Source organism: Streptantibioticus parmotrematis (genome assembly GCF_019890615.1).
Taxonomy (GTDB): Bacteria; Actinomycetota; Actinomycetes; order Streptomycetales; family Streptomycetaceae; genus Streptantibioticus_D; species Streptantibioticus_D parmotrematis.
This window is the reverse complement of the sequence record NZ_JAINVZ010000011.1, coordinates 113,279-169,643: the sequence shown is the minus strand read 5'-3', so window position 1 is coordinate 169,643 and position 56,365 is coordinate 113,279. Positions and strand designations below refer to the sequence as shown.

Below are 56,365 nucleotides of genomic sequence, written 5' to 3'. Positions count from 1 at the left end.
GACGGATCTGGTCACCGTACGGCTGTGCCACTACCGCGAGCTGAAGGGTGATCCGGGCGGTTACGACGCCGTGTGCGCCGTCGAGATGGGCGAGCACGTGGGCGACGCGCACTACGGCGAATTCGCCTCCCTGCTGCACGCGATGCTGCGACCGCACGGCAGGCTGCTCGTGCAGCAGATGTCGCGCGGCGCGAACGCACCCGGTGGCGGACCGTTCATCGAGCAGTACATCGCGCCGGACATGCACATGAGGCCGCTCGGCGACACCGTCAACCTGCTGGAGGGAGCGGGACTCGAGGTGTGCGCGGTCGAGTCGTTGCGCGAGGACTACGCGCGCACGATCGCCGCATGGCACCGCACGCTCGAGGATCGATGGGAGGCGTTCACCGCGATGGTGGGCGACGCGACCGCGCGCGTGTGGCGGTTGTACCTGGTCGGCGGCGGACTGGCCTTCGCCGAACGCAGGATGGGTGTCGACCAGATCCTGGCGGTGCGCCCGTCACCGGACGGCACCGCCGCGCTGCCGGCGAGTCCGGCGGGCTGGTACGACCTGGGGGCGCGCCGGTGAACGGCTTCCCCTGGGGCGCGTTCGGCGTCAACCTCGCGGTGGCGGCGGGTGTCGCGCTCGCCGTCATGCTGATCACCTTCGTCGTCGCACTGGTCAAGGGCATGCACCGGGTGGTGGACGTCGCCTGGGGCGCAGGTTTCGCGGCGGTGGCCGTGGCCACGTACGGCGTCTCGGCGGGCCACGGCGACGAAGTCCGACGCCTGCTGATCGCGGCGCTGACCGTGGTGTGGGGAGTGCGGCTGGCCGTGCACATCGCGTGGCGCGGACGCGGCCACGGCGAGGATCCGCGGTACGAACGGCTGCTCGGCAAGGCGCCGGGCAGCCGTTCCGCGTACGCGTTCCGTGTCGTCTACCTGGCGCAGGGTGCGCTCGTCTGGCTGGTGTCGCTGCCGGTCCAGGCCGCCGCGTACGTGCGGGGACCGGTGGGCGCGGGGGCGTACGCCGGGTGCGCGCTGTGGGCGGTGGGATTGTTCTTCGAGGCGGTCGGCGACTTCCAGCTCGCCCGCTTCAAGGCCGATCCGGCGCACCGCGGCCAGGTGATGGACCGCGGCCTGTGGGGCTGGACCCGGCATCCCAACTACTTCGGCGACTTCCTGGTCTGGTGGGGGCTGTACGTCGTCGCCGCGTGCGACGCGTGGCAGGCGGCGGCGGTCGGCGCGCTCTCCCCGTTGGTGATGACGTTCCTGCTGACGCGCGGCAGCGGCCAGCGCCTGCTGGAGGCACATATGGCGGACCGGCCGGGCTACGCCGAGTACGTTGCCCGTACGAGCGGATTCGTGCCGCTGCCCAGGAGGAGGGACGCCGGTCGTGAGCGTGGGTGAACGGGACGCCGCGTTGGACGCCGAGACGCCCGGCGCGCTCGGCGGCCGCCCGCCGGGGCCGCACGCCCGCGCGGTCGTCCTGCTGCTGCACGGCGGCCGTTCCGAGGACGCGACGCCGCCGACGCGCTGGAACCTGCCGGGCCTGCGGATGATCCCGTTCGGCCGCGCTGTCGCACGTGCCACGGCGGGCCACGGCGTCGCGATCGCGACCGCGCGCTACCGCTTCCGCGGGTGGAACGGCGAACGGGCCGACGCCGCCGTGGACGCCCTGCGCGCACTCGACGAACTGCGGCGGCTGTCCGGAGGGCGGCCGGTGGTGCTCGTCGGGCACTCCATGGGCGGGCGGGCCGCGTTGCGCGCCGCCGGGCATCCGACCGTGCGGGGCGTCGTCGCGCTGGCCCCCTGGTGCCCGCTGGACGAACCGGTGACACAACTGCGCGGTACGCGCACCGTGTTGCTGCACTGCCCTGTCGACCGCGTCACGGACGCCCGCGGGTCGTGGGAGCTGGTGCGGCGCGCCCGGGCGGAGGGCGCGGAGGCCTGCGGGATCGCCATGCCGTACGGCGGGCACACGATGCTGCGGCGCGCGGGTGACTGGCACCGGCTGACCGCCGCGACCGTCGCGGGGCTGCTGGACGTGGCGCCGTTGCCGACGGCCGTGGAGACGCGGTGGACGACCGGGGGCGAGGACGGTTCCGGCGGGCGGCTGAGGTACGAGGAGCTGGCGCTCGGCGGGTAGGGGCGGGCGGGCTTGCGGCGTCGTGGTTCTGCGCGGAGGCCTGCCGGGTCGCGGCTCTGTGCCGGGGCCTGCCGTGTCGCGGGCCTGTGCGGGGGCCGGCTGCGGCGCGGGCCTGTGCCGAGGCCTGCCAGGTCGCGAGCCTGCGTCGAGGCCCGTCGCGTACGTGGTCGCGCCGCCTGCGGGATCGTCAGCCGCCCCCTCCGCAGGTCCCGCAGAGCGTCCCGGAGGGCGTCCGTATCAGCCCAGTTGGGCCGGGGCCTCGGTGGCGATGCGTTCGAAGACCGCGCGGTCGGCCGCGAAGACCGAGTCCGGGATGGGGGCGTGGACGGCGATCTCGGTGATGCCGAGTTCGGCGTGCCGGCCCGCGAAGTCGACGAACGCGTCGACGGAACGCATCGGCGCGTCCCCGTCCGGCGTGAACCCGGCCAGCATGATCTTGTCCATCTCCGCGACGTCCCTGCCGACCGCGGCGCACGCCTCCCCGAGGCGGTCGATCTGCCCGCGGATCGCCTTCAGGGACTCCTCCGGCGTGCCGGTGGACGCGATCTTCGGGTCGCCCGTGGTCACCCAGGCCTGCCCGTGCCGAGCGGCGATCGCGAGCCCGCGCGGACCCGTGGCGGCCACGGCGAACGGCAGCCGCGGGCGCTGGACGCACCCGGGAACGTCGCGGGCCTCGTCGGCGGAGTAGTACGTGCCGTGGTGGGTCACCGCGTCCTCGGTCAGCAGCCGGTCGAGCAGCGGCACGAACTCACCGAAGCGGTCGGCCCGTTCACGCGGCGACCAGGGGTCCTGACCGAGCGCGGTGGCGTCGAAACCGGTGCCGCCCGCGCCGATCCCCAGCGTCACCCGGCCGCCCGAGACGTCATCCAGCGAGATCAGTTCCTTGGCCAGGGTGACCGGGTGGCGGAAGTTGGGCGAGGTGACGAGGGTGCCCAGGCGCACGCGCTCGGTGGCAGCGGCGGCGGCGGTGAGCGTCGGGATCGCCCCGAACCATGCCTTGTCGCGGAAGCTGCGCCAGGACAGGTGGTCGTAGGTGTACGCGGCGTGGAACCCCAGGTCCTCGGCCGCCGTCCACTCGTCACGACCGCCCTCGTGCCAGCGGCGGACGGGAAGGATCACGGTGCTCAGGCGCATGGGGCGACTCTACTGGGGTCCGCGCGAGGGGCGGCGCCGGGCGCGGGGGCGGAGCTGGGCGCGGGGGCCGAGCTGGGCGCCGGGGCGGCGCCGATCGGATTCCGGCGGCGGGTCGGGTTCCGGCGGGGGTCGGAGCTGGGCTTGGTCCGGAGCCCGGAGTCCGGGGCCTGGGCTCGGGTCCTGGACGCGGCCCGGGGGTCGGCTGGAGTCGGGCGCGGTACGAGGGCGGGCCGGGGCTGGGCGCGGTCCGAGGGCAGGCCGGGGTTGGGCACCGTCTCGGGGTGGGCCGGGGCCGGCAAGGTCCCCGGGTGGGCCGGGGCGGGGCCCGGGACCGGGCTCGACCCCTCCTCAAAGGCGCCCCGCGGGCCGACCGCCACCCTCTCCACCCGGCGAGTAACACCCCTCACCGCGATCTCCACCCGAGGCTCCACCCGTGGGTGGAGGTGCCGGGCAGGGGACCGTTCCTACCATCGCGGTATGAATCAGGTAACGGGGATCGACGTGAGGACGGCCGGGCGCTCCGACGTGCGGGAGACCGCGGCGGTGCTGGCCCGCGCCTTCGACGACGACCCGGTGATGGCGTGGATGTTCCCCGACACCGAGGAACGCCCGCGCAGGCTGCCGGGTCTCTTCTCAGTGCTGCTGCGCCACCAGCACCTGCGCCACGGCGCCGTGCGGCTGGGCGTGGACGCCGGGCCCGCGGAGGACTCCTCGGCGGACCGTAGGAGAAAGAGGGACGAGCCGATACAAGGTGCCGCCCTGTGGGACCCGCCCGGGCAGTGGAGGAATCCGGCCTGGCGTGAGCTGCTCGCCCTGCCCGGGTACGCGAGGCTCTTCGGGCGGAGGCTGGCCGTGGCGGGCGAGACGGTGGCCACGCTGGCCGCCGCCCACCCCGAGGAGCCGCACTGGTACCTGGCGGTGCTGGGCACCGAGCCGACCGCGCAGGGCCGGGGCGTCGGCGCGGCCCTGCTGCGCTCCCGGCTGGACGTCTGCGACCGCGAGGGGACGCCCGCCTACCTGGAGTCCAGCAAGGACCGCAACGTCCCGTACTACGAGCGCTTCGGATTCCGCGTCACCGGTGAGATCACCATCCCGCACGGTGGTCCCACGACCTGGGCGATGTGGCGAATACCCCAGGGCTGACCGCGCCGCCCCCTACGGGCTGTCAGACCTGAGGAGTACGCACGGTGTCGACCACGGACTGACGACGGGTGCCGGTGAGGGCGCCTACCGTCGAAGCGTGACTGTGATCGTGACCGAGGGCCTGACCAAGCGGTATCCACGGGTTACCGCCCTGGACCGGCTGACCATGCGCATCGAGCCGGGCGTGACGGGGCTGGTGGGTGCCAACGGGGCCGGCAAGTCGACGCTGATCAAGATCCTGCTGGGGCTCGCACCCGCGACCGAGGGCGCGGCGGCGGTGCTCGGCCTGGACGTGGCCACCGAGGGCCCGCGCATCCGGGCCGACGTCGGCTACATGCCGGAGCACGACTGCCTGCCGCCCGACGTCTCGGCCACCGAGTTCGTCGTGCACATGGCCCGCATGTCGGGGCTGGCGCCGACCGCCGCCCGGGAGCGGACCGCCGACACGCTGCGCCACGTCGGGCTGTACGAGGAGCGGTACCGCGCGATCGGCGGCTACTCGACCGGCATGAAGCAGCGGGTCAAGCTCGCCCAGGCGCTGGTCCACGACCCGCGGCTGGTGCTGCTGGACGAGCCGACCAACGGCCTCGACCCGGTGGGGCGCGACGAGATGCTGGGCCTGATCCGGCGCGTCCACGCCGACTTCGGGATCTCGGTCCTGGTCACTTCGCACCTGCTGGGCGAGCTGGAGCGCACGAGCGACCACATCGTGGTCATCGACGGCGGAAGCCTGCTGCGTTCCTCCTCGACCCGGGACTTCACGCAGGCCACCGCCTCGCTCGCGGTGGAGGTCACCGACACCGACCGCCACCCGGACGGCACCCGTGCCGCGTTGACCGCGTTCGCCGAGGCAGGGCTGACCACGCGGGCGGACGGCCGGCTGCTCCTGGTGGACATCCGTGACGAGGACACCTACGACACGGTGCGGGACGCGGTGGCGGAGTTGGGTGTCGGCCTGGTGCGCATGGAGCAGCGCCGCCACCGCATAGCCGAGGTCTTCGACAACCGGCCGACCGGCCACGACGAGAAGTGAGAAAGGAGGCACACCGCATGTCCAGCGAACCCGCGCTGCGGGACGGTTCCCGCGACGACTCGCGCATCCACGACATCGGATACCGGCACTACGACGGCGAGCGCCTCGGCCGTGCCTCCATCCGCCGGGCCCTGTTCTCGCAGAGCCTGCGCGGCGCGTACGGCCTGGGACGGTCGGGGCGGTCCAAGGTGCTGCCGATGATCCTGTTCGCGGTGATGTGCCTGCCCGCGGCGATCATCGACGCGGTCACGGTGTACGTGCACCTGACCAAGTTGCCGGTGGAGTACACCCGTTACGCCATCTACCTCCAGGCCGTCATCGGCCTGTACCTGGCCGCGCAGGCCCCGCAGTCCGTCTCGCGCGACCTGCGTTTCAAGACCGTCCCGCTCTACTTCTCCCGGCCGATGGAACGTGTCGACTACGTCCTGGCGAAGTTCGGGGCGATGGCTGCCGCGCTGTTCGTCCTGACGGCCACGCCGCTCGTGGTGCTCTACGTGGGAGCGCTGCTGGCGAAGCTGTCGTTCGGCACGCAGACCGCGGGGTTCGGCAAGGGGCTGCTGGCGGCGGCGCTGCTGTCGCTGGTGCTGGCCGGTATAGGCCTGGTGCTGGCGGCGGCCACCCCGCGCCGCGGGTTCGGTGTCGCGGCGGTGATCGCGGTGCTGACCATCTCGTACGCGGCGGTCTCCAGCGTCGAGGCGATCGCCTACAGCAGGGGCAACACCGGGGCCATCGGGTGGCTCGGGCTCTTCTCGCCGATCACGCTGATCGACGGGGTGCAGAGCTGGTGGCTCGGTGCGCACTCGGCGGCCGTCGGAGGTTACGGACCGCCCGGTGTCGTCGCGGGCATCGTGTACCTGCTCGTCGCGCTCGGCCTGATCGGCGGCTCGTTCGCCCTGCTGATGCGCCGCTACCGGAAGGTGGGACTGGGATGACCACGCTCTCCATCGACGGCGTCTCGCGCTGGTTCGGCAACGTGGTGGCGGTCAACGACGTCACGATGACGATCGGGCCCGGTGTGACCGGCCTGCTCGGGCCCAACGGCGCGGGCAAGTCGACGCTAATCAACATGATGGCCGGGTTCCTCGCGCCCTCGACCGGCTCGGTGACCCTCGACGGCGCGGTGGTCTGGCGTAACGAGGAGGCCTACCGGCAGCTGGGGATCGTGCCGGAGCGGGAGGCGATGTACGACTTCCTCACGGGGGAGGAGTTCGTGCGGGCCAACGCCGAGTTGCACGGGCTGCCCGATCCGGTCGCGGCGACGCGGCGGGCGCTGGCCACGGTCGAGATGGAGCACGCCGCCGGGCGGCGCGTCGAGACCTACAGCAAGGGCATGCGGCAGCGGGTGAAGATGGCGTCGGCGCTGGTGCACGACCCGTCGGTGCTGCTGCTGGACGAGCCGTTCAACGGCATGGACCCCAGGCAGCGGCTCCAGTTGATGGAGTTGCTGCGGCGGATGGGCGCCGAGGGGCGCACGGTGCTGTTCTCCTCGCACATCCTGGAGGAAGTCGAGCAACTCGCCCGCCACATCGAGGTGATGGTGGCCGGGCGGCACGCGGCGTCGGGCGACTTCCGGAGGATCCGGCGGCTGATGACCGACCGGCCGCACCGCTACGTGGTGCGTTCCAGCGACGACCGGGTCCTGGCCGCGGCGCTGATAGCCGACGACTCGACCAGTGGCCTCGAACTGGACGTCAAGGACGGGGTGTTGCGGGTCGAGGCAGTCGACTTCGCACGGTTCACCGAACTGCTGCCCCGTGTCGCGCGGGAGCGCGGTGTGCGGCTCTACGAGGTCACGCCCTCCGACGAGTCGCTGGAAAGCGTCTTCTCCTATCTCGTAGCGGCCTGAAGGGAGCCCGTACATGTACAACGCGACGGTCGCCCGGCTCACTTACCGGGCGCTGCTGGGCAGGAAGCGGGCAGCGCTGTTGTTCGCGCTGCCGTTGCTGCTGCTGGTCATCTCGGTGGCGGTGCGGTTGCTGGCCGGGGCCGACGACGGCACGACCGGGGACCTCCTGGGCGGGTTCGCGCTGGCCACGATGGTGCCGTTGATCGGCGTCATCGCGGGGACCGGCGCGATAGCCCCGGAGATCGACGACGGCTCGATCGTCTACCTGCTGTCCAAGCCGGTGCGCAGGTCGGTGGTGATCCTCACCAAGTTGCTGGTGGCGATGGGGGTGTCGGTCTTCTTCTCGGCGATACCGACGTTCTTCGCCGGGCTGATACTCGACGGCAACAGCAGGCACCTCGCGGTCGCCTACGGGGTGGCCGCGGCGGTGGCCTCCCTCGCCTACAGCGCGATCTTCCTGCTGCTGGGGGTCGTCACCCGGCACGCGGTGGTCGCAGGGCTGGTGTACGCGCTGGTGTGGGAGTCGCTGATCGGCAGCCTCGTTCCCGGGGCCAGGACGCTCAGCGTCCAGCAGTGGGCGCTCGCGTCGGCGTCGCACATCGCGGACGGCGGCGCGATCAGCGCGCAGGTCGGCCTGCCGGTGGCGATCGTGCTGCTGGTCGTCGTGACGCTCGGAGCGACGTGGGGTGCGGCCGGCAAGCTGCGCAGGCTGACTCTCGCCGGGGAGGAGTGACCGACGGGTGAGCGTGGGCGCGGGGCGTGCGCACCCACGCCCACCTGCCCGTACCCCTCGGTGCGTCAGATCGTGCGGGTGCGGGCCGCCGCCCAGCCGACCGCGAGGGCGGCGGCGCAGACGCAGAGCATGGTCAGGATCGGGGCGGTCCAGCTGCCCGTCGACTGGTAGAGGGCGCCCGCCGCGAACGGGCCGACAGCGGCGAGCAGGTAGCCGACGGTCTGGGCCATGCCCGACAGCCTGGCCGCGATGTGCGCGTCGCCGGAGCGCAGCACGATCAGGGTGAGCGCGAGACCGATGCCGCCGCCCTGGCCCACGCCGAGGATCGCCGCCCACAGCCACGCGCCGGAGGCGGGGTCGACGAGCAGGCCCGCGTAGCCGATCGCGACCATGACGCTGACCAGGACGACCAGCGGGCGCTGTCCGCGCATCCGACCGGCCAGCAGCGGCACGACGAACGCGCCGACGACCTGGACGAGGTTGTTGAACGCGAAGACCACGCCGGCGGTCGAGCGGCTCATGCCGTGGTCGGTGAGCATCGTCGGCATCCACGCGATCAGCACGTACGTCCACAACGACTGCAGGCCCATGAACAGGGTGACCTGCCAGGCGAGTCCGCTGCGCCACACGCTGCGGGCGGACGACGGGACGGGCGCGGCCGCCTCGCGGCCGGTGCGGCCGCGGGCGATCAGCACCTGCGGCAGCCATGCCACCGCCGCCACCGCGGCCAGCAGCGACCACGCCGCCAGCGACCCCTGCCAGCTGCCGCCCAGCGCCTTCTCCAGCGGCACCGACGCCGCCGCGGCCACCGTCGCCCCCGCGATCATCGCGCCGGTGTAGACCGACGTCATCGCCGCCGCGCGGTCCGGGAAGTCCCGCTTGATCAGGCCCGGCATCAGCACGTTGAGCAGGGCTATCGCGGTGCCGACCAGCAGGCTTCCGCCGTACAGCGCGCCGACCGAGGGCAGCACGCGCACCAGGATGCCGACGCCCAGCAGCAACAGCGCGCAGAACAGCACCAGTTCGGCCCCGAAGCGGCGGGCGAGGCCCGGCGCGATCGCGGCGCCGAGGCCGAGGAAGAGCACGGGGACGGAGGTGACCAGGCTGCTCGCGGTCGAGGACAGCCCGAAGTGCGTGCTGACCTCGCTGACCAGGGGGGACATGCTGGCGAGTGCGGCGCGCATGTTGACCGAGGCCAGGACGACGCCGACCAGCAGCACGACGGGGTGCGCGAGCAGGGCCCGGCGGGCGGCGGTTCCGGCGCGGGTGGGCAGGCCGTCCTCGGCGTCGACGAGGACGCGGGGGTCGGTGGCGCGGTCGGACGGGGCGTGGTCGGGCAGCGGGCGGGACAAGCGGTGCGCCTTTCTTCGTGAGCCGGGGGTTCGGGGCCCGGGGTTCGGAGCCAAAGGTCGGGCCGGGGGAGGGTTACTGCTGCGGGAGTTGGGCCTCGACCGCGCGTAGTGGGGTCATCAGCAGCTCCCGGGCGGCCGTCTCCGCCGCCTGGGGGTCGCCGGACTCGATGGCGTCGACGACCGCGGTGTGCGCGGCGAGACCGATGGGCGGCATGCCCAGCCGGCCGAGGGAGGAGTGCAGGGCCTCGCGCACCGAGGAGCTGAAGTAGCCGTAGACCTCGGTCAGCGCGCCGTTGTGGGCGGCGGCCACGACCCGGGTGTGGAAGTCGATGTCGTCCTCCGCCTGCGCCGTGCGCGCCGCGTCCTCCCGCGGGGCCTCGCCGTGGGAGCGCAACGCGTCGAGGGCGGCCCGCAGCGCGCGCAGGTCCTCCGGGGTGCGGCGGGCGGCGGCGAGCCGGGCCGCCTCGGTCTCCAGCGCGATCCGCAGTTCCAGGACGTCGCGCACCCCGGCCTGCTTCATGCCGCGCAGGACGGCGGACGGGTCGGCGGTGGACCGTACGAAGGTGCCCTGGCCCTGGCGCGACTCCAGCAGTCCGGCGTGCACCAGGACCCGGACCGCCTCGCGGACGGTGTTGCGGCCGACGCCCAGCTGCTCGGCGAGGACGTGTTCGGTCGGGATGCGGTCGCCGACCTTCCAGGCGCGTTCGGTGAGCTGGGCGCGCAGGGCGTCGACCACGGTGTCGACGAGGCTGCGCCGGTCGGCCGCCCGCAGTGCGGTCATCTGATGGACGCCCTTTCGTCGGTCCGAGCGGCGGCGCGGAGGCGCGTGCGCCGCTCTGGATCAGCGGATTGCCCGGTCATCCTACAACTTTCGTGCAGGTTACAACAAAACCGCCGCCCGCCCCCGACCGCGCCCGCCCCCGACCGCGCCCGCCCGCGACCGCGCCCGCCCGCGACCGCGCCCGCCCGCGACCGCGCCCGCCCGGCGACTGCGCCCGCCCCCGTCCTACCCCCGGCCGCCCAGTCGTCGGGCCACCGTCACCAGGTCCGCCGCCGGGCCGATGAGGCGGCGGCCCGTGGGCCAGATGGCGCGGAGGCTGCGGCGCAGTTCCAGGCCCTCCACCTCGACCGCGCGCAGCCTGCCGTCGGCGATGTCGCCGCGTACCGCCAGGTCGCTGAGGACCGCGGGGCCGGTGCCCGCGATGACGGCGCCCCGGACGGCGGCTGTCGAGCCCAGCTCCAGCAGCGGTCGTACGAGGTCGAGTCCGGCCAGGCCGAGCGCCCGGTCGAGCGTCTGGCGGGTGCCGGAACCGCGTTCGCGCAGGACCAGCGGGGTGCGGGACAGTTCCTCGGCGGTGACCGGGCGCCGCCGCCGGGCCCAGGGATGGTCCGGCGCCACCACCGTCACCAGCCGGTCGGTCGCCACCTGGCGGGCGGACATCCCCTTCGGCACCTGCGGCGACTCGATGAACCCGATATCCGCCGACGAGGAGTCGACGAGCCCGCAGACGTGCTCGCTGTTGGTCACCTGGAGGCCCACGTACAGCTCGGGCTGCTGCCTGCGCAGTTCGGTGATCCAGTCGGGGATCAGGTACTCCGCCACCGTCAGGCTGGCCGCGACCCGCAGCTCCGCGTCGCGTTCGGTGCGCAGCGCCTCGGCGCCGGTGAGCAGGCCGTCGAGGTCCTCCAGCACGCGGTGCGCCCAGCCCGCGACGACCTGGCCGGAGGAGGTCAGGCGGGAGCCGCGCCGGGAGCGGTCGACCAGCACCAGGCCGAGGCCGCGTTCCAGGGTGGAGAGCCTGCGGCTGGCGGACGGCTGCGAGATGCCGAGCCGCGCGGCGGCCCGGCCGAGGCTGCCGAGGTCGGCGACGAGGACGAGCAGCCGCAGGGACTCCAGGTCCGGGGTGCGCGGCGGAACGCGGACGTCGGAGCGCGGCGTGGGGCCGGTGGGCGGAAGGCTGGTCACAGCCTCAGCGTATGACCGGGTCATAGCGTTCCGCTATGAGCTGCTGCGCGATCGGGGGCTACAGCGGGCCGGCCGCGCCGGTCAGAGTTGAAGCATGAACGACGATAGTGGCTGTACGGCCCACAAGGCCCCGGCGGAGCGCTCACCCGCGCACCCCGCGCACCCCGCGCCCACGGCACCCACCGCACCCACGGCACCCACGGTCCTCCCCCGCGACCCGGCGGCGGACCGTGCTCAGGCGGACCCCGCCCCGACGCGCCGGAACGGCGACCGCACCCCGATGCGCCCGAACGACAACCCCACCCCGACGCCCCCGAACCCCGCCTGCACCCCGCGTCCGGCCCCCCTCGCCCTCCTCGCCGGCCTCGCGCTCGCCCTCGGCATCGCGGTCGTGGCGAGCGTGCTGGGCGGGCTGGTGCCCGTGGTCGGCGGGCCGGTGACCGGGATCGTGCTGGGCGTGCTGATCGCGCTCGCCGTCCGGCCCGGGGCACGGCTGCGGCCGGGCATCCGGTTCGCGAGCCGTGGCGTGCTCCAACTGGCCGTCGTCGTCCTGGGCACGCAGCTGTCGCTGGGCCAGGTGCTGCGGGTCGGCGTGGGATCGCTGCCCGTCATGGTGGTCACCCTGGGGGTCTGCCTGGCCGCCGCGTACTGGCTCGGCCGGCGGCTGGGCATCGTGCGCGACCTGCGCACCCTGATCGGCGTCGGCACGGGCATCTGCGGCGCCTCCGCGATCGCCGCCGTCACCCCGGTCATCGGCGCCGCCGAGGCCGAGGTCGCCTACGCGGTCTCCACGATCTTCGTCTTCAACATCGCCGCCGTCCTGACCTTCCCCGCGCTCGGCCATCTGCTCGGGCTGAGCCAGCACGCCTTCGGGCTCTTCGCCGGGACCGCGGTCAACGACATGTCCTCCGTGGTCGCCGCGGCGGGCACGTACGGCTCGGCCGCCGCCAACCACGCGGTCGTCGTGAAGCTCACCCGTACGCTGCTGATCATCCCGGTCTGCCTCGGCCTCGCCGCCCTGACCCGCCGCCGCGCCGCCACCCCGGACGGACAGGCCACCCCGGACGGACAGGCCGCCGCGCTGACCCCCGAACGCGTGCGGGTCGGGCGGCTCGTGCCGTGGTTCCTCGTCGGATTCATCGTGCTGGCCGCCGCCAACACCGTCGGGCTCGTCCCGGCCGCCGCGCACCACCCGCTCAGCACCGCGTCCGTCTTCCTCATCACCGTCGCGCTGTCCGCGATCGGGCTCTCCACCGACCTGGCCGGGCTGCGCCGCACCGGACCCGCGCCGCTGCTGCTGGGCGGCAGCCTGTGGGTGGTGGTCTCGGCGACCAGCCTCGGCATGCAGTTCCTCACCGGAAGCGGCTGACGGCGGGGGCGGGGGCCGCGTACCGGTGGATAATGGCGTGCCCACCGTGAAGCACGCGGGAAAGGCCACCGGTTGACGTCCCCCGACCGTACGCGCGACCGCCTGGCCCGTGCGCGTGGCCGCACGCGCGACCGGCTGACCCGCGTGCTCGACCGCCCGCGCCGAGTGGTCGCCGACTGGGTCGTGCGCTCGCCCGGCACGCACGTGTGGCTGCTGGTGCTGGCCGTCACCAGCGGGGTGATCGCGGTCGTCTCGCCGGGGGTGCGCGCGTTCCTGCTGCACCACAACAGCACCAACCTCGTGCAGTTGCGGGAGCATCCGCTGCGCGTGCTGGTGGTCAGCGCGCTGTGGATCGAGACGCCGTCCGGCTTCCTGGTCTACTTCGTCTTCTTCGAACTCGTCCACGCCACCGCGGAACGATGGCTCGGCACCTGGCGCTGGCTGACCGTGGTGGCCGTGGCGCACGTGGGGGCGACGCTGGTCAGCCAGCAGGCGGTGCGGCTCGGCATCCGGTACGAGCGGCTGCCCCGGTCGATGGCGCACACCGTGGACATCGGGGTGAGCTACGGGCTCGCCGGGGTGGCCGGTGTGCTGACGTACCTGGTGCCGAGGCCGTGGCGCTGGGGGTACGCGGCCGGGGTGCTCGCGTTCTTCGGCTGGTCGGTGGTGACCGGCCGCACCTTCACCGACCTCGGCCACTTCACCGCGCTGCTGCTGGGGTTCGCCTGCTACGCGCTCACCCCGGCCGCCGGGCGCGGGCGCGGCGGGCGGCGGCCTCCGTCGGGGCGGACCGGCCGGGCGCTGGTCACGCCGGACGGTAGCGGCTCAGCCGGAACGATGCCGTGACCCGTACCGGCTCCTCGGGCAGTGCGCCCGCGCGGCGTTCGGCGTGGTGGGCGGACGGTCCCATGCCGACGGCGTCGGCGGCCTCGGCCGGGGTGAGCGTCATCGGGTACTCCAGCGGCACCCGTTCGGCCTGCCGGAAGTGGCCGGACAGCGCGCGGTCGAGCCGTTCGTCCTTGTCGGCGTCGACGTCCAGCATCCCGGCGCGCAGTTCGGCGAGGTGGTCGGGGCCCGGGGTGACGACGAGCAGCGTGCCGCCAGGGCGCAGGACGCGGTGGAACTCGGCGGCGTTGCGCGGCGCGAAGACGTTGAGCACGAGGTCCACCGCGCCGGTGCGCACCGGCAGCGGGCGCCACACGTCCCACACCGCGGCCCGTGCCCTGGGGTGCGCGCGGGCGGCCCTGCGCAGGGCGAACTTCGAGACGTCGAGACCGAGTCCGGTCGCGTCGGGCAGCGCGTCCAGGACCGCGGCCAGGTAGTGGCCGGTGCCGGTGCCCGCGTCCAGGACGGTGCCGGGGGCGTCCTGGGCGGCGGCGCGGGCGACGGCTTCGGCCAGCGGCGCGTAGTGGCCCGCGGTGAGGAACGCGGAGCGGGCGGCGACCATCTCGGGGGTGTCCGCGGTCCCGGAACGGGCGTTGCCGGTGAGCAGGTTGACGTAGCCCTGGCGGGCGAGGTCGAAGGAGTGGCCGGCCGGGCAGCCGAGCCCGCCGGTCCGCCGCGCGAGGCCGTCCCCGCACACGGGGCAGACCAGCAGGCCGAAGGCGTCGGGCACGTCGGGGGACATGGTCCGCCAGCGTACCGGCGACGTGCGCGCCCCCAGCACGTGGCAGTGCGTGCGCAGGCGGTCAGGCGCGCGCGAACGCGGTCAGGTGCGCGGCGGGCGTGGGCGCAGGCTTGTGAACCGGCCCCTGCCGTGCGTCTGGAGCAGCCCGGCGTACAGGTCGTCGTCGAGTTCCTGGTAGTCCTCGATGGGGTCGCCCGCGTGGATGAGGTCGGTGGCGCACCCCTCGCACCACACGAGGTCCGTCTCCAGGTCGCGGACGACGGCGGGGTGCAGTGAGCAGAACGAGCAGGTGCGCCGGTGACGACCCCGGCGAGGAGACGCGGGCATGGTGCCTTCCATCCTTCCCGGTGCCGCCCCCGGCAGGGGAGCGTCGTGCCTGGCGTCACCGGATCGACCGACCTGCCGAAGTCCCCTTCGTCAAGCTTGACTTGACGAACAGCATGTCACCGGCAACGGCGTGACAAACGTTTCCCGGAGGACGGCCCCGGGCGCCGAACGGCTCGACGCGGGTCCCGACGCCCGAAAGGCCCGACGCCGCCCCAGGAACTCCGGGGCGGCGCCGGGCCGTTGAGGGAGGGGAGGAGCCGAAACTCAGCTGGACTCCACCGTCTCCGCGACCGGCTCGGCGAACTGCGCCGCGTACAGCCTCGCGTACGCGCCGTCCGCCGCCAGCAGTTCGTCGTGGGTGCCCTTCTCGACGATGCTGCCGGACTCCATCACCAGGATCACGTCCGCGTCGCGGATCGTGGACAGGCGGTGCGCGATGACGAAGCTGGTCCGGCCGGAGCGCAGTTGGGCCATCGCCTGCTGGATGAGCACCTCGGTACGGGTGTCCACCGAGCTGGTCGCCTCGTCCAGCACCAGGATCGCGGGCTCGGCGAGGAATGCGCGGGCGATGGTGATGAGCTGCTTCTCACCGGTGCTGACGTTGCCGCCCTCGTCGTCGATCACCGTGTCGTAGCCGTCCGGCAGGGTGCGCACGAAGCGGTCGACGTGGGTGGCCTTCGCCGCCTCGACGATCTTCTCCTGCGTCGCGCCCTCGCTCCCGTACGCGATGTTGTCCGCGATGGTGCCGCCGAACAGCCAGGTGTCCTGGAGGACCATGCCGATGTTGCCGCGCAGTTCCTCCCGCGACATCGCGGCGATGTCCACGCCGTCCAGGGTGATCCGGCCGCCGGTCACCTCGTAGAACCGCATGAGCAGGTTGACCAGGGTGGTCTTGCCCGCGCCGGTCGGGCCGACGATGGCGACCGTCTGGCCCGGGCGCACCGACAGCGACAGGTCCTCGATGAGCGGCTTGTCGGGGGAGTAGGAGAACGACACGTCCTGGAACTCGACCTTGCCGGTCACCTTCTCCGGGCGGGCCGGGCTCGCCGGGTCCGCCTCCTGCTCGGGCGCGTCGAGGAGTTCGAAGACCCGCTCGGCCGAGGCGACACCGGACTGGATCAGGTTCGCCATGCTCGCCACCTGGGTGAGCGGCTGGCTGAACTGCCGCGAGTACTGCACGAACGCCTGCACGTCGCCGATGGACAGCGCGCCCGACGCCACCCGCAGGCCGCCGATGACGGCGACCAGCACGTAGTTGAGGTTGCCGACGAACATCATCGCGGGCTGCATGGTGCCGGAGATGAACTGCGCCTTGAAACCGGCCTCGTAGAGCTTGTCGTTGTGCTCGCGGAAGGTCTCGGCGGACTCCTTCTGGCGGCCGAAGACCTTCACCAGGGAGTGGCCGGTGTACATCTCCTCGATGTGCGCGTTGAGCTTGCCGGTCGAGGCCCACTGCGCGATGAACTGCGGCTGCGCCCGCTTGCCGACGCGCTGGGCGACCAGGACGGTCAGCGGCACGGTCAGCAGCGCGACCAGGGCCAGCAGCCAGGAGATCCAGAACATCATGACCAGCACGCCGACGATGGTCAGCAGCGACTGGGTAATCTGGCTGAGGGTCTGCTGGAGGGTCTGGGCGACGTTGTCGATGTCGTTGGTCGCGCGGGAGAGCACCTCGCCGCGCGGCTGGCCGTCGAAGTAGCTCAGCGGCAGCCGCCCGAGCTTCGCCTCGACCTGCTCGCGCATCCGGAAGACGGCCGCCTGCACGACCCGGGTGGCGATGCGGGCCTGCACGAAGCCGCATATCGCGGCGCCGACGTAGATCAGCAGCACCCACAGCAGGACGATGCCGACCGCGTTGAAGTCGATGCCGTGGCCGGGCCGCACGCCGTGCATCGACGCGACGATGTCGGCCACCTTGCCCTGGCCGTGCGCGCGCATCCCGGCGACCGCCTGGGACTGGCTGACGCCGTGCGGCAGTTGGCGGCCGATGACGCCGGCGAAGATCAGGTCGGTGGCGTGGCCGAGGATCTTGGGGCCGATGACGCTGAGCGCGACGCTGCCGACCGCCATGGCGACGGCCACGATGATGATGGTCCGCTCGGGCTTGAGCATGGCCAGCAGCCTGCGGCCCGAGCCCTTGAAGTCCATCGACCGTTCGGTGGGCTGGCCGCCCATGAACCGCGCGGGGCCGGCCGCGGGGGCGGGGCCCCTCCTCGGGGCGGGGGTGGTCACGCTGCCTCCTGCTCGGTGAGCTGGGAGAGCACGATCTCCCGGTACGTCTCGTTGTCCGCCATCAGTTCGTGGTGGGTGCCGATGCCGACGACCCGGCCCTCGTCCAGGACGACGATGCGGTCCGCTTCGCGGATGGTGCTGACCCGCTGGGCGACGATGACCACCGTGGCGTCCCGGGTCTCGCGGGCGAGCGCGGCACGCAGCCGGGCGTCGGTCGCGTAGTCCAGGGCCGAGAAGGAGTCGTCGAACAGGTAGATCTCCGGGCGCCGCACGAGCGCCCGGGCGATGGCCAGGCGCTGGCGCTGACCGCCGGAGACGTTGCCGCCGCCCTGCGCGATCGGGGATTCCAGGCCCTCGGGCATCCGCTCGACGAAGTCCTTGGCCTGCGCGATCTCCAGCGCGTGCCACAGCTCCTCGTCGGTCGCGTCGGGCCTGCCGTAGCGCAGGTTGGACGCCACGGTGCCGCTGAACAGGTACGGCTTCTGCGGAACGAGGCCGATCAGCTCGGCCAGCGTCTCCGCGGTCAGGTCGCGCACGTCGGCGCCGTCCACCAGGACCGCGCCGTCGGTGGCGTCGAACAGCCGCGGCACCAGGCCGATCAGGGTCGACTTGCCGCTGCCGGTGGAGCCGATGACGGCGGTCGTCTCGCCGGGGTGGGCGGTCAAGGAGATGTCCCGCAGCACGGGGGCCTCGGCACCTGGGTAGCGGAACTCCACGCCGCGCAGCTCCAGCTCACCGTGGCGGCTGAGCGAGGTGACCGGGGCGATCGGCGGCACGACGCTGCTGTCGGTGCCCAGCACCTCCTGGATCCGCTCGGCGCAGACCTCGGCGCGCGGGATCATCATGAACATGAACGTCGCCATCATGACGCTCATGAGGATCTGCATCAGGTAGCTGAGGAACGCGGTCAGCGCGCCGACCTGCATCCCGCCGGAGTCGATGCGGTGCCCGCCGAACCACAGCACGGCGACGCTGGAGACGTTCACGACCAGCATGACGATCGGGAACATCATCGACATCAGGCGGCCGGAGCGCACCGCGACGTCCATCAGGTCGGTGTTGGCGGCGCCGAAGCGCTGCCGTTCGTGGGTGTCGCGGACGAAGGCGCGGATGACCCGGATACCGGTGATCTGCTCGCGCAGGATGCGGTTCACGTTGTCGATGCGCGCCTGCATGCTGCGGAACAGCGGGCGCATCCGGCGGACGATCAGCGAGACCACGATGCCCAGCACGGGCACGATGATCAGCAGCAGGGAGGAGAGCGGCACGTCCTGGTTGAGCGCCATCACGATGCCGCCGACGCACATGATCGGCGCCGACACCATCAGGGTGAACGTCATCAGGGTCAGCATCTGGACCTGCTGGACGTCGTTGGTGGTCCGGGTGATCAGCGACGGGGCGCCGAACCGGCCGACCTCACGGGCCGAGAAGGACTGCACGCGGTCGAAGACCGCCGCCCGCACGTCCCGGCCGAGCGCCATCGAGGTGCGCGCGCCGAAGTACACCGCGCCGATGGCGCAGACGATCTGGACGAGGGTGACCGCGAGCATGAGGCCACCGGTGCCCACGATGTAACCGGTGTCCCCCTTCACGACCCCCTTGTCGATGATGTTGGCGTTGAGCGTGGGCAGATAGAGCGTCGCCAGCGTGGAGACCAGCTGGAGAAGCACGATGAGCGCTATGGATGTGGTGTAGGGCCTGAGATACGCCCGCAAAAGTCGGACCAGCACACCGCGCAGAGTACGTCAGCCGATGCTGCACGGCGCTCGCATTTCGCTTGAGCGGTGCCCGGCCCGAACGGCGGCACCCCGCGAGCCGCCCGTTCCCGGGCCCGCCCCCTCCTCCGCGCTCCGGCCGACTTTCCTGGATACTGCTGGGGAGCCCGCGGGATACGTACCAATAGGCAGGAGGCGCCGCAATGCTGCGCAACGGTCTCGAACCCTGGCATCTGATCATCGTCCTCGTCGTGGTGTTCCTGCTGTTCGGAGCCAAGCGCATGCCGGACACGGCACGGGCGCTCGGCAAGTCGCTGCGCATCCTCAAGAGCGAGACCAGGGCGCTCAAGGAGGACTTCAAGGAAGGCGCCTCGGGTGCCGACGAGGCGGCCCCGGCGGACACGCAGGCCCCGGCGCAGCGCACCATCAAGTCCGCCCCCGGCGACACGGCCAGCGCCCGGCAGGTCCCGGTCAACGGCCCGGACATGACCAAGCACTGACCAGGCACTGAACCGGGCATCGAGCCGGTCACCGACCAGGCGCTGAGCCCGGCAGTGACCGGCGCCCCGCCGGGCCACGCCGCCCGGCACCGGCGGCTCGTCGTGCGCTCCGGCGCGGCGCGACCCGGTGCCGGGCGGTTCCGTGCCGCACCATGGGACGACCGACCGCGCGGCGGCACCGCGCCGCGCGCGGGCGACCGTACGCACCACTTTCGAGACACCAGCTAGGAGACGCGCGGCCATGCGCCTCGGCTTCGTATCGCGGGCGGGCGGCAGGCCGGCCGGTCCGCTGCTCGCCGCCCTGTTCGGACTGTCCGCCCTGCTGCTCGCCCTCGGCGGGGCGTTCGCCCCGGCGGCGCGGGCCGCCTCCGGGATCGACGCGGTCGCCGACGCGCTGAAGAAGAACCCGGTCTACGTCGACCCGGCGATGAACGGGCAGGTCTCGCCGTCCGACGCGACCGCGCTCGCCGACAAGATCCGCTCCGACAACAAGCCGGTCTTCGTCGCCGTCCTGCCCGCGACCACCGCGTACCCCAAGCAGTACCTGCTCCAGGACCTGCGGGCCAAGGTCGGCATCACCGGCGTCTACGCGGTGCGGCTGGGGAACGGGTTCAACGCGGGCGCGGATCCGCAGGTCATGTCGCACACCGCGGTGCGCAACCTGGTCGGCGAGGTCCAGCGCTCCTACGCGGGCGACGCGAGCAAGCAGCTCGACCAGTTCGTCGACCAGGCCGACGCGCAGGCCCACGGCCACGCCCCCTCCTCGTGGGGCAGCCAGGGCGGCAGTGGCGCGGGCGTGGCGGGCGCCGTCGCGGTGGGCGCGCTGGTGGTCGTGGCCGGTGGCGGCGGCTCCCTGGTCTACCGCCGCAGCCGCAGGCGCCGGGCCGAACGCGACCGCGAGCAGCTCGACCAGCTGCGCCGGGTGGTCGACGAGGACATCACCGCGTTCGGCGAGGAACTGGACCGGCTCGACTTCAGCCCGAGTGACCCGCACGCCGACGACGCGATGCGCGAGGACTACACCCACGCGCTGGACGCGTACGACCGGGCGAAGACGCTGATGGAAGCGGCGCGGCGGCCGGACGACGTGCGGCCGGTCACCGAGGCGCTCCAGGACGGCCGGTTCGCGCTGGCGACGCTGGCCGCGCGCCGGGCGGGCGAGCCGCTGCCGGAGCGCAGGGTGCCGTGCTTCTTCGACCCGCGGCACGGGCCCTCGGTGGCCGACGTCGACTGGGCGCCGCCCGCCGGAGTGCACCGCACGGTGCCGGCCTGCGCGGCGGACGCGGCGCGGCTGGCGGACGGCCGTGAGCCGATGAGCCGCACGGTCGAGACCGCGCACGGCCCGCAGCCGTACTGGGACGCGGGATCGGCGTACGCGCCGTGGGCGGGCGGCTACTTCGGCGGCGGGATGCTGCCGGGCCTGCTGGCGGGCACGCTGCTGGGCAGCGCGTTCGGCGGCCCGGGGTACGGCTACGAGGGTTACGACGCGGGGTACGACGCCGGTTACGACGCGGGCCTGGGGAACGGCGGCGGGGGCGACGACGGCTCGCAGGGCGGCGACTACTCGGGCTCGAACTTCGACGCCACCGACTTCGGAGGGGACTTCGGGGGCGGGGGCTTCGGCGGCGGGGACGACTCGGGCGACGACGGCGGGGGCTTCGGCGGCGGCGACTGGTGAGGGCGGTCGGCGTCCCGGGCCGGGGCGGTCGGCGCTGGAGCCCTGGGAGCCGGGGCGGTCAGCGCTGGAACGCCAGCACCGTGTCCACCGTGTCGGCGTCGTCCGCCCGCTTGTCCTCGCGGTAGCGCACGACCCGGGCGAACCGCAGCGTCACCCCGGCCGGGTAGCGGGTCGAGCGTTGCAGGCCGTCGAAGGCGATCTCGACGACGAGTTCGGGCCTGACCCGCACCACGAGCCCGTCGTCGTGGATGGCGAGGCGCAGCAGTTCCGCCGTCTGCCACTCCAGCATGGCGTCGGTCAGGCCCTTGAACGTCTTGCCGAGCATCGCGAACGTCCCGTCCGGCCGCCGCGCCCCCAGGTGCAGGTTGGACAGCTTGCCGGTGCGCCGTCCGTGGCCCCACTCGGCGGCCATCACCACCAGGTCGAGGGTGTGCACCGGCTTCACCTTCAGCCAGGACGCCCCGCGCCGCCCGGCGACGTACGGCGCGTCGAGTCCCTTGGCCATCACGCCCTCGTGGCCGCGCTCCAGCACGTCGGCGGCGAACTCGCGGGCCCGCTCGCGCAGTCCGGGGTCGGCCGGGTCCTCGACGGTGACCCGGCGCACCCGGCGCGGTTCGGGCGTGATCGCGGCCAGCCGGGCGTTGCGTTCCCCCGTGGGCAGTTGGAGCAGGTCGTCGCCGTCGACCGCGAGCAGGTCGAAGAAGACCGGCGAGACGGGCAGCCGTGCCTGGCGTTCGTCGACCTCCAGGCGGGAGCCGACGCGCGAGGAGGTCTCCTGGAAGGGGCGCGGGCGGCCGTGGTCGTCCAGGGTGATGACCTCGCCGTCCAGGATCGCCCGGCCGACGTCCAACTCGCGTGCCGCGTCGACCACTTCGGGCAGGCGGTCGGTGATGTCCTCCAGGGTGCGGGTGAAGACCCGTACCGCGTCGCCGTCGCGGTGCACCTGGACGCGGATGCCGTCGAGCTTCTCCTCCAGGGCGCACGGGCCGAGGCGGTCGATCGCGTCGTCCACGTCCCGGGCGCTCTGCGCCAGCATCGGCAGCACCGGGCGGCCGACCTGGAGCCGGAAGTCCTCCAGCGCCTCGGTGCCGCGCGCCAGCAGGGCCTGGGCGACCGCGCCCAGCGAACCGCCCAGCATGACCGCCCTGCGCACGTCGTCGGGCGCGGCGCCGACCGCGGCGGCCAGGCCCTCCACCGCGAGGGCGTCCAGCGCGCCCTGGCGCAGTTCCCCGGCGATCAGGGCGCGCAGGAAGCGTTGCTCCTCCTCGGTCGCCGCGCGCATCAACTCGCCCAGTTGGCGCCTGCGTTCACCCTGCGCCCCGGCCCCGGAGACGGAGGCGAGGCGGTCGAGCGCCTCGTGCGTCCGCAGCACCGTCAGCGTCGGCGACCCGGCCGGCGGATGGGGTTCGCTCAGCGTGCTCCAGCCGACGCCGATGCGGCGCTGCGGGAGGCGTCCGGCGAGGTAGGTGATGACCACCGGTGCCTCGCTGGGCCCGGCGGAACCGAAGAGCCGGGCGAGGGCGGCCGTCTTGGCGGTGCGGGCCCGGGTGGCCGCCACCTCGCGGGACACCCGGGCTACGTCGGCCAGCAGCATGGCCTCATCGTCGCGGCTGCGGGTGGTACGTGCACAGGGCCCACAGCACGAAGACGTCGATCGCGAGGACGATCAGCGACCAGAAGGGGTAGTACGGCAGGAACATGAAGTTCGCGAGCAGGCTGACCGCGACGATGAGGATGCCCACCGCGCGGGCCCACGCCTGTCCGGCGATCACCCCGAAGCCGACGATCAGCACGAGCGCGCTGACGATGATGTGCACCCAGCCCCACGAGTAGAGGCTGAACCTGAAGGCGTAGTTCGGGGTGGACACGTAGACGTGCTGTTTGGCGACGGCGACGACGCCCTCGAAGATGCCGAGGATGCCGTTGGCCACCATCATCACGCCCGCGAAGAGCACGAGTCCGGCGGCCGCGCCCCCGCCGGACGAGCCGCGTGCGGTGGGTGGGGGCGGGGCGTGCGAGGTGGCTCCCGTTGTCTGCGCCATGGTGCCTCCCGGTGTCACGTGGTGCGCGCCGGTCACGTGGTGTGCCGTGCTGTGCGCATGAATCAGGCAAATGGCACATTTCACGTTAACAACGGACGCGATCACCCGCACGGCGGAGCGGGGACGGCCCCACGCGAGGCGGCGGGCGGGAGCCGTACGCGCAAGGGCGCCCGCAGCCCGCAGGTGGAAGGCGGGCCGGGTCCGTGCCCCCGCCCGCCTTCCTCGCGGCTACGTCATGCCGCCCGCCGGAGTCCCGTCAGCGGGCGCCCGGGGTACGGCGACGGCGACCGACGATGACCGCGCCCGCGCCCAGGAGCAGCAGCACCGCGCCGCCGCCCGCGAAGGCCGCGGTCTGGGTGCCGTTGCCGCCGGTCTCGGCGAGGCCGCCGCCGGTCGGCGTGGTCGAGCTGGGCGGCACCGAGGGGGTCCCGCTGGGCGCCGCGGTGGCAGTCGCCGGAGCGGAGGCGGAGGCCGAGGCGGACGGCGCGGAGCTCGGCGACCCGGCGCCGGAGGACGGACTCCCGGAAGCCACCGGGGTCGGCGTCCCGGATCCCCCGGGCGCCGGAGCCGTGGAACCGCCGGGCGACGACGGCGACGGGCTCGCCGAGGAGCACGGCGCCGCTCCGTTCCACGCCGTGATCAGATCGGTCGGCGTCGCCGAATCCGGGTAGTGCGGCAGCGGGTTGGCCACGCCGTCGTACTTGTCGCCGTTGCCGTACAGGTCGATCTGGCCGAAGCAGGACGGCAGGTGCGCGCTGACGTCCAGCGTGGCCTGGAGGTGGCCGTGCTTGAGGACGGTGGTGTCCCAGCCGAGGAAGCCCTGTTCGCCGGAGGACTGCCAGGTCGGGCCCTGCGCGCTGTACGACGCGAGCGAGACCGGGTACTGGCAGCCCTGCGCGACGTCGTGGGTGAGCCTGACCTCGATCGTGCCGGGCGCCGAGCCGTTGATGCGGCCCAAGGTCGTCCAACTGGAGCCGCCGTCCAGCGAGTAGGCGACGCCGACCTGGCCGCACTGCCCGTGGCCGGGGTGGTGGCGTTCCGCGGCCTGCGCGGAAGTGACCCCCGCGACCGATACCGCCGCCGCCATCGCGCCGACGCCGAGGGCGCCGACGATTCGTGAGCCGATGGTCCGTTGCACTGGTGCTCCCTGCTGAACGTGCCGGGCCGGCGGACGGGCGGGGACAGGGATGACGGGGTGCGTGGGCCACCTGTCAGGTGGGGCTGCCAGGGCACAGCTCGAACTCCGCCGCCTGCGAAGGGGGCCTCGTCGCCGAAGTCTGATGTCGCGGCCGGAGGTGGCCGGGCCGCGAGTATGCCGCGCCCGCTTCCGCGCTGTACAGGGGCGTGGTCAGCCGGTTGGCGTCAATCGGGTTGCTATGGGCGGTTGGTGACGCCGTATTCACAGCGAACCTTATGCATCCGTGATGTGAAAACGGCTCTGACCTGTGCGTTCGCTGTCAGTGGGCGGGAGGTGCGGTGGCTCGGGGCGGCGCCGTGCGGCGGCCGGGTTGCTCCGTCCGGGTGCTGTTCATCGGAAGATCCGCGAATCGCATGCTCAGATCCCACGTTCTTCGGGATGCGTCCACATCATGAGGAAGGTATGTAAAGCGGCTCTGCTGTACACAGACCGCCTATATCGCCTTGTTGCCCCTGTCACCCCTGTCGCCCCCGTCGTCATCTGATCGCCCGCACCGACCGAAAGCGAGGAGCCGTGGCCACCACCCGCGTCACGACCTTCTGGACCGCCTGCCTGACCGCCTTCCTCACCGTCTTCGCCCGCCTGCTGACCGCCCTCGGCGTCAAGCGCGAGAGCGGCGCCGGCACCCTCCCGGCCGTCGTCATCCCCGCCCAGCAGACCGCCGCCCGTCGGCGTACCGTCGCCGTCCCGGCGTTGTGCGTGCCGCCGCTGGAGATGGTGAGGGGGCCGCGCAAGCCGGGCTCGCTGCCGCCCACCATCAAGCAGCGCATCCACGCGGAGGCGCACGGCTCCTCCCCCGCGGTACGGCGTCTGGCCGCCGTCGAGGACCCGATGGCGATGCCGATCACGCTCCCGGCGCAGCGCGAGGCGACCGCGGCGGTGGAACACGCATCGGGAACGGGATCGCGAGCGCAGTCCTCCCCGGACCTGCCGCCCGCCGCGTCCGTGCCGTCGCCGCTCGAACCGCTCGGGGCACTCAGTCGCTGAGTCGCCTGAGTCGCTTGAGCCGCTGACGGTGGGCGTGCCCCGGCCGTCGCCTCAGGCCACCGGACGCTCCTGCATCAGCAGTTCCGTGCCGTCGATCTCGATGACGCAGGTCGGCGTGGCGAACCCCATGCGCGACTCTCTGACGCGCACGTGGAACGGATGAGTGGGTTCGTCGGGCAGGACCCCGGTCAGCCGGTAGGTCCCGGAGCCGTGCAACCGCTGCCGGGAGACTTCCTTGCCGTCGATCAGCAGCTCCAGCTCATGCGGCGCCGCCGAGCGCAGGTTGACGGTGATCGAGTGGCTGGCGTGGTCCATGTGGAAATGACGAGAACGACCCATGGCGCACCTCCGCGCTGACCCCCTCGCCCCACCAGCATAGGCTTCCCCGCCCGACCCGGAACCGTTCGTTCCGGCGGGCGCAGTCGTGCGTGCGGGCGCGGTTGCGCGTGCGGGCGGTCGTGCGTGCGCGCGGTCACCGGTGCGGGCGGGCGTGACATTTGTCCTGCGGGAGTGGTGACAGGCGGCTCTGCCGTGGGGACCCGCGCGGGCGGCAGGATGAGTGGTGTCATCAGGGCGGTGACACGAGCGGGGCCCGAGGGGGACGAGATGAACGGGATCATGACGCGGGGATCGCAGGAGCGGACGCAGGCTGTCGGTGGGGACGTGGCGGGCGGGACGAAGGGCGTGGACCTGTCGAAGGTCAAGCCGCTGCCGATCTGGTTCTTCGGGTTCGAGGGCGTCATCGGTGCCGCGTACGACCTGATGCACGTGTGGAAGGGCGCCTGGGTGGTGCTGGCCGCGCTGGCCGCCGTGAACGTCGTGGTGGGCCTGACCGTGATGGGCAAGCGGCGCAAGCTGGTCCGCGCGATGCTGAAGAACTCCCGTACCCGGATGATCGCCGTCGGGCTGATCGCCGCGCGCCTCGGCGCCCACCTGCTGCTGGGCGCGGCCGGGACGCAGGTGACGTCGGCGGCCGGGCACCTGGTCTTCGCCGTCGCGATGGCGGGCGCCACGGTGACGCTGCTGTGGGTGGACCAGCGGATCACCTTCCGCGCGCTCGGCCTGGGGACGCCGAAGCTGGTGTGAGGCCGTAGCCGGTGTGAGGACGTATGACACACGAGGGCCGTCCCGTCGGGGCGGCCCTCACGCGTCGGCGCTGGTTTGGCCGGTGGCGCGGGTGGGCGAGAACCAAGAACATGGCTGACGCGACACGCGCCGGGGGACCGGCGGACGACAGCGGCACCGCGCCCCGGCGGCCGGACGGCGACGAGGGTCTGGAACGCGCCGCGCTCGGCCCGTTGAACGTGCTGGCCATCGCCGTCGCCGCGATCTCGCCGACCACCTCCGTCTTCCTCGTCTACGGCTCGGGCCTGGGCACCGCCGGCACCGGTGTGGTGTGGGCGTTCGTGATCGGCGCGGTCATCGCGCTGTGCATGGCGCTGTGTTACGCGGAGGCCGGCGGGCGCTTCCCGTCGGCCGGGGGCTGCTACGCGATCGTGCGCGGTGCGCTCGGACCGGTGGCCGGTGGCGTCACGGCGGTGCTCTTCCTGCTGCTGGGACTCGTCTCGACCGCCTCGATCCTGGTCGCCTCGGCCACCTATCTGTCCTCGCTGGTGCCCGGCGGGCTGCCGACGGGGTGGGTGGCGCTGGGGATGATGGCGCTGGTGACCGCGCTGTCCATCGGCCGTGTGTCCCCGGCGAGTTGGGTGGCCGCCGTGATGCTGGCGCTCGAACTCGCCGTCATCCTGGTCTTCACCGGCTTCGCCTTCGCGCACGCCGCGCCGGGCGCGCACCCGTTCGGGCAGCCGAGGGCGGCGCGGGAGGCGGGCGCGCTGCCGCACGCGGTCGGCCTCGGCGCGCTGCTGACCGCCGTCGTCCCCGCGCTCTTCGCCTTCAACGGGTACGACTGGCCGCTGTACTTCGTGGAGGAGTCGAGGGGATCGCGCCGGGCGGGTCCGCGGGCCGTCGTGGTGGCCGCCGTCGTCGCCGTGGTCGTCGAACTGCTCGCCGTCGTCGCGGCCACCTCGGCCGTCGGGGACCTGGGCCGCACCGCCTCCGACGCCTCGCCGCTGTCGCTCGTCGCGCGGCAGGTGATGGGCGCGGACGGCGCGAAGGCGCTGATCGCGGGGGTCGTGGTGGCGATGTTCGACACCGGTCTGGCGGCCAACCTCGGCTACGCGCGCGTCTGTTACGCGACCGCGCGGGACGGGATGCTGCCCGGGCCGCTGAACGGGTTCTTCGGGCGGACGTCGGCGCGCTCACGGGTGCCGGTGCGGGCGTTCGCGTTCCTCTTCCTGGGCAACGGCCTGCTGTGCGTGTGCAGTTCGCTGAACGATCTGGTCACCTTCACCGGGGTCATGATCGTCGTGGTGTACCTGCTGGTGGCGGTCTCCGCGCTGGTCGGCCGGGTGCGCGGGCGGGGGCTGCGCGGGGTCTTCCGCATGCCGTGGTGGCCGCTGCCGCCGCTGGTGGCCGTGGTCGGGGTGGCGCTGGCGCTGTCCCGGCAGGACGGCCGCGACCTCGCGGTGGCGCTGGGCGTCGCCGCCCTCGCCCTGGCCGCCTACGCGGTGGCGGCGGCCCGGGGACGCCTGCCGGGGCGGCCCGCGCCGGAGCCCGCGCCGAGGCCCGGGCCGGAGGCCGCGCCGGAGCCCGCTCCGGGAGGCGGTGACGTCTGACCGGCGGCCCTCCGTGCCGGTGACATCCCCGCCCGCCCCGGCCGGTCGTACTGCCCCGCGCCCGCCGTCCCGCCTACCGTCGGCGCCATGCGCGCAGCCTTCGTCGAACGCCTGGGACCGCCCGAGGAGATCACCTACGGCGACCTCCCCACGCCCCGCCCCGGTCCCACCGACGTGCTGGTCGAGGTGGTCGCGACCACCGTCAACCCGGTGGACGCCTTCGTGCGTTCCGGGCTCTTCGCCACACCGGTGCCGTTCCCGTTCGTCGTCGGGCGGGACCTGGTCGGCCGGGTGCTGCGGGCCGGGCCCGGAGCGGCGGACTTCTCGCCCGGCGACGTGGTGTGGTGCGACAGCCTCGGCCACGAGGGCCGTCAGGGCGCAGCGGCCGAACGCGCCGTGGTCGCCGCCGACCGGCTCTACCACCTGCCGCCCGGCGTGGACCCGGCTGTCGCGGTCGCCCTGCTCCACCCCGCCGCCACCGCCCACCTCGCGCTGTTCACCCACGGCCGGGCCAGGCCGGGCGACACCGTGCTGGTCGAGGGCGCGGCGGGGAACGTCGGCACGGTGCTGGTGGCGCTCGCCGCCGAGGCGGGCGCGCGGGTCGTGGCCACCGCCGCCGCGCGCGACGCGGAGTACGTGCGCGGGCTGGGCGCCGCCGAGGTGCTGGACTATCGCGCCGAGGACCTCGGGGAGCGGCTGCGCGCGGCCTGTCCGGACGGCGTCGACCTCTACCTGGACACATCGGGACGCAACGAGCTGGCTACGTCGGTGGACCTGCTGGCGCGGGGCGGTCGCGTCGTGCTGTTCTCGGGTGCCAGGGCCCGCCCCGAACTCCCGGTCGGACCGCTGTACATGAAGGACTGCTCGATCACCGGATTCGTCATCTCCCATGCCACGACAGCCCAGTTGGCGCAGGCCGCGGAGGCCGTCAACCGGCTGCTGGCGGACGGCCGGGCGCGCCCCCGGTCCATCGAGACGCTGCCGCTGTCGGCCACCGCCGAGGCGCACCGCATGGTGGAACGCGGTGCGTTGCACGGCAGGCGGCTGGTGTTGCTGCCCGGCCTGGACGCGGTGGACGGGACGGCCGTGTCCGGGATGTGAAATCCCTTTCCGGCTTCTTGACCGCCCCGATTTCCGGCTGATTGGATCGACGGCATGAAGCGACCGGATCTCACGCGACGACGCCACGTCGATCTCGCGCGTGTCTCCAGCGCTTTCTGTCCGCCCTCCTCCCGGGCCTGACGGCCGAGGCGCCGCCCTCGCCACGTTCCGCCACCACGCCGCGCCCCTGCCCCCGTCTCGCTCCAAGAGGCCCCGGCAGGGCGTGAATTCAGCCTGCGCGCATTCCGTGTTCTTGTTCGCGCGGGTGAACCGTGACCGGTGATGCGTTATCCGTGATCCATGATGTGTGATCCGTGATGCGCAATTCGCCGGTCGCCCTTCGTCCCCGGTTCCCTTTTCCCTTTGGCCGATCACTCGGAACGGTCTTCCGTTCTCCTCAACCGTGCCGGAAAGGTCCCGTCATGGCCGTCGTCCTGTCCGTCTCCGGAAGTCCCTCCGCCACCTCCCGCACCGCGGGGCTGCTGCGTCACCTCGACGCCAGGATCGCGGCGCAGGGGCACGAGGTCGTGCCGCTGGACGTGCGCACGCTGCCCGCGCAGGCTTTGCTGGGCGCCGACTTCGGGCATCCGGCGATCGTGCGCGCGACCGAACTGTTCGCGCGGGCGGACGGCGTGGTGGTCGGCACGCCGGTCTACAAGGCGGCGTACTCGGGCCTGTTGAAGACGCTGCTCGACCTCTTGCCGCAGTACGCGCTGTCCGGCAAGACCGTGCTGCCGCTGGCGACCGGCGGCAGCACCGCGCACGTGCTGGCGATCGACTACGCGCTGCGGCCGGTGCTCAGTTCGATGGGCGCGGCGCACATCCTGCCGGGGTGGTTCACCCTCGACCAGGAGATCACCCTCGGCGAGTCCGGCGCGGTCACCGTCGCGCCTGCCACCGCGCGGATGCTGGGCGAACTCGTCGACCGCTTCTCCGCGGCGCTCGGCGGGCGCCCCGCGCTGCTGCCCGCCGCGTCATGACGGCGGCGGGCCGATGCGCAGGCCCTGCCGCCTGCGGTGGACGGTCAGGTAGGACAGGCCGCCGGGGCCCGCGGTGAGGGCGCGCGCCGCGCCGTGCGGCAGCCACAACAGGGCTCCCTCGGCGAGGCGTTGGCCGTCGTCCGCGGTGCCGAGGGTGCCGTCGCCGCCCACGACGAGCAGCAGGACGTCCAACTCCGGTTCGGTGTGCGGGTCCACGCGCTGCCGCGCGGGCAGGTGGACGACGTTGGCGTCGAGCTGACGGCCCGGTTCGGCCAGCCGCCACAGCGCCCCGGCGGACGCGTCCGCGACGGCGTCCGGCGCGGTGACCGCCCGCACGTCGCACAGCGTGCGCGGGACCGGCGGCCCCGCCCCTTCCTCCTGGGACGACTCGCGTGTCGGTGTCACACGCTCCCCTTCCTCGCTCCGGCGGCCCCCGTCCACGGCAACGGGCACCCCGGCGGTGTCGCGCCGATTATTACAGGTAGCATTCGTGAAAACGTCGGAAGTGCTCCGGCGTCACGGGTGCGCCGGAGCGCGACGCACGCCGTCACGCGACCCGGAGCGCGTTGCGGCGCACGAGGAAGGGGCGGCAGCCGTGGAGCGGACACCGCAGGGCCCGCGTCGTCGTGCCGTGCTGGACGCGCTGCGCGAGGCGGACGGCCCGCTCGGCGTCACCGAGATCGCCGGCCGGCTCGGCGTCCACCCCAACACCGCCCGTTTCCACCTGGACGCGCTGGTCGCCGAGGGCGCCGCGCACCGCACCGTGCAGGAGCCGTCGGGGCCCGGCCGCCCCCGTACCGTCTACGCCCCGCGCCCCGGCATGGATCGCGGTGGGGTGCGCGGGTACCGGCTGCTGGCGCGGATCCTGCTCGGGCGGCTGGCCGTCGAGGGCGAGGCGGCACCGGAGGAGGCCCGGCGGGCGGGGCTGGCGTGGGGCGGGTTCCTGGTCGAGCGTCCCCCGCCGGGCCGGCGGCTGACGGCCGGGCAGGCGACCGACCGGCTCACCGGGCTCCTGGCCGACCTGGGCTTCGAGCCGGAACGCGCGGGGCCGGACGTGGTGCGGCTGCGGCACTGCCCGTTCCTCGAACTCGCCGAGGAGTACGGGCAGATCGTCTGCTCGGTGCACCTCGGCATGATGCAGGGCGCGCTGGAAGAGCTGGGCGGCGAGGTGACGGCGACCGGCCTGGAACCGTTCGCCGAGCCGGACGCCTGCCTGGCCCGGCTCGCGGAGAGCTCGCGGAAAGGTAGTCGACGCGCATGAACCACACCGCCGCATCCGTCACCGCCGCGGTGGCCTTCGTCTGGCTGGGCATGGTCCTGGCCATCTCCTTCCTGGAGGCGCCGCTGAAGTTCCGGGCGCCGGAGGTGACGGTGCGCGTCGGCCTGGGCATCGGGCGGCTGGTCTTCCGTGCCCTGAACGCGGTCGAGGCGCTGTTCGCGCTCGTGGTGATCGTGACCGTGGCGACCGGCGCCCCGAGCACGGCGGTCGCCGCGCTCACCGCCGCCGCGGCCGTCGTGCTCGCCGTCCAGCTCGCCGCCGTGCGGCCCGCGCTGAACCGGCGCTCGGACCGCGTGCTGGCCGGCGAGGAACTGCCGCGCTCGCGCGGGCACTTGGCGTACATCGCGCTGGAGGCGGCCAAGGTCGTCGTCCTGGTCGCCCTGGGTGCCTGCGCGCTGGCCGCCTGAGAGGATGCGACCGTGGATACCGGGGACACCGTGGATACCGGGGACGAGGAGCGACGCGGGGACGACGAGCCGTGGCGCGAGGGCGGCGACCCGGCCTGCTGGCTGAACGCGGTCTGCCCCGCGTGCGGACGGGTACGGGAACGGCCGGGCACACCGGTCTGCGAGCACTGCGGCGCGGGCCCCGACGACCCCGACGACGACGCGGGGGCCGACCGCGACCGGGACCGGGACACGGAGGGGCGGGCGCGCAACGCCCGGCCGCGCGACGGCCTCGGCAGGCCGTTGCCGTACGGAGCCGAGGGCGTCGCCCGCCAGCCCGAAGGGGTGCGCCGCACGCCGGACGAGTCGCTGGCTCAGGCTCAGCGGCTGCTGGACGCGGGGATGCCGTTCCACGCGCACGAGGTCCTGGAGGACGCCTGGAAGACGGCGCCGCCGGGGGAGCGGGGACTGTGGCGGGCGCTCGCGCAGTTCGCCGTGGGACTGACCCACCTCGCGCGGGGCAACGCCAAGGGCGCGCGGACCCTGCTGTCGCGGGCGGCGGACGGCCTCGTGCCCTACGCCGGGCCGCCCGCGCCGTACGGGATCGACGTGCCGGGCCTGATCGCGTGGGCGCGTTCCGACGCGACGGCGGCGGCGGAGCGGGTCCCGCCCGCGCTGCGGGTGCGCGGACGGTGAAGACCCCGCCCGGTCACATCAGGTCGTAGACCAGCAGCCCGTCGGCGCGCAGGCGGGCGCCGCGGGTGGGCGGGTGCTCGGTGAGGCGTCCGTCGTGCGCGAGGTGCAGGACGCGCGCGCCGCGGGCCAGCACCGCGTAGTCGGCGATGATCCTGCGGTGGCAGCGCCACCAGACCGTCTCGCCGCACATCACGGCCGTGGTCGTGCCGGCCGCCTGGGCGAGCAGTTCGTCCATGGCGGCGAGGAAGTCGGGCTCGCGGGTGTGGCCCGCGTAGCCCCGGAACGAGTCGTTCTCCCAGAAGACGTCCGGCGAATCGGCGGTGGGCTTGCGGAAGCCGCCGAGGCGGGGCTCCCAGCGGTACGCGACGCCCTCGCGCGGCAGCCACTCCTCCAGGGCGGCGCGCAGGGTGTCCGGGTTGTGCCTGCTGCCCGGCGCGGTCCGCACGTCCACCACCGCCGCGACCCCGGCGCCGTGCAGCAGTTCCGTCATCCGCTCGCGCGGCAGTGTGCCGTGGCCGAAGGTCAGCAGCGTCGTGCCGGGCTCCCGCGCGTCGGCCGTCCGGAGCGGACCGCGCGCGGTCATCGGCGTCCGGGCCGGTCCGCGGGAAGCTTCCGCATACTCCGAGTCTGCCGACCTGCCCGCCGCCGCGCGATCGCTGGGCCCCGGGCGGTGTCCGCCTCACGCCCTCCACAGGTCCGGGCCGAAGACCTCGTAGCGCACCGCCTCGGCGGGCACACCGCGCCGCAGCAGGTCGCCCCGGACGGCACGCATGAACGGCAGCGGGCCGCACAGGTACGCGGTGAGCCCGTCCGGCAGCGCGACCGCGCCCAGATCGGCCCGCCCCCGGCGCACGACCGCTCGTCCGCCCTCGTGGTGACCGTCCACCGCGTCCGCCCCCGCCTCGTACCACAGGTGCAGCTCGGCCTGCGGCAACTCCTCGACCAGCCGCCGCAGTTCGGTCCGGTGCGCGTGGTGGCCGGGCTCGCGGTCGGCGTGCACCACGACGAGCCGGCGGGCCGGGCCGCCCGCCGCGCGGTCCGCCGCCAGCCGGTGCAGCATCGCCAGCATCGGCGTGCCGCCGATCCCGGCCGAGGCCAGCAGCAGCGGCCCGTCGCCCGCGGGCAGCACGAGGTCGCCGAAGGGCGCCGAGACCTCCAGCACGTCACCGGGCGTGGCGTGGGCGTGCAGCCAGGTGGAGACCTCGCCGTCCGGGCCCGCGCCGTCCGCGACCCGCTTGACGGTGATCCGCCACTCGGGCAGGCCGGGCGCGCCGGACAGGCTGTACTGGCGTATCTGGCGGGCGCCGTCCGCGAGCCGGACGCCGACGCTCACGTACTGCCCGGGCCGGAACGCGCCCGCCGGGCCGTCGCCGTCGCCGTCGGCGGGGCGCAGGGTGAGGGAGATCGCGTCGGGCGTCTCCTGGCGGCGCCCGGTGACGACCATGCGCCGCCACACCTCGCCCTCGGCGACCCCGGCGCGCTCGTACAGCCGTGCCTCGATGGCGATCAGGGCGTTCGCCATCAGCCAGTACACCTCGTCCCAGGCCGCGGCGACGGACGGGGTGACCGCGTCGCCCAGCACCTCGGCGATCGCCGCGAACAGGTGCCGGTGGACGACCTTGTACTGGTCGGAGGAGATGCCGAGCGACGCGTGCTTGTGGGCGATGCGCGTGAGCATCGCGTCCGGCCGGGTGTCGGGGCGCTCCAGCAGCATCCCGGCGAAGGCGGCGATCGACCCGGCCAGCGCCTGGCGCTGTTCGCCGTTGGCCTGGTTGCCCCGGTTGAACAGGTCGCGCAGCAACTCCGGATGGGCGTCGAACAGCTTCCGGTAGAACAGCTCGGCGATCTCGCCGATGGCGGCGCCGACCACCGGCAGGGTCGCGCGGACGACAGGGGTGGCCTCGTCGGACAGCATGGTTTTCTCCTTCGGTTCACGTGCCCGGCTTAAGTGGTAAGTGATCTTCATATTTTGAGTCGGACCGGTCGGCCGGGCGGTCGTTCGGTCGGTACGGGCCCCGTGAGGGGTGGTCGGGCGCGGGTCCTCAGTCCTGTGGCCGTGCCGTGAGGCCGACCAGGACCGGACCCGTCGGAGAGCCGACCAGGTCCCCGATGGTCAGCGTCTCCAGTGAGGCGTAGAACGCCTGCTGGGCCTCGCGCAGCGCGCGCCGCAGCAGGCAGGCGCCGCGCAGCGGGCAGGGCGGATCGCCGTCGCAGTCGACGACCTCCTCCTCCCCCTCCAGCGTGCGGACCAGCCAGCCCACCGAGGAGCGCAGGCCGAACGCGGTCAGCTCCAGGCCGCCGCCCCGGCCGCGGCGCGCCTCCACGACGCCCAGGTGCTGGAGTCTGGCGACCACCTTGACCATGTGCGCGTACGGCGCGGCCATGGCCTCGGCCACCTCCCGGGTGGTGAGACTCTCGTTCTGCTTCGTCACCGCCAGGCGCATCACCGCGCGCAGCGCCAGGTCGGTGGACTTCTTCAACCGCACGCCCTGACGCTAACAAATAGGTGGATGAGATGAATATTTGGGGGTGGGTCAACGGCCCGGAACGGGCCACCCGCCGCCGGGACCTTCACGGAGACCTTCACGGAATCCGACCCGTCCGCGTACCGCGCGACTCCTTGACACCTGTCGGGCGCACTCTGAAAATCCTCGTTGTCAGATTGGGCTCCGGACCCCCGAGTGCCCCGCACCCCCGCATGGCCGGGGCAACACCCCGCGCCCGGCGCTGCCAGCGCCCACCCTGCTCAGCGCCACGCCCTGCTCAGCTCCCCACGCACTTCAGCACCGCACCTCTGCTCAGCACGCACCCTGCTCAGCACCGCAGCCGCACCGCACCGCACCCGCACGCGCCGCGTCCCGTCCGCGTCGCGGGCGTGCCGATCGTGCCGAACGTGGCGATCACGCCCGCCCGCGGTGGTCCGACGCGTCGCCCACCTCGACGAGTTGAGGACTCCCCCACCATGGCTTCACGCATCACGACCCTGGCCGCGACCGCCGCCTGCTGCGCGCTCGTGCTCGCCGCCGCCGGGCCCGCCACCGCCGCCACCGCCACGACCGCCGCCACCGCCGACACCGCCACGACCGCCAAGGCCTCGGACGCCCCGAGTGCCGGGTCCGTCGCGCCGGGGCAGGACCCCTTCTACAGCGCCCCCGCGGACATCGGCTCGTACGCCCCCGGCCAGATCGTCGCGACCCGGCCGGTGTCGGTGACGCTGCTCGGGCTGCCCACCGGGACGGACGCCTGGCAGATCTCGTACCGCACCAACGACTCGCACGGGCAACCGGAGTTGACGGTCACCACGCTCATGGTGCCCGGCGGCGCGGCCTCCGGGAGCGACCGCCCGGTGGTCTCGCTCCAGGCGCCCGAGGACAGCACCGGGTCGCAGTGCGCGCCCTCCTACACCCTCGCGTCCGGCACCGACGTGGCCGACCTGGCGGACGCGGCGACGCTGCTGCTGAAGGGCTGGGCGGTGGCCGTGCCCGACTTCGAGGGGCCCAAGTCGGTGTTCATGGCGGGCCCGCAGGCCGGGCACGCGGTGCTCGACGGCATCCGCGCGGTGAAGAACTTCCAGGACACCCAGGACACCGGTATCGGTGCCAACAGCCCCTGGGCGCTGGACGGTTACTCGGGCGGCGCGGAGGCGACCGGCTGGGCGGCGCAGCTCCAGCCGTCCTACGCCCCGGACGTCCGGCTGGCCGGTGCCGCGATGGGCGGCGTGCCCGCCGACCCGACCGCGGTCGCGCGTTCGCTGGACGGCGGCGCGGCGGCCGGGTTCGAGATGGCGGCGGCGTGGAGCATCAGCACCGAGTTCCCCGAGGTGGGGATCCCGTCGCTGCTCAACGCGCAGGGGCAGCAGGACTTCACGAACACCGGCGGCAAGTGCATGACCCAGCTGCTGGCCGCCTACCCGTTCAAGAAGCTGTCCTCGGACACCACCGTGCCCGACCCGCTGAGCGTGCCGTCGGTCGCGGCCGTGCTGAACGAGAACAGGCTCGGCACCCAGGCCCCCGCCACGCCGGTCTACGACTACCACGCGGACACGGACGAGATCGTGCCGGTGGGCCAGGACGACACGCTGGTCAAGGACTGGTGCGCCAAGGGCGCGACCGTGGACGAGGTGCGCGACCCGATCGGCGAGCACGTCGAGGAGGCGGTCGCCCGCAGGCTGTCCGTCCTGGACTTCCTCTCCGACCGCTTCGCGGGCCGGAGCGCGGACAGCAGCTGCTGACCCCGGGACCGGGGCCCGAAGGCTTCGGCCGCATCCGCTGGTTCGACCGCTTCGGCCGCTCCCGCCGCTTCGGGAACGGCCTCAGGCCTCGAAGTACTCGTCCAGGATCGCGTCGAGCTCCGTCGCCCACCGCTTGGGCTGGGAACGGTTGGGCGCGTCCACGTACGCCTCGTACGTGTGGCGGCTCGTCGTGTAGACCGTGACGATCAGGGTGCGGCCGAAGCGCGGGGTGTCGACCTCGACGGCGCCGATCTCGTCCCAGGTGAAGTCCGCCTCCTCGCCGTCCAGCGTGAAGCGCACGCCCCGGCGGTCGGCGGTGACGCCGCCGCGGTGGTCGGACGCCTCGAACGAGGGGCCGCCCATGGCGTCCGCTTCGCCGGAAGTGTCCGCTTCATCTGGTTCGTCCGCTTCCGTGGCGTCGGTGGTCTCCGCGGTGCCGTCCCGCGTCCCGGCCTCGTCGGCGTCCGGCGCGGCCGGGGCCTGGTCAGCGGCCACCGCCTCGTCAGCGGGCGCCGCCTTCTCAGCGGCCACCGTCTCGTCGGCGGCCGGCGGCGTCGGGTCGTCCGGTGCCGATGGCTCGCGGGCCGCCTCCGCCTGGCGTGGCAGGGTCAGACCGGGGACGAACGCCGGGTCGAGCCCGGCGGCGTGCACGGGGGGAATCTTCGGGCCGTTGCGCTGCTCCACGGCGGGCAGTATCTCCGATCAGGCTGTGCGGGCAACAGTGCGGTGGGCGGCGATCGCCGCCCGGGCGGGCGCGGCGCGCCGGAGCCGCCCGGACGACGCGGGCGGTCCCCGGCGCGCCGCGGCTCACTTCGCCGCGTGTCCCGCGTCCTGCGACGCCTGCTGCACGTAGGCGTCCGTGTAGGTCTTCGACACGTCGATGGAGTGGCCCTTGACCACCGGGTCGATCGCGGACAGGACGCGCAGCACGGTCTGCGGCGCGTCGGTGGGCATCTGGCCGGTGGGGTCGTACATGCCCATCTCGTTGGCGAGCGCCTGGACGTAGTTCTGCTTGCCGGAACCCGCGTAGAAGTCCGCCGGGACCTCCTCGGTGACCTGGGTCGCGGAGTGCGTCTCGATCCACTGCAACGACGCGTAGAGCGCGTTGACCATCTTCTGCACGACGTCCTTGTGGCTCGCGGCCCAGGAGGACTGCACGGTCAGGCAGGTGCCGGGGTACGGGCCGCCGAGCGCGGCCTTGGTGCCGGCCAGCGTGCGCATGTCGGTGGTGATCTTCGCCAGGTGCTTCTGGAGCAGGGTGGAGATGGTCGGCTCGGTGGTCACGCCCGCGTCCACGCGGTGGTGCTGGAAGGCGGCGACGAAGGTCGGGCCCGCGGCGACCGCCACCAGGTGGGTCTGGTCCAGCGGGATGCCGTCGTGCAGCGACAGGTAGTCGCCCAGGTAGGAGGTCGAGGAGCCGAGGCCGGTCACGCCGACGGTCTTGCCGCGCAGGTCGGCGGGGGAGGCGATGGACTCGTCGGTGCGGGCCATCTCCACCATGCCGGGTGCCTGGAGCAGCTGGATGACCGACTCGGTCTGTTTGCCCTTGGCCTGGAGGTCGAGGTTGTGGTCGTAGAAGCCGATCATCCCCTGGACCTGGCCTGCCAGCAGGGCGTCGGTGACCTGGCTGGTGGACTGGAGGTTGTCGATCTTGACGTCCAGGCCCTGCTTCCGGAAGAAGCCCAGGCGCTGCGCGAGGATCAGCGGCAGGTAGCTCTGGTTCTGCTGGTTGGACAGGGCGATGGTCGCCGACGTCAGGCCGTTCGCGTCCTTGCCGTCCTTGCCGTCGCCGCCCGAGCCGGAACAGCCCGACACCGCGGTCGTGAGGGCGAGGGCGGCGGCCGCGACGGCGATCTTCTTGCGCCACATGGGATGCGTCTTCTCCTTTTGGTGGGGTTCGCTGGACTCGGGCCTTACGGATACGGCTCGTCGGACAGGGCCGTCGGATGCGTGCCGTCGGATGCGGGTCGTCGGCTGTCGGCGCCGCGAACTGCGGCTCGCCGTCTAGCGGTTGGAGCCGGGGCGCGGTCTCCAGCGCAGCAACCGGCGCTCCAGCAGCGTGATCAGGCCCTCGGCGGTCAGCGCGAGCAGCGCGGTGATGACCAGGCCCGCGTAGACGCCGTCGGGGTCGAAGTTGGCCTGCGCCTGCGAGATCAGCAGGCCCAATCCCTGCTGTGCGCCCAGCAGTTCGCCGACGATCGCGCCGGTGACGGCGAACCCGAAGGCGACGTGCAGGCTGGTGGTGATCCAGCTGAGCGCGGACGGCACGACCACCTGCCAGGTCACCTGCACCGGACCGGCCCCCAGCACCCGGGCGTTGGCGATCAGCGCCCGGTCGACCTCCCGGGCGCCCTGGAAGGCGTTGAAGAAGACGCCGAAGAAGACCAGCACCACCGCGAGCGCGACCTTGGAGCCGATGCCGAGGCCGAACCAGATCGCGAACACCGAGCCGAGGACGATGCGCGGGATGGAGTTGAGGGTCTTGATGTACGGCGCGAGGATGTCGGCCGCGAGCCGCATCCTGCCGAGCGCGATCCCGCAGACGACGCCCAGCGTGGTGCCGATGCCGAAGCCGAGCAGGGTCTCCTGGAGGGTGACCCAGACCTGGGTGAGCAGCGGGCCCTGGGAGGTGCCGTGCCGGATCCAGGTCTCCAGCCGGTCCCAGATGCCGGAGGGCCGGCCGAAGTAGAAGGTGTCGATGGTGTGGGTGGCGGCGAGCAGCTGCCACGTGCCGAGGAAGACCACGAGCACCGCGACGCGCCCGACCGCGACGACCAGGGCCCGTCCGCGTAACCGGGTGCGGCGAACGGTGGCCGCGCCGCCGGGCACGACCGCTCCGGCCTGCGCGGCCCCCGCGACGTCCGGCACCGTCCTCGCGCCCGCGCTCCGCGTGCTCCCGCCCGCGCTCTTCCCGTTCACGCCGCCCCCAGGCCGCGTTCGTAGGCCACCCGCACCTCGTCGCGCAGCGCCTTCCACACCAGCTCGTGCAGGCGGACGAAGTCGGGGTGGTGGCGGATCTCGCGGGCGTCGCGCGGCCGGGGCAGGTCGATGTCGAACTCCTCCTTGACCGTGGCCGGTCCCGCGGTCAGCACGACGACCTTGTCGGCGAGCGTGATCGCCTCCTCCAGGTCGTGGGTGACGAACACGACCGAGGGGCGGGTCAGTTCCCACAGGGACAGGAGCTCGTCCGACATGATCTGCCGGGTCTGCACGTCGAGGCCGGAGAACGGTTCGTCCATCAGCAGCACCCGCGGCCGGTTGACCAGTGTCTGGGCGAGGGCGACGCGCTTGCGCATGCCGCCGGAGAGCTGGTGCGGGTGGTAGCGCTCGAAACCGGCGAGCCCCACCCGTCGCACCCAGTCCGCCGCCAGCGCCTGGGCCCGGGCGCGCGGCACGCCCCGGAAGCGGGGGCCGGCGGCGACGTTGCCCAGCACCGTCTTCCAGGGGAAGACCGCGTCGGTCTGGAAGACGAAGCCGATGTCCTGCCCGATGCCGTCGACCGGGCGGCCGTCCACCGACACCGTTCCGCTTTCGGGGCGTTCGGTGCCGCAGATCAGCGACAGCAGCGTCGACTTGCCGCAGCCGGTGGGCCCGATGACGGCTGTGAACGAGCCGGGCTCCACGCGGAACGACACGTCGCGCACCGCCTCACGGTGCTCGCCGCGTGGGGAGGCGAAGCGCTTGGTGACGCCGTCCAGCACGATCGGGACGGGTGTCACCGGCTGCCGGGCGGCGTCCGGTTCCGGTTCGGGGTCCTGCCGTAATTCAGTCCTCACCCGCGTGAGGCTGCCAGATCCCGGGCGTGCGCAACAGCCTCCCTGTTCCCAGGGCGAACAGGCGTCCGGGTGGGCGCCGTTCGCATCACCGGGGTGATTCCGCCCTCTGGCGGCAGGCTAGTTGAATGAGAAATCACATCGGTCGTCGTATGCCCGCGTCACGAACGGGTGTCCTGTGACTCACCCGTCCGATATCCGACGTCAGGGCCGCATCCCGGCCGCGCGGTCCGGAACCGCGGCCCGCCCCCCGGCGGCGGTGGCGGCCGCGTGCGCCGGATTCCTTGCCGCGCGCACGCTTTACGGCGGCTCCGGGGTGTGTTGGAATGCGTCTCCGCGACGACACAGCGCACAGCACGTACCGATGTCGACACCGACGGACGTACCGCCGTGGCACACCGACCGCGGGCGTCGCACCGAAACCGAGGGCACCGAACCGAGGCCGGGTGCCAGGGCGACGACGTAGCGAGGGTCAGTGGACGGACGACCGGCGACCCCCCGGGGCCGGGCACCCCTTGACGACCACCGGCCCCAGCCGACGCCGCACGCCCGATTAACGCGACGGCGCGGCGGCTGGAAGCTGGGCGACTGGCGGCTGCGCAACCGCATGCTGCTGCTCGTCCTCGTCCCCCTGATCGCCATCATCCCGCTCGCCGGTGTCCGCGTCGTGACCGACCTGGGCACCCTGCGCGCCGTCGGCGACCTGCGCGACCAGGCGCTCCTGGCCCAGCGGATCTCCACGCTCGTCAACCAGGTCGGCGAGGAACGCGACCTGACCGAGGTCGCGCTCACCGGCAGCGGCGTCCACGGCGACGCCTCACTCGCCCGGGCGCAGCAGGCCACCGACACGGCCGCCGGGGCGCTCACCACCGCGCTGGACCGCTACCACCGCGGCGTCGCCGACCTGCCGCCCGCCACCCGGCAGTTGGGCGACCGCGCCGAGGCCAGGCTCGGGGACCTGGCGCCGCTGCGCGCCTCCGTGGTGCGGCTGGGCACGGTCGCGCCCGCCTTCACCGCGTACACCACGATCATCGACGACCTGATGGACTTCGGCGACCAGCTGTCCGTCAACACCACCGACCACACCCTCGGCAACCTGGTCGCCACGCTCGCGAACGTCGAGCAGGCCGAGGAACAGACCTCCGTCGAACGCGGCTACCTGGTCGGCGTGTTGCGCAGCGGCGGCTTCACCCTGGAGCAGAAGCAGGAACTGGAGCAGGCCCAGGCGCAGTTCACCAGCGCCTACGACGCCATCGCCAACGACGCGCCGGCCGGGATCGTCAACCTCTACCAGTCCACCGTCAGCGGCAACGAGATCGGCGCGGCGGACGGCACCCTTCAGGCGGTCACCGACGCGGCGCAGGAGGGCACCCCGCTCAGCAGCCTGGGCACCGGCGAACAGAGCGCGTACCAGGCGATGACCGTCAAGGTGAACGCGATCCGGAGCATCCAGGCCCGGGTCATCGCCGCGATGACGCAGCGCGCCTCGCACCTGCTGGACGCGGGCCGCAAGGAGCTGTACGAGAACGTCGCGATCATCGTGGCCGTGGTGCTCCTGTCGCTCCTCGGCGCCACCGTGCTGGCCCGCTCGGTGGTCCGCCCGCTGCGGGCGCTGCGCGGCTCGGCGCTGGAGATCGCCGACCAGCGGCTGCCGGACGTGGTGCGCAGGCTCGGCGACGCCAGGTTCGCCGATCCGGGCGAGGCCGAGGACCTGATGCGGGTGCGGCCGATCGGGGTGCGCTCGCGCGACGAGGTCGGGCAGGTGGCGCGGGCCTTCGACCGGGTGCACTCCGAGGCGGTGCGGCTCGCCGCCGAGCAGGCGATGATGCGCGGCAACGTCAACGCCATGTTCACCAACCTCTCGCGGCGCAGCGAGAGCCTCGTGCAGCGCCAACTGCGGCTCATCGACGAGCTGGAGGGCGGTGAGCAGAACCCGGGACGGCTGGAGAGCCTCTTCAAACTCGACCACCTCGCCACCCGCATGCGCCGCAACAACGAGAACCTGCTCGTCCTCGCGGGCGAGGAGCAGGGCCGCCGCTGGAACCGCCCGGTGCTGCTGCTGGACGTGGTCCGCGCCGCCACCGCCGAGGTCGAGCAGTACGAACGCGTCACCGTCACCGAGCTGCCGGACATCGCGCTGGCCGGGCACGCCGCGACCGACGTGGTGCACCTGATCGCCGAACTCATCGAGAACGCGGCCGAGTTCTCCGCTCCCGACACCGAGGTGGTCGTCGGCGCGACGACGCTGGGCTACGGCGCGGTGCTCGTGGAGATCACCGACGCGGGCCTGGGCATGTCGCCCGAGGAACTGGCCGAGGTCAACGAACGCCTCGCCGAGCCCCCGGTGGTCGACGTGTCGATCTCCCGGCGGATGGGCCTGTTCGTCGTCGGGCGGCTGGCGTCCAAGTACCGGGTGCGGGTGGGGCTGGAGCGCGCGGCGACCGGTGGCGTCAGCGCCTTGGTGACGCTGCCGATGTCGCTGCTGAAGGCGGCGAGCGAGGTGGACAGCGACGCGGGCACGGCGTTCGACCTGGCGATGCGCCCTGGCACGTACGACGCGCCGACCGGACTGAGCGGGATGCTCGGCGGCGAGCGGGCCCACCCGCAACAGGCGCTCGGCGAGCAGGCCTTCACAGAGCGGGCTTTCACGGAGGAAGCCTTCCCCGACGAGCCGGAGGACGACGCGGCGTTCGAGCGGCTGGTGCGCGAGCACCGCGGGGCCCCGGCGCGCGAGGGGTTCGGCTGGTTCCACGAGGAGGAGCCGGAGACGCCGGAACCCCAGAACGCCTACCCGGGCGCGGACTTCACGTGGTTCGAGGAGCAGCCGCAGGGCACCGAGCCGGACGGCGTCCACGCCTTCACCGATCCGCCGCCCCCGCCGTCGCAACCGCCTTCGGCGCCTCCGTCCGCCGGGCAGCCCGCCCCACGCCTGCCGATCTTCGAGGCGATCGAGTCGGAGTGGTACGGCCACGAGCAGCAGGGCGGGGCGCCGCTGCCACGACGGCGGCCGGGGCACGGCGTGCCGCCCGAGCACAGCAGGCCCGCCCAGCCCCCGGCGCAACCGCCGCAGGCCTTCGACGCCGGGCGACCGCAACTGCCGCGCCGGGTGCGGGGCATCCCGCCCGCCCAGCGCCAGCAGATGGCGCCCCCCGCGAGGGCCCCGCGGCCCCAGCCGCAGCCCCTGCGTTCGGCGGAGGCCGCCGAACGGCTCAAGCAGCGCCTGTCCAACTTCCGGCAGGGCGTACGGCACGGCCTCGACGAGACGGGCGGCGGCCGTGGGACGGGCGCGGGCCCGGGCGAATCGGACGCGCGGTGAGCCGGACCGGACGCACGGCGAGCCGGGCGGGCCCCGCGCGCCGCGCCGCGACCCCGGGCCGTCGACCGGCCGCCCGCACCCCCGCGTCGTCGGGCCCCCGGTGGGCCGAGGCGTGCAAGACGCTGACCACGTCGATCCCTAGGAGTCCCCATGGCCGAGCTGAGCGAGGCGGCGCAGAACCTGAACTGGCTGATCGCCAGGTTCGTGGACCGCGTCCCCGGAGTCGCGCACGCGGTGGTGGTCTCCTCGGACGGGGTCCAGCTGGCCGCGTCGCAGGCGCTGCCGAAGGAGCGCGGCGACCAGCTCGCGGCGGTGGCCTCGGGGCTGGCCGGGCTGACGACGGGGGCCGCGACCGTCTTCGACGCCGGGTCCGTGACCAGGACCGTCGTGGAGATGCAGCACGGGTACCTGTTCGTGGCGGCGATCAGCGACGGCTCGGTGCTGACGGTGCTCTCCTCGCCCAACTGCGACCTGAAGCTGGTCGGTTACGAGATGACGCTGATGGTGGAGCGCACCGGCGAGGTGCTGACGCCGAACGTGCGCGCCGAGTTGCAGGGCGCGTTGGCCGGATGAACGTGACGAACGTGTGGAGGGCCGATCGCCCCGGCCACGTGGGGAAGGATGGGCAGTCGTGAGTGGAGACCACAGGTCGTCACCGTTCGTGCGACCGTACGCCGTCACCGGCGGCCGGACGCAGGCGCGGTACCAGCTGGCGATCGAGGCTCTGGTCAGCACCAGCCCGCACGTGCCGTACGGCGGGGCGCGGCTCGCGCCGGAGAAGCGCGCGATCTGCCGGCTGTGCGTGGAGTTGAAGTCGGTCGCGGAGATCGCCGCCCTGCTGAAGATGCCGCTGGGCGTGGCCCGCGTCCTGGTGGGCGACATGGCGGAGAGCGGCCTGGTCCACGTGATGCAGCCCGGCCACGCGGAGGGCGTCCCGGACATCACACTGCTGGAACGGGTCTTGGTCGGATTACGCGGGCTGTAAGGCCTGGGGGGCCGAAGAGAACGAGGAGAACGAAGAGAACGAGGAGAACGAAGGCGACGCGGGATGAACGAGCACACCGGACTGGCCACGTCCTTCGGGGCGGCGGCCCGCACCTACGACCGCTACCGGCCGGGCCCGCCGCCCGAGGCGGTCGACTGGCTGCTGCCGCCGGGCTGCGGGTCGGTGCTGGACCTGGGCGCGGGCACCGGACTGCTGACCCGGGTGCTGGCGGGGCGCGTCGCGGACGTGGTGGCGGTCGACCCGGACTCGCGGATGCGCGAGGTGCTGGCTCAGGCCTGCCCGGGGGCGGTCGCGCTGGAGGGCACGGCGGAGGCGGTGCCGCTGCCGGACGCGCGGGTGGACGCCGTGCTGGTCTCGGCCGCCTGGCACTGGATGGACCCCGCCCGCGCCCTGCCGGAGATCGCCCGCGTCCTGCGTCCCGGCGGCACGCTCGGCATCCTGTGGACCCGGCGTGACCGGAGCGTGGCGTGGGTCGCCGAACTCGACGCCTACGTGGCCGGCTTCCTCGGTTCCGGCGACCGGGTGGGCCGTACGATCCAGCACATGACGGAACACCTCTGGCTGCCGGAGGGCGCGCCGTTCACCGACGTGGAGTCGCACGCGGTGCGGTGGGAGACGCGGGTGACGGCCGACGAACTGGTCGGCATGTTCACCACGTACAGCGGCTACCTGACCCAACCGCCCGACCGCCGCGAGGAGTTCGCCGCCGCGATCCGCTCCCGTTTCCGCGCCCTCACGGCCACCGACACCGGCACGCTCCCCCTCCCGATGGCCTGCCACTGCTGGCGGCTGCGCGCGGTCACCGGCTGACGGGCGCGCCGCCTCAGGCCTCGGCGCCGACCGGGCGGAAGGAGTGCTCGGGGGCCGGGAGCCGGGAGGCGAGGATCCCGGAGCGCACCCGGCCGGTCAGGACTCCGGCGAGGAACGCGGTGCAGGTCAGGTCGTGGTGCTCCCAGCGCGGGCCGCGCGACTCGTTGACCATCACGGTCCAGGCGTCCGGTGACGCACCGGGCCGCACCAGCCAGTACAGCACCTCGCCGCTGTAGGTGGATCCCCAGGCGACGAGGCGGCTGCCCTCCTCCTCCAGCTGCTCCGGCTTGTCCTCGCCCATCTCCCAGAAGTCCTCGAAGTCCTCCATCCGGCCGTCGTTGTCCGCGACGAGGTCGTGGGAGGCGTCAGGGCTGTCCGGCTCCAGCAGCCACACGTGCCCGTCGAACAGCCCCGCGCCGAACGCCCCGACCAGGTCCCGGTAGTCGGCGGGCAGCGCGGTGCCCAAGGCCTCCTGGGCGGCGCTCCAGTCGGGGGTCCGGCCGGGGGCGGTCGGCGCGTACAGGCGGATCAGTTCGGCGAGGGACGCGTCCACGGGGCGGCTCCTGGGGTCGTCGGTCGGCGTCGTCGGGGGCACGGCGGACGGCCCGCATGGTATCGCCCGCCCGCCGGGGTGGTCGCGGTCATGCCGGGGCGGTCGCGGTCATCCGGAGCAGTCCTTCGGGATGTTCATGATGGTCACGGAGTTGGTGCCCTCGCCCGCGCGCAGGGCCCGCCGGGTCTTGGTGTCCCGCGAGTAGCCCTTGAACGTGAAGCCGTCCGAGCTGCGCGCCTCCAGGGTCAGGCCGACCGGTATGACGTCCTTGTCGCTGGCGTACACCGGCGTGACCTTGTAGTGCACGACGTGGCCGTTCTTGACCGCCTGCTGGATCTGCAGCTCGTAGTGGCGCATCACGGGGGAGTTGGCGAACTCGTGCATGGTGGCGAAGTTGCGCGGGTCCTCGTTGGACCCGCCCAGCAGCGAGCCGAGCAGGTGACCGCGGTTGTACTTCTTGTCGGGGTCCCAGCCCGCGCCGGTGTCGCCCCAGCCCGCCGGGTCCGGCTGGGCGTCGGTGTGGCCGCCGAGCATGTCCTTGTGGATGACCGCCTCGACACCGGTGGCCCGGTTGCCCCGGCGGCTGTCGAGCGCCCCGTAGGCGACCCGGCCGCCCCAGGTGATGTCGGCCGGCTCCCAGCTGGCCTTGAGGCCGAACGGGTCGGCGGACGCGTACGGGTTGTCCACGTACGCGGAGGGGTTCGGCGCGGGGCCGAGTCCTAGCGGGTCCTGGCTCGTGTACTGCGCGGTGTGCGGGTCGTAGTGGCGGAAGTGGTTGTAGTTCCAGCCGGTCTCGTCGTCCGCGTACTGGCCGGGGAAGCGCAGCGGGCACTCGACGGTCTCGGAGGACGGGTCGGTGACCGGGACGCCCCACAAGGTGGTGCGCCGCTGCCAGGCGATCTCGCCGTCCGGGGTGACCAGTTCGGTGGGGGTGCCGACCAGGTCGGTGACGATGGCGTGGAAGCGCGCGTCGGTGTCCGCCTCGCCGGGGTGCCGGTCGAGCTGGGCGACGGGACGGTGGGTGCCGGGCTTGTACTCCCAGGTCGTCGTCGCTCCGTCGGCCCCCGTGCGTTCCGCGAGGACGCTGCCGGACCAGGCGAACTCGGTGCGCTCCAGCACCGTCCCGTCGGCGTCGAGGCGCTGCTTGGCGGTGCGCCGCCCCCACGGGTCGTAGGCGTACCGCCACCGCTCGCCCCGCTCCGTCACGGTCTCGACCAGCTGGTCCAGGGCGTTCCAGGTGTAGGTGCGGGTCCGGGTGCGGCCGTCGAGCAGCCGCTTGGCGGCGCGCACCACCCGGCCCCGCGCGTCGTAGGTGTACCGGGTGCGCCCGAAGCGCCGCGTGGTGGCGCCCTCCTGCGGCGCGTCCGGTGCCTCGCCCGCCGGCTCCAGCGGGGTGGTGGCGCCGGTGAGGTTGCCCAGCGCGTCGTACGCGTAGGACTCCGTCCAGCCGCGTGCCCGCACCGCCGTGACCCGGCCGGCCCGGTCGAGACCGAACTCCCGTGATGCGCCGGTCAGTTCACGGATCTCGGTCAGCAGGTCGTCCGCCCGGTAGGCGAACTCCCGCTGCTGCACGACGCGCCGGGCGTCGGCCCCGCCCGCGCTGAGCACCTGGCCGGTGAGCCGTCCGGTGCGGTCCCAGGTCTGCTCGACGGTGACCCCGGAGCCGAAGGAACGCGCCGTCTCCCGCCCGAGTCCGTCCAGGGTGAAGGCGGTGGCGTTCCCGGCGAGGTCCATCTCCCGCGGGAACCCCACGGCGTCGTACGACCAGGTGGACACCACACCGGAAGGGGTACGGCGTTCCACGGGACGGCCCAGCGCGTCGTAGGCGTACCGCATGGTGCGGCCGTTCACGGTCTCGGCGGTGACGCGGCCCAACGCGTCGAACTCGCGGGCCACTTCGGCGTGCGCGGTGGCCGACCGGCACAGGTTGCCCGCCGCGTCGTAGGCGTAGGTCGTCCACTCGTCCCCGTGCCGGTGCTCGACGAGGCGGCCGAGCGCGTCGCGGGAGAAGGTGATCGTCGCGCCCGCGGAGTCGGTGCGCGAGACGAGGTCGCCGACCGCGTCGTAGGCGTACTCCAGGACCCGCCCGGAGAAGTCGGACTCGCGCACGAGCAGCCCGCGGGCGTCGTAGGCGTAGCGCCACACCTGGCCGTCGGGGTTCGTGACGTCGGTCAGTCGCAGTTCGGTGTCGTGACCGAAGGCGTACGTGACCCCGTCCGGGCCGGTGGTCGAGGACGGCACGTCGAAGTGCGACGCGGCGTAGGCGGTGGTGTGGCCCGCGCTGTCGGTGTGGGCCACCACGTTGCCCTCGGCGTCGTGTTCCCAGGTCTCCCGGCGCCCGTCGGCCCGTTCGCACCACGTGACCTGTCCCTCGACGGTCCAGCCGAAGCGGACGACCTGGCCGAGGGCGTCGGTGGCCTCCACCACGCGGCCGAAGGCGTCGCGGCGGGCGGTGGTGCGGCGGCCGAGCGCGTCGGTGAGCGCCACCGGCAGCCCGGCGGCGTCGTGGGCCACCTCGTAGCGCGCCCCCAGCGGGTCGGTGGCGGCCACCAGGCAGCCGTGCGCGTCGCGGACGAACTCCGCCCGGGCGCCAGTGGGATCGACCGACGCCGTCCGGTTGCCGCGTTCGTCGTACTCGGTGCGCCACACCCCGCCGCCCGCGTCGGTGACCGCCACCGGCAGGTGCATCGCGTTGTACGCCACCTCGGCGCGGGAGCCGTCGGGGTGGGTGACGGCGGTGAGGTCGCCCGCGGCGTCGTGGGTGAAGCGCGTGGTGCGGCCGAGGGCGTCGGTGATCGCGGTGGTGGCCCGGTTCGCCTCGTCCCACTCCCGCACGGTGACGTTGCCGAGCGGGTCGGTCGTGCGCACCAGGCGGTGGGCGTCGTTGTACTCGTACGTGGTGGTGGCGCCCAGCGAGTCGGTGAACCGCGTGGTGCGGTCCTCGTACGCGAAGGTGCCCGCCATGCGGCCCTCGCTGCCCTCGGTCCGCACGACCCGGCCCGCCTCGTCGTAGGCGTAGGCGTAGCGCGTGCCGTTGCGGTCGGTCCACGCGGTGACGCGGTGCCGGTCGTCGTAGGCCAGACGCACGGGCAGGCCGGAGGAGTTGACGATCTCGGTGAGGTCGCCCGCGTCGTCGTGGCCGAAGCGGGCCAGCACGGTCTCGGTGCCGGGCCCGTCGGTGTCCAGCAGCCGGAAGCCGGTGACGCGCGGCAGCGTGGGATGGCGGTCCACGGCGATCCGGTAGCCGCCGTGGTGGGAGATCAGGGCCGGGGTGTCGTCCGGGGCCCAGGTGATGTCGATACGGCGGTCGTTGCGGTCCTCGACGCCGGTGAGCCTGAGGATCACGCCGCCGGGCACGCCGGGGGCCGGGCGGGGGTCGCCGAAGACCAGGGTGCGGCCGGTGCGCGGGTCGGTCACCCGCATCGGGTCGCCGGGCACCCCGCTCCAGGCCAGCGGCATCCGGGGCCCGCGCACCGGCAGGACCGGGCGGTCGGGGCCGGGCGGCGGGTACGCCAGGAGCATGCCGTCGGCGGAGGCGAACACCACGCCGTCGGCGTCGAGTTGGAGCCGCTGGTCGAGCGTGGAGGCCCAGGTGGGGCCGAACCAGGTGCCGTGCCGGTAGGAGGACAGGTGGGTGCGTTCCAGCACCAGTTCCAGCGCGCCGGGCAGCCGGACGTCCACCGCGGGCATCAGCATCTCGCCGGTGACCACGTCGACCGGGTCGGTCTCGCAGTGCTTCTCGTCGCCGGGGATGGCGCCCCTGCCGTCGGCCCCCGAGCGCAACCCGCCCGGCTCGCCGGGGTGTTCGCCGTCCGCGGTGTGCTCCGCGTCCCTGGCGGCGTCCGACGCGGACCGCTCGCCGCTCGCGGCCCGGGAGGCGGCCGACGAGCCGACCCCCGCGACGTCCTCGGGGTCCCGGTGGGCGCCGGGCTCGTGGCGGTCCAGCGACCCGGCCTTGCCCGCCAGGTCGTCCTCCGCCTTGTCGAAGTCGTCGGCGGCCTTGTGCACGTACTGGGAGATGCGGTGGTGGCCCTTGGCCAGCGCCTGCGGGACCTTGGCGGCGATGTGGTCGATGAACTCGACGGTGGGCTTGACCAGTTTGCTGACGAAGTCGCTCACGGCGGCGGTCAGCCTCCGGTGGTGAAGGACAGGGCGGACATCTTCGAGGAGAACGTCCGGCCGCCGCTGAGGTTGGCGTCCACCTGGTCGCCGATGGTCCCCGCGTGGACGCGCATCGCCCCGGTGTCGAGCTTCAGGCCCGGCGGCGGTCCGCCGACCGCCAGGTGGGCGACCTCCTCGAACAGCAGCTTCTCCACGGCCCGGTCGACCTGTTCCTTCAGCGGGCCGGTCATCTTGCCGACCAGCACGCCGACGACCTCCTGCTCGAAGCGCTGGAGTATGCCGTCGAGCAGCCGGTTCTGCAGCTCGATCTCGGCGGCGGCCGCCGCCTCGGACAGGCCGAGGGTGAAGACCGCGCCGATCTGGTCGCCGATCAGCTCACCGGCGGCCACGCCGAGCTGCACCAGGCACTCGTCCTTCATGCCCTCGACGCCGACCGCGGCCACCTCCAGCGCGTCGGCGAGCAGCCGGCACACCTCGATGAGGTCCTTCATGTGGTTCTGCGTCTTGCCGGCCCACAGCTCGGCCAGCGCGGTGTACGACTGCGCGGCGTAGACCTGCGGCAGGTCGCCGGTGACGACGCCGTGCGTGACGTTGTGCGAGGACTCGCAGTCCTGCGCGTACGAGCGCAGGTTCCTGGCCGCCTCGCGCAGCTGGTCCTCGTCGATCTCCGGCCAGTTGAAGCCGAGGATGTTCACGACCTCGGCGAGCCAGTGCGGCAAATTGATCGACATGCGTCCCGCCCCCGTTTCCCCCTACAGCGCGCATGACTTGCTGATTATCGCACTGAAGGGGGCCGGGTAACGTCCTGGCGGGGCGTCAGCCTCGTCGCAGAACCGTACGGTTGAGCCCCGACGCCGCTCACGACTCGTCCTCGCGACCGCTCCGGCTCACGACTCGTCCTCGCCGTCCCCCTCCAACTCGCCCTCCGTCTCCAGGAAGACCTGCCGCAACGCCTCCAGCGTCGCCGGGTCGGGCTTGGCCCACATGCCACGGGACTCCGCCTCCAGGAGGCGTTCCGCCATGCCGTGCAGGGCCCACGGGTTGGCGTCCTGGAGGAAGGCGCGGTTGTCGTCGTCCAGGACATAGGTCTGGGCGAGCTTGTCGTACATCCAGTCGGCCACCACGCCGGTCGTCGCGTCGTAGCCGAACAAGTAGTCCACGGTCGCGGCCAGTTCGAAGGCGCCCTTGTAGCCGTGGCGCTTCATCGCCTCGATCCAGCGGGGGTTGACCACCCGGGCCCGGAAGACCCGCGAGGTCTCCTCGACCAGCGTGCGGGTGCGCACCGTCTCCGGGCGGGTGCTGTCGCCGATGTACGCCTCCGGGGCGCGGCCGGACAGCGCGCGGACGGTGGCGACCATGCCGCCGTGGTACTGGAAGTAGTCGTCGGAGTCGGCGATGTCGTGCTCGCGGGTGTCGGTGTTCTTCGCGGCCACCGCGATGCGCTGGTACGCGGTCTCCATCTCCTCGCGCGCCGGGCGCCCGGCCAGGTCGCGGCCGTACGCGTAGCCGCCCCACGCCGTGTAGACCTCCGCGAGGTCGGCGTCGGTGCGCCAGTCGCGGCTGTCGATGAGCTGGAGCAGCCCCGCCCCGTACGTGCCGGGCCGGGAGCCGAAGATGCGGGTGGTCGCCCGGCGTTCGTCGCCGTGGGCGGCCAGGTCCGCGCGGGCGTGCGCGCGCAGGAAGTTGGCGTCGTCCGGCTCCTCCAGCGCCGCGACCAGCCGCACCGCGTCGTCCAGCAGCGCGACGACGTGCGGGAACGCGTCGCGGAAGAAGCCGGAGATGCGCAACGTGACGTCCACGCGCGGGCGGCCCAGCTCCTCGGCCGGGACCGCCTCCACGCCCGTCACGCGCCGGGACGCGTCGTCCCACACCGGCCGCACGCCCAGCAGCGCCAGCGCCTCGGCCACGTCGTCACCGGCCGTGCGCATCGCGCTCGTTCCCCACAGCGACAGGCCGACCGAGCGCGGCCAGTCGCCGTTGTCGGTGCGGTAGCGCTCCAGCAGGGAGTCGGCGAGCGCCTGGCCGGTGTCCCAGGCGAGGCGGCTGGGGATCGCCTTCGGGTCGACGGAGTAGAAGTTGCGGCCGGTCGGCAGCACGTTGACCAGCCCGCGCAGCGGCGAGCCGGACGGTCCGGCGGGCACGAAGCCGCCGTTCAGCGCGTGCACGGCCGCCTCGATCTCGTCGCCGGTGCGCTCCAGGCGCGGGACGACCTGCCGGGCGGCGAAGTCCAGCACGCGGCCGACCGCCTCGGGGTGCCCGGCGGCGACGCGTTCGACCGCGTCCGGCGACCAGCCCGCCGCCTCCATCGCCTCGACCAGCTCACGCGCGCGGGCCTCCGCGTCGTCGGCGTCGGTGCGCGTCGCGGCCGACTCGTCCAGGCCGAGCGCCTCGCGCAGGCCCGGCAGCGCGGCGCTGCCGCCCCAGATCTGGCGGGCGCGCAGGATCGCCAGCACGAGGTTGACGCGTTCCGGACCGGTCGGTGCCTGGCCCAGCACGTGCAGGCCGTCGCGGATCTGGGCGTCCTTGATCTCGCACAGCCAGCCGTCGACGTGCAGCAGGAAGTCGTCGAACTCCGCGTCGTGCGGCCGGTCGTCCAGCCCGAGGTCGTGGTCGAGCTTGGCGGCCTGGATCAGCGTCCAGATCTGCGAGCGGATCGCGGGCAGCTTGGCCGGGTCCATCGCGGCGATCGAGGCGTGCTCGTCCAGGAGTTGCTCCAGGCGCGCGATGTCGCCGTAGGAGTCGGCGCGGGCCATCGGCGGCACCAGGTGGTCCACGAGCGTGGCGTGCGCGCGGCGCTTGGCCTGCGTGCCCTCGCCGGGGTCGTTGACCAGGAACGGGTAGACCAGCGGCAGGTCGCCGAGCGCCGCGTCGGGGCCGCAGGCGGCGGACAGGCCCGCGTTCTTCCCCGGCAGCCACTCCAGGTTGCCGTGCTTGCCCAGGTGCACCATCGCGTCGGCGCCGAAGCCGCCCTCCTCGCGCCGCGCCGCGATCCAGCGGTAGGCGGCCAGGTAGTGGTGGGACGGCGGCAGGTCGGGGTCGTGGTAGATGGCGATGGGATTCTCGCCGAAGCCGCGCGGCGGCTGGATGAGGACGAGCAGGTTGCCGTACCGCAACGCGGCCAGCACGATGTCGCCCTCCGGGTTGCGGCTGCGGTCCACGAACATCTCGCCGGGCGCGGGACCCCAGTGCTCCTCCACCGACTCCCGCAGCTCGCGCGGCAGTCGGTCGAACCACCGGCGGTAGTCGGCGGCCGGGACGCGCACCGGGTTGCGGGCGAGCTGCTCCTCGGTCAGCCACTCCTGGTCGTGGCCGCCTGCCTCGATCAGCTCCCGGATCAGCTCGTCGCCGTCGCCGGAGACCAGGCCGGGGATGTCGGCGTCGCCGAAGTCCCAGCCGTCCGCGCGCAGCCTGCGCAGCAACGCGACCGCGCTCGCCGGGGTGTCGAGGCCGACCGCGTTGCCGATGCGCGAGTGCTTCGTGGGGTACGCGGACAGCACGAGGGCGAGGCGCTTGTCGGCCACCGGGATGTGGCGCAGGCGGGCGTGGCGCACCGCGATCCCGGCGACGCGGGCGGCGCGTTCGGGATCGGCGACGTAGGAGGGCAGGCCGTCGGCGTCGATCTCCTTGAAGGAGAACGGCACGGTGATCAGCCGCCCGTCGAACTCCGGCACCGCGACCTGCGTCGCCGCGTCCAGCGGGGACAGGCCCTCGTCGTTCTCCTCCCACGCGGTGCGCGGCCCGGTCAGGCACAGCGCCTGGAGCACGGGCACGTCGAGGGACGCGAGCGCGCCCGCGTCCCACGCCTCCTCGTCCCCTCCGGCGGAGGCGTCGGCGGGCCGGGTGCCGCCCGCCGCCAGCACGGTGGTGACGATCGCGTCGGCGGTGCCGAGCGCGGCGAGCAGTTCGGGCTCGGGCGCGCGCAACGAGGCGACGTACAGCGGCTTGGGCCGGCCGCCCGCGTCCTCGATCGCGGAGCACAGGGCGTCCACGAAGCCGGTGTTGCCGCTCATGTGGTGGGCGCGGTAGTAGAGGACGGCGATCTCGGGGCGGGTGCCGTCGGGGCCATCGGCGCCGTGCGCCTCGCGTGCCTCGCGTTCCAGCGCGCCCCAGCTCGGCGCGGGGCTCGGCGGCTCGAAGCCGTGGCCGGTCAGCAGCACGGTGTCGGACAGGAAGCGGGCGAGCTGCCCGAGGTTGTCCGGGCCGCCGTGCGCGAGGTAGGCGTGCGCTTCGGCGGCGATGCCCACGGGCACGGTGGACGCCGCCATCAGCTGGGCGTCGGGGGCCTGTTCACCGGTGAGCACGACGACCGGGCGCGGCCCGGCCAGCAGCAGGTCGAGCCCTTCCTGCCAGGCCCGCACCCCGCCCAGCAGGCGCACGACGACGAGGTCGGTGCCCTCCAGCAGCCCCGGCAGCGCGTCCAGGTCCAGCCGCGCCGGGTTGGCCCACCGGTAGGCGACCGGCCCCTCGGCGGCGCGGGCGCTCAGCAGGTCGGTGTCGGAGGTGGACAGCAGCAGGATCACGGCGGGCCTTCCTCGGGGTCCGCGCCCCGGGTGGGAGAGGGACGGCGGGAGTTCCTGGCTCCCCCGCGCGAACGGGGTGACAGTGGCGGGACCGCACCGGACTCGCACCGGTTTCCTCCCCCAGAGCCGTCCTGGGCACGAGCATCTTAACGACGGCCGGAAGGCGCGCGGCGGGGAGCCGGGGGCGGGCGGCGGACGGCGGGCGCCGGGTGCACCCGGCGGTCCGCTCACAGGTGCAGGATGGTCGCCACCAGTTCGCGGCGGCTGCGGACACCGGTCTTCGCGAAGACGCTCTTCAGGTGGTCCTGCACGGTGGCCGCGGTGATGTGCAGTTCCATGGCGATGGCCCGCGAGGGCAGGCCCGCGACGACCCGCGCCAGGACGTCCCGCTCGCGCGGCGTGAGCCCGTACGCGAGCAGCAGCAACTCGGCCACGTCCGCGCTCGGTGCCGGGTGCAGCGTCACGGCGAGGGGCGCCGCGTACGGGCCACCGCTCAGCGGCGAGGCGTGGACCGAGAGCCACCGGCCCGAGCGGCCGCGGATCCGCCCGTAGGCGGGCAGCGTCGCGCCTCTCCCCCGCGCGGCGACTTCCAGGACCGCGATGGGCAACTCCGCCCCGGACGAGGCCAGTTCGTCCCGCCAGAGCTTCGCGGCCGGGTTCTCCGAGAGCAGGCGCAGGTCCTGGTCGAGCAGGAGCACACCCGCCTCGTCCGGGCCCGCGGCGGCCTCGGCCGGTGGCCGGTGGACGGCCCGGCGCAGGGCCGCGGCCACCGGGGCGGACAGCCGTCGCAGAACGTCGACGTCGTCCGGGGTGAAGTCGGGCCGCCCACCGCCCGCGAACAGGGCGATGGCGCCCCAGCACCGGTGGTCCACCACGAAGCTCGCCCGCAACTCGTGCCGCGCGTCGATCATCGGGAGCACCGCCCGGTAGCGGTGGCTGGAACGGGGGTCACCGCCGGTGGCCGCACCGAGCGTGCCCGCGCGCACCTCGGAGCGGGCGAGCGCCGCGAACTTCAGTACGTCGTCCACCAGGTACTCGTTGTGCGCGGCGGCCACTGCCGCGTCCGGCGTGAGCCCGGCGCTCACGTCGTCGGTGATCAGCAACGTCGTGGGGTCGATCGTGCCGAAGCAGTAGGAGTCGGCCGGGACGAGCCGCGTCAGCCGCTCGGCGATCCGGCGTCGCAGCTCCCGGGAGTCGAGGTCGAGACGGCAGATCGCCTCGATGTCACGCACGGTCTCGCGCCGGGCCACCGGGGAACTCACCGGCCGAACGGTATCCCAGAAGTGTGGGATGGCCGGGTGGATGCCCGATGCCTACCGTCGGTCCGGAAGACGGAGCGAAGGCAATCCGGAAGACGGCAATCCGGAAGACGGAGCGAAGGCAACAAGCGAAGGCAACAGAAGCAACAGGAGGTGTCGCGGCATGTCCCCGTCCATGCTCACCGTCGGTCTCGATCCCGCGCTGGTGGACGACGCGGCCTCGTCGCGGGCGGCGTTCCCCGAGATCGACGCCGAAGCGGTCCGGGCCGGTGTGGCCGCCGAGCGGGCCCGGCTGGAGGAACGCGGCTTCACCGTGGACGTCTGCCTGCTCGACTACGGCCGCACGGCCGAGGCGGTCTACCGCGCCGCGCTGTCGGGGAAGGACTACGACATCGTGATGATCGGTGCCGGTGTCCGGCTGGACCCGGCGCTGACCCCGCTCTTCGAGGTCCTGGTCGACACCACCCGCGAACTGGCACCCGGCGCGAAGCTCTGTTTCAACGTGAGCCCGACGACGACCGCCGAGGCCGTCCGGCGGTGGTGGCCCGAACGCAAGCCACTGGTCTAGTACTTCGTCCGTGACGGCGTGGGCGCCGCGCGCGGAGGGCCGGCCGGCCGCGTACCCGCGTCGACTACCCGCTGTCGCCA

52 protein-coding genes and 1 riboswitch (1 of these 53 only partly in view) are annotated in these 56,365 nt (G+C 73.5%); of the genes, 27 read left to right on the top strand and 25 right to left on the bottom strand.

Annotated elements, in window-relative coordinates; translation table 11 throughout:
- The 3 genes in view from K7472_RS17915 to K7472_RS17905 are tightly spaced (each overlapping or abutting the next) and all read left to right on the top strand, a layout consistent with a single transcriptional unit that may run on beyond the window.
- Positions 1-568, top strand: partial view of a class I SAM-dependent methyltransferase gene (locus K7472_RS17915; protein ID WP_222979176.1) — the final stretch only. 809 nt of this gene lie to the left of the window's left edge; 568 of the gene's 1,377 nt are visible here — the last part of the coding sequence; its start codon lies off the left edge, out of view; the stop codon is at positions 566-568.
- Entirely contained in the window at positions 565-1,389 is an 825-nt protein-coding gene (locus tag K7472_RS17910) for a DUF1295 domain-containing protein (protein WP_222979174.1), read from the top strand. The genes K7472_RS17915 and K7472_RS17910 overlap by 4 nt, the downstream gene beginning before the upstream one ends.
- Positions 1,376-2,128: a dienelactone hydrolase family protein gene (locus K7472_RS17905; RefSeq protein ID WP_222979173.1), complete on the top strand. Its 753-nt coding sequence runs from the start codon at positions 1,376-1,378 to the stop codon at positions 2,126-2,128. The genes K7472_RS17910 and K7472_RS17905 overlap by 14 nt, the downstream gene beginning before the upstream one ends.
- Positions 2,129-2,365: 237 nt before the next feature.
- Here K7472_RS17905 and K7472_RS17900 read toward each other — a convergent pair whose 3' ends face one another.
- A complete protein-coding gene (locus tag K7472_RS17900) occupies positions 2,366-3,262 on the bottom strand; it encodes an LLM class flavin-dependent oxidoreductase (RefSeq protein ID WP_222979171.1) in 897 nt (298 codons plus the stop codon).
- Between the two features lie 477 nt (positions 3,263-3,739).
- Here K7472_RS17900 and K7472_RS17895 point away from each other — a divergent pair, with 477 nt between their 5' ends.
- The 5 genes from K7472_RS17895 (at position 3,740) to K7472_RS17875 (ending at position 8,017) form a co-directional block, all read left to right on the top strand.
- On the top strand, positions 3,740-4,405 hold the full coding sequence (locus tag K7472_RS17895) for a GNAT family N-acetyltransferase (RefSeq protein ID WP_222979169.1): 666 nt from the start codon (positions 3,740-3,742) through the stop codon (positions 4,403-4,405).
- 103 nt (positions 4,406-4,508) lie between these two features.
- On the top strand, positions 4,509-5,438 hold the full coding sequence (locus K7472_RS17890; RefSeq protein WP_222979335.1) for an ABC transporter ATP-binding protein: 930 nt from the start codon (positions 4,509-4,511) through the stop codon (positions 5,436-5,438).
- Positions 5,439-5,455: 17 nt separating this feature from the next.
- Entirely contained in the window at positions 5,456-6,370 is a 915-nt protein-coding gene (locus K7472_RS17885) for an ABC transporter permease subunit (protein WP_222979167.1), read from the top strand.
- Positions 6,367-7,284, top strand: coding sequence for an ABC transporter ATP-binding protein (locus tag K7472_RS17880; protein ID WP_222979165.1), 918 nt, complete (start codon positions 6,367-6,369; stop codon positions 7,282-7,284). The genes K7472_RS17885 and K7472_RS17880 overlap by 4 nt, the downstream gene beginning before the upstream one ends.
- Before the next feature lie 13 nt (positions 7,285-7,297).
- Entirely contained in the window at positions 7,298-8,017 is a 720-nt protein-coding gene (locus tag K7472_RS17875) for an ABC transporter permease subunit (RefSeq protein ID WP_222979160.1), read from the top strand.
- A 65-nt stretch (positions 8,018-8,082) separates the two neighbouring features.
- Here the strand turns inward: K7472_RS17875 and K7472_RS17870 are convergent, their stop codons facing one another.
- The 3 genes from K7472_RS17870 to K7472_RS17860 all read right to left on the bottom strand — a co-directional run bounded on the left by K7472_RS17870 (position 8,083) and on the right by K7472_RS17860 (position 11,335).
- Positions 8,083-9,369: a CynX/NimT family MFS transporter gene (locus K7472_RS17870; RefSeq protein WP_252395784.1), complete on the bottom strand. Its 1,287-nt coding sequence runs from the start codon at positions 9,367-9,369 to the stop codon at positions 8,083-8,085.
- A 73-nt stretch (positions 9,370-9,442) separates the two neighbouring features.
- Entirely contained in the window at positions 9,443-10,150 is a 708-nt protein-coding gene (locus K7472_RS17865; RefSeq protein ID WP_222979153.1) for a FadR/GntR family transcriptional regulator, read from the bottom strand.
- 225 nt (positions 10,151-10,375) lie between these two features.
- Positions 10,376-11,335, bottom strand: coding sequence for a LysR family transcriptional regulator (locus K7472_RS17860; protein ID WP_308013964.1), 960 nt, complete (start codon positions 11,333-11,335; stop codon positions 10,376-10,378).
- Positions 11,336-11,429: 94 nt separating this feature from the next.
- Here K7472_RS17860 and K7472_RS17855 point away from each other — a divergent pair, with 94 nt between their 5' ends.
- Both K7472_RS17855 and K7472_RS17850 read left to right on the top strand, forming a co-directional pair.
- Positions 11,430-12,704, top strand: coding sequence for a YeiH family protein (locus K7472_RS17855; protein WP_252395783.1), 1,275 nt, complete (start codon positions 11,430-11,432; stop codon positions 12,702-12,704).
- A gap of 72 nt (positions 12,705-12,776) precedes the next feature.
- Positions 12,777-13,550, top strand: a complete 774-nt coding sequence (locus K7472_RS17850) for a rhomboid-like protein (protein WP_222979149.1) — start codon at positions 12,777-12,779, stop codon at positions 13,548-13,550.
- On the opposite strand, the gene K7472_RS17845 is transcribed toward K7472_RS17850, so the two are convergent.
- The 4 genes from K7472_RS17845 to K7472_RS17830 all read right to left on the bottom strand — a co-directional run bounded on the left by K7472_RS17845 (position 13,510) and on the right by K7472_RS17830 (position 18,620).
- Positions 13,510-14,331, bottom strand: coding sequence for a putative RNA methyltransferase (locus K7472_RS17845; protein ID WP_222979147.1), 822 nt, complete (start codon positions 14,329-14,331; stop codon positions 13,510-13,512). The genes K7472_RS17850 and K7472_RS17845 overlap by 41 nt on opposite strands.
- Before the next feature lie 81 nt (positions 14,332-14,412).
- Positions 14,413-14,658 (bottom strand): hypothetical protein, encoded by a 246-nt coding sequence (locus K7472_RS17840; protein ID WP_222979361.1) that lies wholly within the window; start codon positions 14,656-14,658, stop codon positions 14,413-14,415.
- A gap of 264 nt (positions 14,659-14,922) precedes the next feature.
- The gene (locus tag K7472_RS17835) at positions 14,923-16,833 is read right to left on the bottom strand and encodes an ABC transporter ATP-binding protein (RefSeq protein WP_222979329.1); all 1,911 of its coding nucleotides are present in this window, start codon (positions 16,831-16,833) and stop codon (positions 14,923-14,925) included.
- Between the two features lie 53 nt (positions 16,834-16,886).
- Positions 16,887-18,620, bottom strand: coding sequence for an ABC transporter ATP-binding protein (locus K7472_RS17830; protein WP_222979145.1), 1,734 nt, complete (start codon positions 18,618-18,620; stop codon positions 16,887-16,889).
- A gap of 188 nt (positions 18,621-18,808) precedes the next feature.
- Here K7472_RS17830 and tatA point away from each other — a divergent pair, with 188 nt between their 5' ends.
- Positions 18,809-19,105, top strand: a complete 297-nt coding sequence (tatA, locus tag K7472_RS17825; protein ID WP_222979143.1) for a Sec-independent protein translocase subunit TatA — start codon at positions 18,809-18,811, stop codon at positions 19,103-19,105.
- Positions 19,106-19,346: 241 nt separating this feature from the next.
- Positions 19,347-20,783, top strand: coding sequence for a hypothetical protein (locus K7472_RS17820; protein ID WP_222979141.1), 1,437 nt, complete (start codon positions 19,347-19,349; stop codon positions 20,781-20,783).
- Positions 20,784-20,841: 58 nt separating this feature from the next.
- On the opposite strand, the gene K7472_RS17815 is transcribed toward K7472_RS17820, so the two are convergent.
- From K7472_RS17815 to K7472_RS17805, 3 genes are all read right to left on the bottom strand, one after another.
- Positions 20,842-22,377, bottom strand: a complete 1,536-nt coding sequence (locus tag K7472_RS17815; protein WP_222979139.1) for an ATP-dependent DNA ligase — start codon at positions 22,375-22,377, stop codon at positions 20,842-20,844.
- A gap of 4 nt (positions 22,378-22,381) precedes the next feature.
- Positions 22,382-22,825 carry a DUF7144 family membrane protein gene (locus K7472_RS17810; protein ID WP_252395782.1) on the bottom strand — a complete coding sequence of 148 codons (444 nt, stop codon included), beginning with the start codon at positions 22,823-22,825 and terminating at the stop codon, positions 22,382-22,384.
- A 256-nt stretch (positions 22,826-23,081) separates the two neighbouring features.
- Positions 23,082-23,963: an LAETG motif-containing sortase-dependent surface protein gene (locus tag K7472_RS17805; RefSeq protein ID WP_222979137.1), complete on the bottom strand. Its 882-nt coding sequence runs from the start codon at positions 23,961-23,963 to the stop codon at positions 23,082-23,084.
- Positions 23,964-24,536: 573 nt separating this feature from the next.
- Here K7472_RS17805 and K7472_RS32720 point away from each other — a divergent pair.
- Positions 24,537-25,010, top strand: coding sequence for a DUF6344 domain-containing protein (locus K7472_RS32720; RefSeq protein WP_308013963.1), 474 nt, complete (start codon positions 24,537-24,539; stop codon positions 25,008-25,010).
- 51 nt (positions 25,011-25,061) lie between these two features.
- Here K7472_RS32720 and K7472_RS17795 read toward each other — a convergent pair whose 3' ends face one another.
- Positions 25,062-25,325: a hypothetical protein gene (locus K7472_RS17795; RefSeq protein WP_252395781.1), complete on the bottom strand. Its 264-nt coding sequence runs from the start codon at positions 25,323-25,325 to the stop codon at positions 25,062-25,064.
- Positions 25,326-25,616: 291 nt separating this feature from the next.
- Here K7472_RS17795 and K7472_RS17790 point away from each other — a divergent pair, with 291 nt between their 5' ends.
- The 5 genes from K7472_RS17790 (at position 25,617) to ssuE (ending at position 29,766) form a co-directional block, all read left to right on the top strand.
- On the top strand, positions 25,617-26,096 hold the full coding sequence (locus tag K7472_RS17790) for a hypothetical protein (protein ID WP_252395780.1): 480 nt from the start codon (positions 25,617-25,619) through the stop codon (positions 26,094-26,096).
- Positions 26,097-26,206: 110 nt separating this feature from the next.
- Positions 26,207-27,685, top strand: coding sequence for an APC family permease (locus K7472_RS17785; protein ID WP_252395779.1), 1,479 nt, complete (start codon positions 26,207-26,209; stop codon positions 27,683-27,685).
- Between the two features lie 87 nt (positions 27,686-27,772).
- A complete protein-coding gene (locus tag K7472_RS17780; RefSeq protein ID WP_222979132.1) occupies positions 27,773-28,786 on the top strand; it encodes an NADPH:quinone reductase in 1,014 nt (337 codons plus the stop codon).
- Positions 28,787-28,840: 54 nt separating this feature from the next.
- Positions 28,841-28,927, top strand: a complete 87-nt coding sequence (locus tag K7472_RS33710) for a putative leader peptide (protein WP_358233614.1) — start codon at positions 28,841-28,843, stop codon at positions 28,925-28,927.
- A 281-nt stretch (positions 28,928-29,208) separates the two neighbouring features.
- Positions 29,209-29,766: an NADPH-dependent FMN reductase gene (gene ssuE, locus K7472_RS17775; RefSeq protein WP_222979130.1), complete on the top strand. Its 558-nt coding sequence runs from the start codon at positions 29,209-29,211 to the stop codon at positions 29,764-29,766.
- Here ssuE and K7472_RS17770 read toward each other — a convergent pair.
- Positions 29,761-30,171 carry a hypothetical protein gene (locus K7472_RS17770; protein ID WP_222979128.1) on the bottom strand — a complete coding sequence of 137 codons (411 nt, stop codon included), beginning with the start codon at positions 30,169-30,171 and terminating at the stop codon, positions 29,761-29,763. The genes ssuE and K7472_RS17770 overlap by 6 nt on opposite strands.
- A gap of 190 nt (positions 30,172-30,361) precedes the next feature.
- Here K7472_RS17770 and K7472_RS17765 point away from each other — a divergent pair, with 190 nt between their 5' ends.
- From K7472_RS17765 to K7472_RS17755, 3 genes are read left to right on the top strand one after another with little or no spacing between them, the layout of a single operon-like run.
- Positions 30,362-31,027, top strand: coding sequence for a helix-turn-helix transcriptional regulator (locus K7472_RS17765; RefSeq protein ID WP_222979126.1), 666 nt, complete (start codon positions 30,362-30,364; stop codon positions 31,025-31,027).
- Positions 31,024-31,452: a hypothetical protein gene (locus K7472_RS17760; protein ID WP_222979124.1), complete on the top strand. Its 429-nt coding sequence runs from the start codon at positions 31,024-31,026 to the stop codon at positions 31,450-31,452. Before K7472_RS17765 ends, K7472_RS17760 begins: the two co-directional genes overlap by 4 nt.
- Before the next feature lie 12 nt (positions 31,453-31,464).
- Positions 31,465-32,127, top strand: coding sequence for a DUF309 domain-containing protein (locus tag K7472_RS17755; RefSeq protein WP_372457987.1), 663 nt, complete (start codon positions 31,465-31,467; stop codon positions 32,125-32,127).
- A gap of 13 nt (positions 32,128-32,140) precedes the next feature.
- Here K7472_RS17755 and K7472_RS17750 read toward each other — a convergent pair whose 3' ends face one another.
- The 3 genes from K7472_RS17750 to K7472_RS17740 all read right to left on the bottom strand — a co-directional run bounded on the left by K7472_RS17750 (position 32,141) and on the right by K7472_RS17740 (position 34,613).
- Complete coding sequence (locus tag K7472_RS17750; protein ID WP_222979123.1) at positions 32,141-32,710, bottom strand: DUF488 domain-containing protein; 570 nt, start codon at positions 32,708-32,710, stop codon at positions 32,141-32,143.
- Between the two features lie 96 nt (positions 32,711-32,806).
- Positions 32,807-34,042 (bottom strand): globin domain-containing protein, encoded by a 1,236-nt coding sequence (locus K7472_RS17745; RefSeq protein ID WP_222979122.1) that lies wholly within the window; start codon positions 34,040-34,042, stop codon positions 32,807-32,809.
- A 127-nt stretch (positions 34,043-34,169) separates the two neighbouring features.
- Entirely contained in the window at positions 34,170-34,613 is a 444-nt protein-coding gene (locus K7472_RS17740; protein WP_222979121.1) for an RrF2 family transcriptional regulator, read from the bottom strand.
- 476 nt (positions 34,614-35,089) lie between these two features.
- Here K7472_RS17740 and K7472_RS17735 point away from each other — a divergent pair, with 476 nt between their 5' ends.
- Positions 35,090-36,358, top strand: coding sequence for a lipase family protein (locus K7472_RS17735; protein WP_222979120.1), 1,269 nt, complete (start codon positions 35,090-35,092; stop codon positions 36,356-36,358).
- An 81-nt stretch (positions 36,359-36,439) separates the two neighbouring features.
- Here the strand turns inward: K7472_RS17735 and K7472_RS17730 are convergent, their stop codons facing one another.
- The 4 genes from K7472_RS17730 to K7472_RS17715 form a co-directional block, all read right to left on the bottom strand.
- Positions 36,440-37,042 (bottom strand): hypothetical protein, encoded by a 603-nt coding sequence (locus K7472_RS17730; RefSeq protein WP_222979118.1) that lies wholly within the window; start codon positions 37,040-37,042, stop codon positions 36,440-36,442.
- Between the two features lie 123 nt (positions 37,043-37,165).
- A complete protein-coding gene (locus K7472_RS17725) occupies positions 37,166-38,227 on the bottom strand; it encodes an ABC transporter substrate-binding protein (RefSeq protein WP_222979117.1) in 1,062 nt (353 codons plus the stop codon).
- Between the two features lie 135 nt (positions 38,228-38,362).
- Complete coding sequence (locus tag K7472_RS17720) at positions 38,363-39,277, bottom strand: ABC transporter permease (RefSeq protein WP_372457986.1); 915 nt, start codon at positions 39,275-39,277, stop codon at positions 38,363-38,365.
- Positions 39,274-40,077, bottom strand: a complete 804-nt coding sequence (locus tag K7472_RS17715) for an ABC transporter ATP-binding protein (RefSeq protein WP_222979317.1) — start codon at positions 40,075-40,077, stop codon at positions 39,274-39,276. Before K7472_RS17715 ends, K7472_RS17720 begins: the two co-directional genes overlap by 4 nt.
- 661 nt (positions 40,078-40,738) lie before the next feature.
- Here K7472_RS17715 and K7472_RS17710 point away from each other — a divergent pair.
- The 4 genes from K7472_RS17710 to K7472_RS17695 all read left to right on the top strand — a co-directional run bounded on the left by K7472_RS17710 (position 40,739) and on the right by K7472_RS17695 (position 45,263).
- Positions 40,739-43,447, top strand: a complete 2,709-nt coding sequence (locus K7472_RS17710; RefSeq protein ID WP_222979115.1) for a nitrate- and nitrite sensing domain-containing protein — start codon at positions 40,739-40,741, stop codon at positions 43,445-43,447.
- A 150-nt stretch (positions 43,448-43,597) separates the two neighbouring features.
- On the top strand, positions 43,598-44,020 hold the full coding sequence (locus K7472_RS17705; RefSeq protein ID WP_222979114.1) for a roadblock/LC7 domain-containing protein: 423 nt from the start codon (positions 43,598-43,600) through the stop codon (positions 44,018-44,020).
- A gap of 13 nt (positions 44,021-44,033) precedes the next feature.
- Positions 44,034-44,432 (top strand): DUF742 domain-containing protein, encoded by a 399-nt coding sequence (locus K7472_RS17700; RefSeq protein WP_222979113.1) that lies wholly within the window; start codon positions 44,034-44,036, stop codon positions 44,430-44,432.
- A gap of 63 nt (positions 44,433-44,495) precedes the next feature.
- Positions 44,496-45,263, top strand: coding sequence for a class I SAM-dependent methyltransferase (locus K7472_RS17695; RefSeq protein WP_222979112.1), 768 nt, complete (start codon positions 44,496-44,498; stop codon positions 45,261-45,263).
- A 13-nt stretch (positions 45,264-45,276) separates the two neighbouring features.
- On the opposite strand, the gene K7472_RS17690 is transcribed toward K7472_RS17695, so the two are convergent.
- From K7472_RS17690 to K7472_RS17670, 5 genes are all read right to left on the bottom strand, one after another.
- Positions 45,277-45,816, bottom strand: coding sequence for an SMI1/KNR4 family protein (locus K7472_RS17690; RefSeq protein ID WP_308013962.1), 540 nt, complete (start codon positions 45,814-45,816; stop codon positions 45,277-45,279).
- A 108-nt stretch (positions 45,817-45,924) separates the two neighbouring features.
- A complete protein-coding gene (locus K7472_RS17685; protein WP_222979111.1) occupies positions 45,925-49,935 on the bottom strand; it encodes a DUF6531 domain-containing protein in 4,011 nt (1,336 codons plus the stop codon).
- Between the two features lie 8 nt (positions 49,936-49,943).
- The gene (locus K7472_RS17680; protein WP_222979110.1) at positions 49,944-50,669 is read right to left on the bottom strand and encodes a WXG100-like domain-containing protein; all 726 of its coding nucleotides are present in this window, start codon (positions 50,667-50,669) and stop codon (positions 49,944-49,946) included.
- A 156-nt stretch (positions 50,670-50,825) separates the two neighbouring features.
- The gene (cobN, locus tag K7472_RS17675; RefSeq protein WP_222979109.1) at positions 50,826-54,458 is read right to left on the bottom strand and encodes a cobaltochelatase subunit CobN; all 3,633 of its coding nucleotides are present in this window, start codon (positions 54,456-54,458) and stop codon (positions 50,826-50,828) included.
- Between the two features lie 32 nt (positions 54,459-54,490).
- Positions 54,491-54,610, bottom strand: a riboswitch (cobalamin riboswitch).
- Between the two features lie 75 nt (positions 54,611-54,685).
- Positions 54,686-55,720: a helix-turn-helix transcriptional regulator gene (locus K7472_RS17670; RefSeq protein WP_222979108.1), complete on the bottom strand. Its 1,035-nt coding sequence runs from the start codon at positions 55,718-55,720 to the stop codon at positions 54,686-54,688.
- A gap of 160 nt (positions 55,721-55,880) precedes the next feature.
- On the opposite strand from K7472_RS17670, the gene K7472_RS17665 reads away from it, so the two are divergent.
- Positions 55,881-56,285 (top strand): hypothetical protein, encoded by a 405-nt coding sequence (locus K7472_RS17665; protein ID WP_222979106.1) that lies wholly within the window; start codon positions 55,881-55,883, stop codon positions 56,283-56,285.
- The last annotated feature ends 80 nt before the right edge of the window (positions 56,286-56,365 follow it).

What these genes read in the sequence shown, in the direction of transcription:
- K7472_RS17780 (WP_222979132.1), top strand. Translation starts at nt 27,773, where the DNA reads ATGCGCGCAGCCTTCGTCGAACGCCTGGGACCGCCCGAGGAGATCACC.
- K7472_RS17880 (WP_222979165.1), top strand. Translation starts at nt 6,367, where the DNA reads ATGACCACGCTCTCCATCGACGGCGTCTCGCGCTGGTTCGGCAACGTG.
- K7472_RS17855 (WP_252395783.1), top strand. Translation starts at nt 11,430, where the DNA reads ATGAACGACGATAGTGGCTGTACGGCCCACAAGGCCCCGGCGGAGCGC.
- ssuE (WP_222979130.1), top strand. Translation starts at nt 29,209, where the DNA reads ATGGCCGTCGTCCTGTCCGTCTCCGGAAGTCCCTCCGCCACCTCCCGC.
- K7472_RS17785 (WP_252395779.1), top strand. Translation starts at nt 26,207, where the DNA reads ATGGCTGACGCGACACGCGCCGGGGGACCGGCGGACGACAGCGGCACC.
- K7472_RS17895 (WP_222979169.1), top strand. Translation starts at nt 3,740, where the DNA reads ATGAATCAGGTAACGGGGATCGACGTGAGGACGGCCGGGCGCTCCGAC.
- K7472_RS17725 (WP_222979117.1), bottom strand. Translation starts at nt 38,227, where the DNA reads ATGTGGCGCAAGAAGATCGCCGTCGCGGCCGCCGCCCTCGCCCTCACG.
- K7472_RS17735 (WP_222979120.1), top strand. Translation starts at nt 35,090, where the DNA reads ATGGCTTCACGCATCACGACCCTGGCCGCGACCGCCGCCTGCTGCGCG.
- K7472_RS17810 (WP_252395782.1), bottom strand. Translation starts at nt 22,825, where the DNA reads ATGGCGCAGACAACGGGAGCCACCTCGCACGCCCCGCCCCCACCCACC.
- K7472_RS17885 (WP_222979167.1), top strand. Translation starts at nt 5,456, where the DNA reads ATGTCCAGCGAACCCGCGCTGCGGGACGGTTCCCGCGACGACTCGCGC.
- K7472_RS17840 (WP_222979361.1), bottom strand. Translation starts at nt 14,658, where the DNA reads ATGCCCGCGTCTCCTCGCCGGGGTCGTCACCGGCGCACCTGCTCGTTC.
- K7472_RS17865 (WP_222979153.1), bottom strand. Translation starts at nt 10,150, where the DNA reads ATGACCGCACTGCGGGCGGCCGACCGGCGCAGCCTCGTCGACACCGTG.
- K7472_RS17705 (WP_222979114.1), top strand. Translation starts at nt 43,598, where the DNA reads ATGGCCGAGCTGAGCGAGGCGGCGCAGAACCTGAACTGGCTGATCGCC.
- K7472_RS17790 (WP_252395780.1), top strand. Translation starts at nt 25,617, where the DNA reads ATGAACGGGATCATGACGCGGGGATCGCAGGAGCGGACGCAGGCTGTC.
- K7472_RS17835 (WP_222979329.1), bottom strand. Translation starts at nt 16,833, where the DNA reads ATGGGCGGCCAGCCCACCGAACGGTCGATGGACTTCAAGGGCTCGGGC.
- K7472_RS17820 (WP_222979141.1), top strand. Translation starts at nt 19,347, where the DNA reads ATGCGCCTCGGCTTCGTATCGCGGGCGGGCGGCAGGCCGGCCGGTCCG.
- K7472_RS17750 (WP_222979123.1), bottom strand. Translation starts at nt 32,710, where the DNA reads ATGACCGCGCGCGGTCCGCTCCGGACGGCCGACGCGCGGGAGCCCGGC.
- K7472_RS17695 (WP_222979112.1), top strand. Translation starts at nt 44,496, where the DNA reads ATGAACGAGCACACCGGACTGGCCACGTCCTTCGGGGCGGCGGCCCGC.
- K7472_RS17710 (WP_222979115.1), top strand. Translation starts at nt 40,739, where the DNA reads ATGCTGCTGCTCGTCCTCGTCCCCCTGATCGCCATCATCCCGCTCGCC.
- K7472_RS17900 (WP_222979171.1), bottom strand. Translation starts at nt 3,262, where the DNA reads ATGCGCCTGAGCACCGTGATCCTTCCCGTCCGCCGCTGGCACGAGGGC.
- K7472_RS17760 (WP_222979124.1), top strand. Translation starts at nt 31,024, where the DNA reads ATGAACCACACCGCCGCATCCGTCACCGCCGCGGTGGCCTTCGTCTGG.
- K7472_RS17815 (WP_222979139.1), bottom strand. Translation starts at nt 22,377, where the DNA reads ATGCTGCTGGCCGACGTAGCCCGGGTGTCCCGCGAGGTGGCGGCCACC.
- K7472_RS17665 (WP_222979106.1), top strand. Translation starts at nt 55,881, where the DNA reads ATGTCCCCGTCCATGCTCACCGTCGGTCTCGATCCCGCGCTGGTGGAC.
- K7472_RS17845 (WP_222979147.1), bottom strand. Translation starts at nt 14,331, where the DNA reads ATGTCCCCCGACGTGCCCGACGCCTTCGGCCTGCTGGTCTGCCCCGTG.
- K7472_RS33710 (WP_358233614.1), top strand. Translation starts at nt 28,841, where the DNA reads ATGAAGCGACCGGATCTCACGCGACGACGCCACGTCGATCTCGCGCGT.
- K7472_RS17745 (WP_222979122.1), bottom strand. Translation starts at nt 34,042, where the DNA reads ATGCTGTCCGACGAGGCCACCCCTGTCGTCCGCGCGACCCTGCCGGTG.
- K7472_RS17680 (WP_222979110.1), bottom strand. Translation starts at nt 50,669, where the DNA reads ATGTCGATCAATTTGCCGCACTGGCTCGCCGAGGTCGTGAACATCCTC.
- K7472_RS17795 (WP_252395781.1), bottom strand. Translation starts at nt 25,325, where the DNA reads ATGGACCACGCCAGCCACTCGATCACCGTCAACCTGCGCTCGGCGGCG.
- tatA (WP_222979143.1), top strand. Translation starts at nt 18,809, where the DNA reads ATGCTGCGCAACGGTCTCGAACCCTGGCATCTGATCATCGTCCTCGTC.
- K7472_RS17875 (WP_222979160.1), top strand. Translation starts at nt 7,298, where the DNA reads ATGTACAACGCGACGGTCGCCCGGCTCACTTACCGGGCGCTGCTGGGC.